62 protein-coding genes and 5 tRNA genes (1 of these 67 running past the window's edge) are annotated in these 57,671 nt (G+C 48.1%); 8 read left to right on the top strand and 59 right to left on the bottom strand.

What is annotated here, in order from left to right; translation table 11 throughout:
* From DXB70_RS09110 to DXB70_RS09050, 14 genes are all read right to left on the bottom strand, one after another.
* Positions 1-755, bottom strand: the 5' portion of a protein-coding gene (locus DXB70_RS09110; protein WP_243099938.1) for a hypothetical protein. Its footprint begins 325 nt before the window's first position; the window shows 755 of its 1,080 coding nt (coding positions 1-755); the start codon lies at positions 753-755; its stop codon lies off the left edge, out of view.
* A 136-nt stretch (positions 756-891) separates the two neighbouring features.
* Positions 892-1,491 (bottom strand): site-specific integrase, encoded by a 600-nt coding sequence (locus tag DXB70_RS09105; protein WP_243099937.1) that lies wholly within the window; start codon positions 1,489-1,491, stop codon positions 892-894.
* Positions 1,492-1,550: 59 nt separating this feature from the next.
* Positions 1,551-2,555: a PDDEXK nuclease domain-containing protein gene (locus tag DXB70_RS09100; RefSeq protein WP_333489841.1), complete on the bottom strand. Its 1,005-nt coding sequence runs from the start codon at positions 2,553-2,555 to the stop codon at positions 1,551-1,553.
* A 110-nt stretch (positions 2,556-2,665) separates the two neighbouring features.
* Positions 2,666-3,271, bottom strand: a complete 606-nt coding sequence (locus DXB70_RS09095; RefSeq protein ID WP_118492465.1) for a type IV toxin-antitoxin system AbiEi family antitoxin domain-containing protein — start codon at positions 3,269-3,271, stop codon at positions 2,666-2,668.
* Between the two features lie 262 nt (positions 3,272-3,533).
* Positions 3,534-4,424 carry a Fic family protein gene (locus DXB70_RS09090; RefSeq protein WP_118492467.1) on the bottom strand — a complete coding sequence of 297 codons (891 nt, stop codon included), beginning with the start codon at positions 4,422-4,424 and terminating at the stop codon, positions 3,534-3,536.
* A 271-nt stretch (positions 4,425-4,695) separates the two neighbouring features.
* Positions 4,696-4,983, bottom strand: coding sequence for an ATP-binding domain-containing protein (locus DXB70_RS09085; RefSeq protein WP_118492469.1), 288 nt, complete (start codon positions 4,981-4,983; stop codon positions 4,696-4,698).
* Between the two features lie 2 nt (positions 4,984-4,985).
* A complete protein-coding gene (locus DXB70_RS14160; protein ID WP_182430852.1) occupies positions 4,986-5,150 on the bottom strand; it encodes a hypothetical protein in 165 nt (54 codons plus the stop codon).
* A complete protein-coding gene (locus tag DXB70_RS09080; RefSeq protein ID WP_118492471.1) occupies positions 5,150-5,413 on the bottom strand; it encodes a DNA-directed RNA polymerase subunit alpha C-terminal domain-containing protein in 264 nt (87 codons plus the stop codon). Before DXB70_RS09080 ends, DXB70_RS14160 begins: the two co-directional genes overlap by 1 nt.
* Positions 5,414-5,433: 20 nt before the next feature.
* Positions 5,434-5,958 carry an O-acetyl-ADP-ribose deacetylase gene (locus tag DXB70_RS09075; protein WP_118492473.1) on the bottom strand — a complete coding sequence of 175 codons (525 nt, stop codon included), beginning with the start codon at positions 5,956-5,958 and terminating at the stop codon, positions 5,434-5,436.
* Positions 5,959-6,300, bottom strand: coding sequence for an arsenate reductase family protein (locus DXB70_RS09070; protein ID WP_118492475.1), 342 nt, complete (start codon positions 6,298-6,300; stop codon positions 5,959-5,961).
* 1 nt (position 6,301) lies between these two features.
* The gene (locus tag DXB70_RS09065) at positions 6,302-6,520 is read right to left on the bottom strand and encodes an aspartate dehydrogenase (protein ID WP_118492477.1); all 219 of its coding nucleotides are present in this window, start codon (positions 6,518-6,520) and stop codon (positions 6,302-6,304) included.
* Complete coding sequence (locus tag DXB70_RS09060; protein WP_118492479.1) at positions 6,507-6,980, bottom strand: YaiI/YqxD family protein; 474 nt, start codon at positions 6,978-6,980, stop codon at positions 6,507-6,509. Before DXB70_RS09060 ends, DXB70_RS09065 begins: the two co-directional genes overlap by 14 nt.
* 24 nt (positions 6,981-7,004) lie before the next feature.
* Complete coding sequence (locus DXB70_RS09055) at positions 7,005-7,415, bottom strand: VOC family protein (RefSeq protein WP_337376326.1); 411 nt, start codon at positions 7,413-7,415, stop codon at positions 7,005-7,007.
* Positions 7,373-7,753 (bottom strand): DUF4186 domain-containing protein, encoded by a 381-nt coding sequence (locus DXB70_RS09050; protein WP_118638333.1) that lies wholly within the window; start codon positions 7,751-7,753, stop codon positions 7,373-7,375. Before DXB70_RS09050 ends, DXB70_RS09055 begins: the two co-directional genes overlap by 43 nt.
* A 39-nt stretch (positions 7,754-7,792) precedes the next feature.
* Here DXB70_RS09050 and DXB70_RS14560 point away from each other — a divergent pair, with 39 nt between their 5' ends.
* On the top strand, positions 7,793-7,924 hold the full coding sequence (locus DXB70_RS14560) for a hypothetical protein (RefSeq protein WP_279221351.1): 132 nt from the start codon (positions 7,793-7,795) through the stop codon (positions 7,922-7,924).
* A 27-nt stretch (positions 7,925-7,951) separates the two neighbouring features.
* Here the strand turns inward: DXB70_RS14560 and DXB70_RS09045 are convergent, their stop codons facing one another.
* Positions 7,952-10,798: a TetM/TetW/TetO/TetS family tetracycline resistance ribosomal protection protein gene (locus DXB70_RS09045; protein ID WP_118673170.1), complete on the bottom strand. Its 2,847-nt coding sequence runs from the start codon at positions 10,796-10,798 to the stop codon at positions 7,952-7,954.
* 355 nt (positions 10,799-11,153) lie between these two features.
* Here DXB70_RS09045 and DXB70_RS09040 point away from each other — a divergent pair, with 355 nt between their 5' ends.
* Entirely contained in the window at positions 11,154-12,524 is a 1,371-nt protein-coding gene (locus DXB70_RS09040; RefSeq protein ID WP_118673169.1) for an MATE family efflux transporter, read from the top strand.
* A 193-nt stretch (positions 12,525-12,717) separates the two neighbouring features.
* On the opposite strand, the gene DXB70_RS09035 is transcribed toward DXB70_RS09040, so the two are convergent.
* The 3 genes from DXB70_RS09035 to DXB70_RS09025 all read right to left on the bottom strand — a co-directional run bounded on the left by DXB70_RS09035 (position 12,718) and on the right by DXB70_RS09025 (position 15,931).
* Positions 12,718-13,575, bottom strand: a complete 858-nt coding sequence (locus DXB70_RS09035) for a DUF975 family protein (RefSeq protein WP_117796885.1) — start codon at positions 13,573-13,575, stop codon at positions 12,718-12,720.
* A gap of 276 nt (positions 13,576-13,851) precedes the next feature.
* Positions 13,852-14,496, bottom strand: coding sequence for a cytidylate kinase-like family protein (locus tag DXB70_RS09030; protein ID WP_107001503.1), 645 nt, complete (start codon positions 14,494-14,496; stop codon positions 13,852-13,854).
* Positions 14,497-14,641: 145 nt separating this feature from the next.
* Positions 14,642-15,931, bottom strand: a complete 1,290-nt coding sequence (locus tag DXB70_RS09025; protein WP_117796884.1) for a galactokinase family protein — start codon at positions 15,929-15,931, stop codon at positions 14,642-14,644.
* 492 nt (positions 15,932-16,423) lie between these two features.
* On the opposite strand from DXB70_RS09025, the gene DXB70_RS09020 reads away from it, so the two are divergent.
* Positions 16,424-17,449 (top strand): TIGR01212 family radical SAM protein, encoded by a 1,026-nt coding sequence (locus DXB70_RS09020; protein ID WP_118629939.1) that lies wholly within the window; start codon positions 16,424-16,426, stop codon positions 17,447-17,449.
* A gap of 2 nt (positions 17,450-17,451) precedes the next feature.
* Here the strand turns inward: DXB70_RS09020 and DXB70_RS09015 are convergent, their stop codons facing one another.
* The 5 genes from DXB70_RS09015 to htpG form a co-directional block, all read right to left on the bottom strand.
* Positions 17,452-18,612, bottom strand: a complete 1,161-nt coding sequence (locus DXB70_RS09015; RefSeq protein ID WP_347559612.1) for a CapA family protein — start codon at positions 18,610-18,612, stop codon at positions 17,452-17,454.
* A gap of 168 nt (positions 18,613-18,780) precedes the next feature.
* Complete coding sequence (locus DXB70_RS09010; RefSeq protein ID WP_118638339.1) at positions 18,781-19,623, bottom strand: DegV family protein; 843 nt, start codon at positions 19,621-19,623, stop codon at positions 18,781-18,783.
* A 273-nt stretch (positions 19,624-19,896) separates the two neighbouring features.
* On the bottom strand, positions 19,897-20,964 hold the full coding sequence (locus DXB70_RS09005) for a type II CAAX endopeptidase family protein (RefSeq protein ID WP_182448441.1): 1,068 nt from the start codon (positions 20,962-20,964) through the stop codon (positions 19,897-19,899).
* Between the two features lie 48 nt (positions 20,965-21,012).
* Positions 21,013-21,279 (bottom strand): DUF2007 domain-containing protein, encoded by a 267-nt coding sequence (locus DXB70_RS09000; RefSeq protein ID WP_118473033.1) that lies wholly within the window; start codon positions 21,277-21,279, stop codon positions 21,013-21,015.
* Between the two features lie 210 nt (positions 21,280-21,489).
* A complete protein-coding gene (gene htpG / locus DXB70_RS08995; protein WP_118652137.1) occupies positions 21,490-23,493 on the bottom strand; it encodes a molecular chaperone HtpG in 2,004 nt (667 codons plus the stop codon).
* A gap of 356 nt (positions 23,494-23,849) precedes the next feature.
* Here htpG and DXB70_RS08990 point away from each other — a divergent pair, with 356 nt between their 5' ends.
* Positions 23,850-24,344, top strand: coding sequence for a DUF5721 family protein (locus DXB70_RS08990; RefSeq protein WP_107001332.1), 495 nt, complete (start codon positions 23,850-23,852; stop codon positions 24,342-24,344).
* A gap of 43 nt (positions 24,345-24,387) precedes the next feature.
* On the opposite strand, the gene DXB70_RS08985 is transcribed toward DXB70_RS08990, so the two are convergent.
* A complete protein-coding gene (locus tag DXB70_RS08985; protein ID WP_107001331.1) occupies positions 24,388-25,254 on the bottom strand; it encodes a MurR/RpiR family transcriptional regulator in 867 nt (288 codons plus the stop codon).
* 254 nt (positions 25,255-25,508) lie between these two features.
* On the opposite strand from DXB70_RS08985, the gene DXB70_RS08980 reads away from it, so the two are divergent.
* The 3 genes from DXB70_RS08980 (at position 25,509) to DXB70_RS08970 (ending at position 29,016) form a co-directional block, all read left to right on the top strand.
* The gene (locus tag DXB70_RS08980; protein WP_243099935.1) at positions 25,509-26,351 is read left to right on the top strand and encodes a carbon-nitrogen hydrolase family protein; all 843 of its coding nucleotides are present in this window, start codon (positions 25,509-25,511) and stop codon (positions 26,349-26,351) included.
* A complete protein-coding gene (locus DXB70_RS08975) occupies positions 26,352-27,920 on the top strand; it encodes a BCCT family transporter (RefSeq protein ID WP_118468524.1) in 1,569 nt (522 codons plus the stop codon).
* 148 nt (positions 27,921-28,068) lie between these two features.
* Positions 28,069-29,016, top strand: a complete 948-nt coding sequence (locus DXB70_RS08970) for a DMT family transporter (protein WP_118673166.1) — start codon at positions 28,069-28,071, stop codon at positions 29,014-29,016.
* 84 nt (positions 29,017-29,100) lie between these two features.
* Here DXB70_RS08970 and DXB70_RS08965 read toward each other — a convergent pair whose 3' ends face one another.
* The 15 genes from DXB70_RS08965 to DXB70_RS08895 form a co-directional block, all read right to left on the bottom strand.
* On the bottom strand, positions 29,101-30,483 hold the full coding sequence (locus tag DXB70_RS08965) for a sodium/glutamate symporter (RefSeq protein ID WP_118652139.1): 1,383 nt from the start codon (positions 30,481-30,483) through the stop codon (positions 29,101-29,103).
* A 146-nt stretch (positions 30,484-30,629) separates the two neighbouring features.
* Positions 30,630-31,457, bottom strand: coding sequence for a DUF6282 family protein (locus tag DXB70_RS08960; protein WP_279221357.1), 828 nt, complete (start codon positions 31,455-31,457; stop codon positions 30,630-30,632).
* Positions 31,458-31,490: 33 nt separating this feature from the next.
* Positions 31,491-32,456, bottom strand: a complete 966-nt coding sequence (locus DXB70_RS08955; protein WP_118673164.1) for an alpha/beta hydrolase — start codon at positions 32,454-32,456, stop codon at positions 31,491-31,493.
* 259 nt (positions 32,457-32,715) lie between these two features.
* Positions 32,716-33,888, bottom strand: coding sequence for a M14 family zinc carboxypeptidase (locus DXB70_RS08950; RefSeq protein ID WP_118673163.1), 1,173 nt, complete (start codon positions 33,886-33,888; stop codon positions 32,716-32,718).
* A 347-nt stretch (positions 33,889-34,235) separates the two neighbouring features.
* The gene (locus tag DXB70_RS08945; RefSeq protein ID WP_107001324.1) at positions 34,236-35,372 is read right to left on the bottom strand and encodes a sodium ion-translocating decarboxylase subunit beta; all 1,137 of its coding nucleotides are present in this window, start codon (positions 35,370-35,372) and stop codon (positions 34,236-34,238) included.
* Positions 35,373-35,807: 435 nt separating this feature from the next.
* Positions 35,808-36,197: an Asp23/Gls24 family envelope stress response protein gene (locus tag DXB70_RS08940; RefSeq protein ID WP_107001323.1), complete on the bottom strand. Its 390-nt coding sequence runs from the start codon at positions 36,195-36,197 to the stop codon at positions 35,808-35,810.
* Positions 36,198-36,504: 307 nt separating this feature from the next.
* A complete protein-coding gene (locus tag DXB70_RS08935) occupies positions 36,505-37,230 on the bottom strand; it encodes a SpoIIIAH-like family protein (protein ID WP_118673209.1) in 726 nt (241 codons plus the stop codon).
* Positions 37,231-37,250: 20 nt separating this feature from the next.
* Positions 37,251-37,931 carry a stage III sporulation protein AG gene (locus tag DXB70_RS08930; protein WP_118538715.1) on the bottom strand — a complete coding sequence of 227 codons (681 nt, stop codon included), beginning with the start codon at positions 37,929-37,931 and terminating at the stop codon, positions 37,251-37,253.
* Positions 37,906-38,577: a stage III sporulation protein AF gene (locus DXB70_RS08925; protein ID WP_118673162.1), complete on the bottom strand. Its 672-nt coding sequence runs from the start codon at positions 38,575-38,577 to the stop codon at positions 37,906-37,908. Before DXB70_RS08925 ends, DXB70_RS08930 begins: the two co-directional genes overlap by 26 nt.
* 3 nt (positions 38,578-38,580) lie before the next feature.
* On the bottom strand, positions 38,581-39,789 hold the full coding sequence (locus tag DXB70_RS08920; RefSeq protein ID WP_118673161.1) for a stage III sporulation protein AE: 1,209 nt from the start codon (positions 39,787-39,789) through the stop codon (positions 38,581-38,583).
* A 48-nt stretch (positions 39,790-39,837) separates the two neighbouring features.
* The gene (locus DXB70_RS08915; protein WP_022359268.1) at positions 39,838-40,224 is read right to left on the bottom strand and encodes a SpoIIIAC/SpoIIIAD family protein; all 387 of its coding nucleotides are present in this window, start codon (positions 40,222-40,224) and stop codon (positions 39,838-39,840) included.
* A 172-nt stretch (positions 40,225-40,396) separates the two neighbouring features.
* The gene (gene spoIIIAC, locus DXB70_RS08910) at positions 40,397-40,591 is read right to left on the bottom strand and encodes a stage III sporulation protein AC (protein WP_022359269.1); all 195 of its coding nucleotides are present in this window, start codon (positions 40,589-40,591) and stop codon (positions 40,397-40,399) included.
* A 13-nt stretch (positions 40,592-40,604) separates the two neighbouring features.
* Complete coding sequence (locus tag DXB70_RS08905) at positions 40,605-41,126, bottom strand: stage III sporulation protein AB (RefSeq protein ID WP_118522939.1); 522 nt, start codon at positions 41,124-41,126, stop codon at positions 40,605-40,607.
* Positions 41,117-42,172, bottom strand: a complete 1,056-nt coding sequence (locus DXB70_RS08900; protein WP_118482583.1) for a stage III sporulation protein AA — start codon at positions 42,170-42,172, stop codon at positions 41,117-41,119. Before DXB70_RS08900 ends, DXB70_RS08905 begins: the two co-directional genes overlap by 10 nt.
* 55 nt (positions 42,173-42,227) lie before the next feature.
* Positions 42,228-43,613 carry an MATE family efflux transporter gene (locus tag DXB70_RS08895; RefSeq protein WP_117796871.1) on the bottom strand — a complete coding sequence of 462 codons (1,386 nt, stop codon included), beginning with the start codon at positions 43,611-43,613 and terminating at the stop codon, positions 42,228-42,230.
* 138 nt (positions 43,614-43,751) lie between these two features.
* On the opposite strand from DXB70_RS08895, the gene DXB70_RS08890 reads away from it, so the two are divergent.
* Entirely contained in the window at positions 43,752-43,973 is a 222-nt protein-coding gene (locus DXB70_RS08890) for a hypothetical protein (RefSeq protein ID WP_107001315.1), read from the top strand.
* Between the two features lie 27 nt (positions 43,974-44,000).
* On the opposite strand, the gene rlmH is transcribed toward DXB70_RS08890, so the two are convergent.
* The 20 genes from rlmH to DXB70_RS14220 all read right to left on the bottom strand — a co-directional run.
* Complete coding sequence (gene rlmH, locus DXB70_RS08885; RefSeq protein WP_022359275.1) at positions 44,001-44,480, bottom strand: 23S rRNA (pseudouridine(1915)-N(3))-methyltransferase RlmH; 480 nt, start codon at positions 44,478-44,480, stop codon at positions 44,001-44,003.
* Entirely contained in the window at positions 44,477-45,505 is a 1,029-nt protein-coding gene (locus DXB70_RS08880; RefSeq protein ID WP_107001314.1) for an alpha/beta hydrolase, read from the bottom strand. Before DXB70_RS08880 ends, rlmH begins: the two co-directional genes overlap by 4 nt.
* Before the next feature lie 83 nt (positions 45,506-45,588).
* Positions 45,589-47,553: a DUF6320 domain-containing protein gene (locus DXB70_RS08875; protein ID WP_243099934.1), complete on the bottom strand. Its 1,965-nt coding sequence runs from the start codon at positions 47,551-47,553 to the stop codon at positions 45,589-45,591.
* Between the two features lie 103 nt (positions 47,554-47,656).
* Complete coding sequence (locus DXB70_RS08870; protein ID WP_022359279.1) at positions 47,657-48,358, bottom strand: response regulator transcription factor; 702 nt, start codon at positions 48,356-48,358, stop codon at positions 47,657-47,659.
* A gap of 31 nt (positions 48,359-48,389) precedes the next feature.
* Positions 48,390-49,169, bottom strand: coding sequence for a helix-hairpin-helix domain-containing protein (locus tag DXB70_RS08865; protein ID WP_118673160.1), 780 nt, complete (start codon positions 49,167-49,169; stop codon positions 48,390-48,392).
* Positions 49,170-49,254: 85 nt separating this feature from the next.
* Positions 49,255-49,686 carry a DMT family transporter gene (locus DXB70_RS08860; RefSeq protein WP_022359281.1) on the bottom strand — a complete coding sequence of 144 codons (432 nt, stop codon included), beginning with the start codon at positions 49,684-49,686 and terminating at the stop codon, positions 49,255-49,257.
* A 182-nt stretch (positions 49,687-49,868) separates the two neighbouring features.
* Positions 49,869-50,642: an SIMPL domain-containing protein gene (locus DXB70_RS08855; protein WP_242995821.1), complete on the bottom strand. Its 774-nt coding sequence runs from the start codon at positions 50,640-50,642 to the stop codon at positions 49,869-49,871.
* A gap of 155 nt (positions 50,643-50,797) precedes the next feature.
* Entirely contained in the window at positions 50,798-51,652 is an 855-nt protein-coding gene (locus DXB70_RS08850; protein ID WP_118673159.1) for a bifunctional 5,10-methylenetetrahydrofolate dehydrogenase/5,10-methenyltetrahydrofolate cyclohydrolase, read from the bottom strand.
* Between the two features lie 72 nt (positions 51,653-51,724).
* A complete protein-coding gene (locus DXB70_RS08845; protein WP_107001498.1) occupies positions 51,725-52,057 on the bottom strand; it encodes an AzlD domain-containing protein in 333 nt (110 codons plus the stop codon).
* Between the two features lie 41 nt (positions 52,058-52,098).
* Positions 52,099-52,845 carry an AzlC family ABC transporter permease gene (locus DXB70_RS08840; protein ID WP_117796867.1) on the bottom strand — a complete coding sequence of 249 codons (747 nt, stop codon included), beginning with the start codon at positions 52,843-52,845 and terminating at the stop codon, positions 52,099-52,101.
* A gap of 34 nt (positions 52,846-52,879) precedes the next feature.
* A complete protein-coding gene (locus DXB70_RS08835) occupies positions 52,880-53,188 on the bottom strand; it encodes a hypothetical protein (protein WP_107001309.1) in 309 nt (102 codons plus the stop codon).
* A gap of 5 nt (positions 53,189-53,193) precedes the next feature.
* Positions 53,194-54,906 carry a single-stranded-DNA-specific exonuclease RecJ gene (gene recJ, locus DXB70_RS08830; RefSeq protein ID WP_107001308.1) on the bottom strand — a complete coding sequence of 571 codons (1,713 nt, stop codon included), beginning with the start codon at positions 54,904-54,906 and terminating at the stop codon, positions 53,194-53,196.
* Positions 54,907-55,109: 203 nt separating this feature from the next.
* Positions 55,110-55,634, bottom strand: coding sequence for a M48 family metallopeptidase (locus tag DXB70_RS08825; protein ID WP_243017123.1), 525 nt, complete (start codon positions 55,632-55,634; stop codon positions 55,110-55,112).
* A 16-nt stretch (positions 55,635-55,650) separates the two neighbouring features.
* A complete protein-coding gene (locus DXB70_RS08820) occupies positions 55,651-56,076 on the bottom strand; it encodes a hypothetical protein (protein ID WP_022358685.1) in 426 nt (141 codons plus the stop codon).
* 620 nt (positions 56,077-56,696) lie between these two features.
* Positions 56,697-56,770: transfer RNA gene (locus DXB70_RS08815), tRNA-Arg, on the bottom strand.
* A gap of 156 nt (positions 56,771-56,926) precedes the next feature.
* A tRNA-Val gene (locus tag DXB70_RS08810) sits at positions 56,927-56,999 on the bottom strand.
* Positions 57,000-57,060: 61 nt separating this feature from the next.
* Positions 57,061-57,134: transfer RNA gene (locus tag DXB70_RS08805), tRNA-Asp, on the bottom strand.
* A gap of 38 nt (positions 57,135-57,172) precedes the next feature.
* A tRNA-Ile gene (locus DXB70_RS08800) sits at positions 57,173-57,246 on the bottom strand.
* Between the two features lie 22 nt (positions 57,247-57,268).
* Positions 57,269-57,341: transfer RNA gene (locus tag DXB70_RS08795), tRNA-Asn, on the bottom strand.
* A 150-nt stretch (positions 57,342-57,491) separates the two neighbouring features.
* Positions 57,492-57,671, bottom strand: a 180-nt coding sequence (locus DXB70_RS14220) for a hypothetical protein (RefSeq protein WP_207665600.1), incomplete at its 5' end; no start/stop codon positions are given.

The following is a 57,671-nucleotide window of genomic DNA, read 5'->3' as shown; positions in this document are numbered from 1 at the left end:
CTTTTCTTTTCCATCAAATCTTTGCTATTAATCATATCTTCCGAAAACTGTATTTTACGCTCAAACATCCTATAATTAATAATTTTATCAATAGGAAATGTTGTTTTATATCCTTGCTTTATTACAATCCCACTTTGTAATCTATATGGTAATTTAAATATTTTAAATCTATCATTTACTTCTATAGTGAATTTGTAATGACATTCTCCGGAGTTAATAATCCAATACTTATATGCAATCTCTATAAATGCCTTTATATCATTAAAATCACCTGTATTATTTTTCAACGAATCTGGATAAACTGTACCTCTATACAAGGTAAATTCATGGTCATAATCCAAATCTAAAAGCCATATTCCTCCATCCCAATTATCCCATCGCAAATATTTACCATCCAACAGTTCCAAACCAGGTAATTCTGTTTCAAACCAATGAATAAACGAATTCCAAAATCTTTTCTCATTTACATTTTCTTCGATGCTTTTACCTTTATATTCGATTCCGCTGTCAGCCAAATACTTTATCAGTATTGCTCTCGTAGTGTTTGCATCTCTTATTTCTGTTCCTGTCCTTATCAATAAACTTCCTTGTAAATTTGGTATATCATTTCCAAAAACATTTACTATTTCAATTAACAAATTAACGATTTCTTCATCTGGTTCTATTGACAAATTATAATTATCAATTGCCATATCAATTTTCTTTATATAATCATTAATCAATTTTTCTTTAACCGAATTAATTTTATTCGACATTCGTTCACCTCTACCCCATATAACATTTTAATTATCATCCAATCCGATATGCTATTTATTATATCGTCATTTTCTTCTCTTTTCCATAACAAAAAACGCCACAGCTATCGCCAGAGCGCCTCCAAACTAACTATCCTTATATTGCTTTAAACATCTTCTGTGACACCGTTTTTTCTCCCTGTGTCCGTTCTAGTTCCTTTCTGGCATTCTGCAGGTCCTCCAGACGCTTCAATTCATCCTCTGCATCCTCAAGGCCTAAATGCGTATAGGTGTTAAGCGTAACTCCTATATCGCTATGCCCCATAAGGTACTGCAGTGTCTTTGGATTCATGCCGGATTTCGCCATATTGCTACAATACGTGTGCCGGCAAACATGCGGCGTGATATTCGGCATCTGCACCCGATAGATATCATTGTACCGCTTCACCATGTGGTTAAAGCAATGTTCCCAATGCATTGCCACTAATGGCAGTCCTTTGTCATCCAAAAACTGGAACCCAGTATATCCATCCACCACTTTTTCTACCTTTGGTTTCTCCCAGTCTTCGATGATGGCTTGAAAGCATTTTGCAACATCCTCTGTTACCGGAATTTTTCTTGTTCCAGCGGAAGTTTTTGTTGGCTCAATAACCAACGTCATATCGGATAATCTCTGAAGCTGGTGCTCGATATTTACAATTCGATTTTCTAAATCAACATCTTTAATTGTAAGGCCGCAAAATTCTGAAATACGCATACCTGTATGAAAAAGTATATACACAACTTCATAATACTTACAGTATACATTTCTTATGTTTATTTAATCCGTTTCTGAATATCTTCAACAGATGGCAGCTGCTTTTCCAGATTATCCGGCAAACTACTAGTTATTTTGTATTCGCTTACACCAATCGGCTTTGAAATATCTTTGAGCGAATATTCTGCGACCACATTATTTTTGCTTTTGCACAGAAGCAAACCAATGGACGGATTATCCTGCTCTTTTTTCAAAATGCCGTCCACGGCTGACAGATAAAAGTTTAGCTGACCAGCATATTCCGGCTTGAAATCACCGGTTTTCAATTCGATAACTACATAACAGCGAAGATTCAGGTTATAGAACAACAAATCAATGTAAAAATCATCGCCGCCTACATTCAGGTGATACTGGTTTCCCAGAAATGCAAACCCTGTTCCAAGCTCCAGAAGGAGCTTGGTGACATCCCTAACAAGTGCCTGCTCAATATCCCGTTCGAGCATATCTTCCCGGAAAGGAATAAAATCAAATACATATGGGTCTTTCATTGTCTGCACCGCAAGTTCACTTTGCGGAGACGGTAAGCGGTGATCAAAATTTGTAACTTTATCTGCCAGAACCTGTCTCTGATACAAGTTGCTTTCAATCTGATGGACAAGAACATTTCGAGACCAGCCGTTTTCCGCTGACTTTTTAATATACCATTTACGTTCATCCATATCAGCGACCTTATCCAGAAGAACTATATTGTGACCCCATGGAATTTGTGCAACAACCTGTTGCACAAATTCTCGGTCTGGATAAATCTCTGCGAATTTTGCCATATACTTCAAATTACGAACAGAATATCCTTTGCTTTCTGGAAAAGCAATTCGAATATCTGCTGCAAGGTTATCAATAAACTTGTTTCCCCATGATTTATGTTCATTGATTACGCAACCAATATCATAATAAAGAAGCAGCATATCTGCATTCACATGAACTGCCGCACGATATTGTGCCGCAGTAATTTCACTCTTAATATTTTCAATAATGGAAATATACTCAGCCGTATTCATTAACATACTCATCGTCTCGCTTTCACATAATTCCTATCATTATTTTCTCTATATAAGATGCTCATAAACAATTTTTAAATAATTCAGGTAACCACATGAGCATAGATACAATAATATCAGCCATCCAGCAGCACTGACATCAATTCGTTGACTTTCTTGTACACCCTTAGCTTTTTTGCATATATGGAAAGATTTTGCAGATTCTTCCTCTCATCCTTTGCATAAGCATTCAATGCCTTACTAAATATTTCATGATCAAGCCTTGAACGATATTTGAAGCAATCACAAATCGTACGCTCTCGATCATATATGGAGAGCTTAACCCCGGAAAAATCATCCGCTACTCTCCCCAGTTCATATATTTCTGGTTGAACATAATACGTTTGCAAAGCCAGTGCATCTACATCCAATTTTGTCCGAGACATAGATCTCGGAACAGCAATCGACCATTTCCGAGGTGCAAAGCCACTATAACCATAATGAAAAAGAGCCGATTTCACACAAATAATTGCCTTTGGAATCAATGTTGCAATAAGTTGTTCTTCAGAAGATGTGTCCCAATCGGCAAGTTGATAGTATCCGTGTCGAATGCGTTCAAGGTATCCGGTATTACAAAGATTCACAACATCAACAGCGGGTATGCCAGCTGCAACAAAATCTGATGTTTTTGCAATACCGCCCTTTTCTATAATTACCTGTTTTGAAAGAGTTTCCTTATCCACATATTCACCAACTTTTTATTAAAAACTACACACAATCAATTTGCTTCGGTGCTTATATTTTATTATATCATCCAAATTGAATTAATCGATAATTTCACACACAGTTTTATAATTTCTGTGTATGAAATTTTTAATTCTGGATTTCAGCCTGATGTGGTAAGCTAAAACTGGACACATGAAGCAACGCTACATAATTCTGCAATTATGATCTATATATTCACTTCAAATCGAATGTGTTTTTTACATTTTAAAAGTTACTTCCTTAATACCCAATCCTAAAATAATCCAAATACGCTTTATACTTATCCTGTGCAGTCAGGCAGGTATCTGTCAGATAGCCTTTTTCGTTGTCCCATTCCTTTAGCCCTCGGTAATAGAACATCTTCAGATCGTCCTCAATGATGAAAGGAACGATATTGTATTTCAGGCACTCTTTAAACATGATCAATCTGCCCACACGGCCGTTGCCGTCCTGGAACGGATGGATCCGCTCAAACTTCACATGGAAGTCCAGAATATCTTCAAAGGTCTTTTCTTCCTTAGCGCTATATTCCGTCAGCAAGGCCTTCATTTTATCGGCAACTTCTTCCGGAAGGGCTGTATCCCTGCCGCCGACTTCATTCGGGAGTTTCTTATACTCGCCAACAGCAAACCAATCTTTTCTGGAATCACTGGTGCCGTTCTTCAAAACCAAGTGAAGTTCTTTGATGAACTTCTCCGTCAGAGCTGCTTTTGCATGATCAATAAGCATGTCAATGCAGCGGAAGTGATTTGCTGTTTCGATCACGTCATCCACATTTAGCACTTCTTTTTCTACGCCAATGGTGTTGGTTTCAAAGATATATCTGGTTTGATCGTGCGTCAGGCGGCTTCCTTCCATATGGTTGGAATTGTATGTCAAATCAATCTGTGTTTTATGGTAGATTCCACCGGAATATTTACTTACCTTCTGCTCTTTCAGAATATCCAACAGAGTAATTGGTCCTTCTTTTCTTTTGTTGATACGCTCCGGTTTTTCTGCGTTTTTCGGAATGTTCCATGTCTTGCCGGTAAGAAACGCACCGTTCACACGCCCCTGGGCGCAGTAATTTCTAACACTGCGCTCTGACACATCCCACTTTTTCGCTATTTCAGCAACTGAAAGATATCGCATCTATGATCCTCCGCCATAAAATCTATCCTCAAAACTACGTTAATCTATTACATATTATATCACATCATCGGCAAAAATATCAACATTTTCCGAGTTTGGCTGTTGGATTTTTGCCGCCACAGGATACTTAGGTTTTCGACGATATTCCGTAAAATACACTGATTTACATAAAAGCATGATTAGGATTGCGTCAACTAATGCTTTGCGTGTACACCTATAAGAAAAAGATCTCCCAATACCATGCGTACTTGGTATTGAGAGACCTTTTTTCCTAATCACTGATGCATTCGGTACAGTTAACTATAGTTGCTACATTCTTCATTTTTAAGCCAGACTTCCCCAATATATTATTTATATTCTTTGCAAATTGGCCTGCACTCCAATCACCATTGACATATACCAAAATTAGCTTGGTTTTAGCTCTTGTGGCTGCAACATAATGGTTATAAACATCTTCTTCACTTGACAGTTTATAGTCAGACACAAACAAAACTACTTGTTCAAACTCCAGTCCTTTCGAAGAGTGAAAGGTAATCGCAATTCGTTTCAATTCATCCATATTTACTGCAGATTGTCATCTTCACTATTTCCATCTACAGCCAATTCACACTTTATATCCTTTATAATTATTGAAACATTCCTCATATTTTTTGAAGAAAAAGAAATCTCCTGATCACTCCAACTTCTAATGCTATTTTTAATTTCAAATACAACCTTTGAAATCACTAAATCATCTCCTCGCCAATTTGATGTGAAATATAACCAATAGAAAATTTAAATTCTCTCACACTATGAAGCTTTATGCCTTGCTCTTCACAAATCTGATATAATTCCTGTAGTGCCGCCTGCCCCATATTACGAAACTTTATAAAATGTTCCTTTGGATATTCTCTCAATACTTCCAATGACTCAAATCCATTTCTTCTGAGAATATTCCGTAACCTGCTCGACATTTCAATATCATCATAATTTATTTTTTCAGCGTACATAAAAGCTCCCTTTTGTCATTTTATTTGTCATATAACTTATCAACCTCTGCTTCATATACTGATTCAGTATAAGTATCAAACAGCACCCATTCCACCAAATCAAAGCTGTCCGGATTATCCTGCAAGAACCCGTTTACTGTATGTACTGCAATCTTTGCTGCCAACTCAACCGGAAAACTATATACTCCCGTTGATATAGAAGGAAATGCAATAGACCTGATTCCATTATCCATTGCCAGCTTCATGGAATTAAAATAGCAGTTAGCAAGAAGTTCCTCTTCTCTATTCCTTCCACCATTCCATATCGTTCCTACAGTATGTATCACATAATCACATGGCAGATTATAGGCTTTTGTTATCTTTGCTTCTCCAGTCTCACATCCGTGAAGTGTCCTGCACTCCGCCAGAAGCTCCGGTCCTGCTGCTCTATGAATCGCACCATCTACACCGCCTCCACCAAGAAGAGAGTTGTTTGCTGCATTCACGATTGCCTGCACCTCTGTTACTTTTGTTATGTCTCCCATTAAAGTCTTAATTAAGTACATTTAGTTCCATCCTTTCCAGATATCCGGCTGATAACCAAGTGTTGATTGCTTTCCGTTTCTTACTACTGGTGTTTTAATTACCTGTGGATTCTCAAGCACCTTGTCGAGCTTATCTTCATCTGCGATATACTTAATAAGAGCAAGTAAATCCTTGTCCTTGCCATCCCAATTAACCATATTTTCTAATCCACCATTTGCCTGAGCTACTGAATTAAATTCTCCTTTGCTCATACCTTTTTCTTTCATATCAATGAACTGATACTTTATGCCCCGCTCCTTGAAAAAACGCTCCGCCTTCTTAGTATCATTGCATTTCTTTGTTCCAAATATCTGTATATTCATATCAGTATTCCTTCTCTATCTCTCCATTTATTCCATACATTTTCTTGAATGCATCAAGGTCTGCCTGGTTCTTAATCAGCATAATCTCTTCTATCTTACCTGTATGAATGTCCTTAAAGCCTGCAACCTGCTCGCCATTACATATGCTCGCTTTGATTACTGGTTTCTTATTTTCTTTATCATATGTCTTTGTAACTATCTTTTTCTTAAATAGTCCCACTCTGAGTACCTTCTTTTGACTTTGCCATCAGTATAAGTTTTTCAAAGGACTGTGCAAAGCGTACATCATCTTCTTCTGTACGCTTTCTCGGTCCTTTCATATGATTCTTATGAGAGCTACGCCTTGCCTTCTTGTTAAGATGTCGCTCCATAAGCATCTGATCTATGTTCTCATTCGTGTACCACTTGCCTGATTGGTGAATAGCATATGCACCTTTTCCAAGAGCCATAGCAGCGACACCATAATCCTGAGATACTACTACATCCCCTTTATGGCAAATACTAATCAGCTTATAATCTACAGCATCTGCTCCTGCACCTACTACAATCACCTCGCTGTAATCAGAATACAAAATATGATTCGTATCACACAGCAATGTGGTGGAAATATTGTATTTTCCTGCTATTGTCTCAACAATGTCCACTACCGGACACGCATCTGCATCTACAAATATCTGCATATTTTTCCTCAAATCCACATCATATCAGTTGTGATTAACTGGTGTTCGTACTTCTATAAGATTTCCTGATGGATCATAAAATCTTACAAGCTTCTGTCCACCTTCAAGTTCCATTAATTCCGTAACATAACTTACAACATACTTGCCAGACTCCAGTTTTTCAATAATACCTTCTATATCATTATCTTCAAAATAAAGTTCTGTCATATTGTTATGTGGAGTTGTAGGTATTTCTGTACTGTCATACCATACATCTACATCCTGTAATACAAGCCCCTCAGACATTATTACATTACCTTCCAGCCTTGTAATCACACGCAATCCAAACAGTTCTTCATAAAAATCAATTGATTCGTCAATATTATCAACAATGATCAATACATTTTTCAAACTCATATTTTTTGTTCCTGCCTCTCCATTTCTCGTTGAATCCATGTCATAATTACATCTACAAGGTAATCCTGCTGCACCTGACTCAATTCCTTGCCTGGCTGCATTTTATGCCACTTTCGTATGCACTCCCTACAACATGTTGCCGTTGCGCGCTGAGCAATAAATACTGGGTGACCTTTCATCGGTGTTTGTTTACCATCATTCGCTATATATGCGGGAGCTTCTCTCTTTGCAATAAATTCCTTTACATGTTGCCGGATTGTATCCAACCCTTTTTCATGTATGTAATCAATATCTTTCTGTTTCAGATGAAAACTGCTTCGGAACTTTGAATTATCCAGTCGCTCAAATAACTGCCTGTACCATTCATCCTTAGTCATTAAAACTTCACTACTTCCAGCTCATGGGATGGACCGGTTGTGACACTGCCGCTCGACGCTTCCCCGTCCTTTGAGATCGGCATCGCCGCCCCCGCACGGGAAATGCAGTCGCCTGCGGCAGCAGAACTGATGAAATTTATGCAGAAGGATCTGATTCATGCCTTCGAGTAATCTATACGAAAATCCGCTTTTTATACATTACTCGTCCTTCTTCACCTGCCGCAGCACCTCCTCCGGCACCGAATCCAGCAGATAATTTTTATGTCCGCTATGCGGTCGGTTGGTATGCTCACGTGTCTGATTCTTCACACGGTCTACCTCTTCCTCAAAATCCCGCGCCGAATACAGCCCGCAGCCCTGCCCACGGATGATGATCTGTTCCAGACGGTCGGAGGTCGCTACCATCACCGTATATTTCCGCCCATTTTCATGGGCAAATTTCTCGATGTACTGGTCAGCTGTCTCCGCCTCTTTCGTAAAGACTACATGAATGTTGTGGTAATCCGTCACCTCCGTCCGGTGTCCCTGCACCCGGTAGGCGTCGAACACCGCTATCACCTCGATACCGCGGCTTCCCTGATAATCGCAGAGAATATCCAGCAGCTTACCACGGGCGCTATCAATGTTGATCTTCGCCAGCTCATTTAACTCATCCCAGGAGAAAATAATGTTGTAGCCATCTACCAGCAAGTATTCCCGTACCGCCGATGCCATTTTCCCTTTGGAGCCGCCGGTTCTGCTGCCCGCTCCGCCACTTTCCGGCGCTTTGCCTGCATGTTCCAATTTTCCTGCATTTCCAGCCACAGAACTTCCCGATTTTCCTTCACTTCCAGATGCCAAAGTTTCAGCTGTCCCGACTTTCGAATCGCTCTTCTGTCTCACCGCTTCCTGCCTCCGCGCCGTCTCTCCGTACACTCCGGCACCATAGGTTTCCGCCGGGCGTTTGCTCTTTCCGCCCCACCGGCGTTTTCCGCCGTCTTCCTTTTTATTTGCATGGTAGGTGCGAGCGAGAATCGCATCGACCTCGTCCGTTCCGATCCACATTTCTTCCGAAGCGCCGCCGCCCTGTCCATCCGAGGAGCGCGCACCCAGCTCAGGGATCGCATCCATCCGCCGTTTTCCATTGGAATCGCCCAGGCAGCTTTCCAGATGCATGTAATCTTTGACCTCATCCCAGTTGACGACAAATCCCGCTCCGTGCGTACAGAAAACAGATCCGCTCGGGTTTGCCAAATCCGCATCCGGATCATACCCGGCTGCCGCAATGATTTCTTCTTCATTGTAGCACGGTCCGTAGCCATCGAGCGTGCAGATCATCTGTCCCAATCCGCCCGTGTACGCCGTCACCTCCGTCTGATATCCATCGAGTGCCGATACCGGGGCACGTCCGGTTAATATTGCCTGCCCGTCCTCCAGCGCCGGTCCCTCAAAAACGGCAAACCGCCGCTCCAGGTCGGTCATCGCACGTCCTACCATCTTGTCCGGTATCGTCAAATGAAAAGCATAAAACGGTTCCAACAACACCGAATGCGCCTGCATCAACCCCTGACGAACCGCCCGATACACGGACTGTCGGAAATCGCCGCCTTCTGTATGTTTCACATGGGCACGTCCCGATTTCAGCGTAATTTTCATATCCGTGATCGGCGCCCCCATCAGAACGCCCCGGTGTATCTTTTCTTCCAGATGCGTCAGCACCAGCCGCTGCCAGTTTTTACTTAAAATATCTTCGCTGCAATCGGTATCAAACACCAGCCCGCTGCCCGGCTCTCCCGGTTCCAGAAGCAGATGTACCTCCGCATAATGGCGCAGCGGCTCAAAATGCCCGACGCCCTCGACCGTATCGGTGATGGTCTCTTTGTATACAATACTGCGTCCGCCAAAGCGCACCTCGACTCCAAACCGCTCCTCAATCAGGCTTTTTAAGATCTCCATCTGGATCTCGCCCATGATCTGGGCGTGGATCTCCTTTTTCTCCTCTTCCCACACGATATGCAGCTCCGGCTCTTCTTCCTCTAATTGAAGCAGTTTCGGCAGCATCGCCGCCGCATCCACATCCTCCGGAAGCTCGACGCGATACGTCAAAACCGGCTCCAGCACCGGTTCCGCGCCCATTTCACAGACTCCAAGCCCCTCGCCCGGTTTCGTGTGCAAAAGTCCCGTCGCCGCACAGATCATGCCCGCCGGTGCCTCGCTCACCGCCTCATACTTATCGCCTGAATACAAGCGGAGCTGATTTACCTTTTCCTCGCCGATCCGGTCTTTGACATGCAGCACGCCGCCCGTGATCTTCATATAAGTCAGGCGTTCGCCCTGGCTGTCGCGCACAATTTTAAATATTTTCGCCCCAAATTCGTCCGGATACACTGGTTCCAGCGTATATTCTTCCAAACTGCGCATAAATTCTTCCACGCCCGTATTTTTGAGCGCCGAACCAAAATAACACGGAAACAGATCCCGGCTGGCAATCCGGCTGCGGATCGCATCTTTAGACACCTGTCCCGTCTCCAGAAATTCCTCCAATTCCGCTTCGCCGCTGACTGCTGCCTCTTCATAGAAACTTTCCGTCCCGTCCGCACCAAAATCAACGAAGTTGCCGCCCAGCGACTCTTTTAGGTCGCGCAGGATCTCCTGTTCCCGTCCCGGCGCCAGATCCATTTTATTGATAAAAAGGAACGCCGGAATCTGGTAGCGCGCCAGCAGCCGCCACAGCGTCCTTGTATGTCCCTGCACGCCGTCTGAACCGCTGATAACCAGCACCGCATAGTCCAGCACCTGAAGCACCCGCTCCATTTCCGCTGAAAAATCCACATGTCCCGGCGTGTCCAAGAGCGTCACATCCATATCATCCCATGCAAGCCGCGCCTGCTTGGAAAAAATCGTGATTCCGCGCTTTTTCTCCAATTCATATGTGTCCAGGAACGCATCGCCCTTGTCCACCCGCCCCAGATGGCGGATCATGCCGCCCGCATAGAGCATCGCCTCTGATAATGTTGTCTTCCCCGCATCTACGTGCGCCAGGATTCCCACCGCCAGTCTCTTCATGTATGTTACCCTCATTTCCGTTCTATATGAAAAAGAATGTGCCTTGGCACATTCGGGCGTCTCGCGCGGTCGCTTGCGACATGTTTCTGCTTCGCGCGAGTGCGCATCCTCGCGAAGCGTTTTTTGTTTCATAGGACGTAATTTCCTATGAAATAAAAATCACTCTATCCGTTATGATACCATGTATGTCACTGATTGTAAAATACCGCGTGCTGACCAGCCCGCTTCTATATCACAAAAAAAGTGCCTCTATTTTTCTTTTTTTCGTGATTTTTCGGATTGCCAATTTTATGTATTTCTTATAAAATCTACTCTCAGAGTTTTATAATCGTTTTTTAGAAAGGATGATTTTTCCATGAGCCGCTCTTCGCAACGCTCTACCATAAAAGATATGACAAATGGAAACCCGGCGAAGCTGATTCTGGGCTTTGCGGTTCCGATGCTGATGGGACTTCTGTTCCAGCAGTTTTACAGCATGGTCGATACGATCATTGTTGGAAAATTTCTCGGTGTCGATGCACTGGCTTCGGTCGGTTCCACCTCCGCCATCAACTTTATGATTAACGGTTTCGTCATCGGCGTCTGCACCGGGTTTTCCATTCCGGTTGCACAGCGGTTCGGCGCACAGGATTACAAGGACATGCGCCGTTTCGTCGCTAATGCCGGATGGATCGCCTCCTGTTTTGCCGTGGTCATGACCGTGATCGTCTGCCTGATGACACGCCAGATTCTCGTCTGGATGCAGACGCCGGACAATATCATTGACGGCGCGTACAGCTACATTTTCTTCGTATTCGCCGGTATTCCGGCAACCTACCTGTACAATACGCTGGCGGGCATCATCCGTGCGCTCGGCGACTCCAAAACGCCGGTCTATTTCCTGATTTTATCCAGCCTTTTAAACATTGCGCTGGATCTGCTTTTCATCGTACAGATCGGAACCGGCACCGCCGGAGCTGCCTATGCAACTGTTATCTCTCAGGCAGTATCCGGTATTCTCTGCCTGATCTATATGAAGAAAAAATTTGAAATCCTGCATATGCACCATGAGGAAACGCGCATCAGCGGCAGACACATTTACATTCTCTGCAAAATGGGTGTGCCGATGGGACTCCAGTATTCGATTACCGCGATCGGCTCGGTTGTCATCCAGACTGCCATCAACTCCTTAGGTTCCATCGCGGTTGCCTCCGTCACCGCAGGTCAGAAGATCGGCATGTTCTTCTGCTGCCCGTTTGACGCGCTGGGCGGCACGATGGCAACCTACGCCGGACAGAACGCCGGTGCCGGAAAGGTAGACCGCATCCGCCAGGGCGTCCGGTCCGCAACTCTCATCGGCGGCATCTACTCCATTGCGGCGTGTATCGTGCTGACTGTGTTTGGCGGCGTGATTCCGCTTCTCTTCGTCGATGCCTCGGAAACAGTTGTAATCCATCAGGCGCACCAGTTCCTGACCTTCAACTCCCTGTTCTACATACCTCTGACAATCGTCAATGTATGGCGTTTCACGATTCAGGGAATGGGCTACAGCCTGCTCGCCATCCTGGCGGGTGTCTGCGAAATGATCGCCCGCGCCATGGTCGGCTTCCTGCTGGTGCCGATCTTTGGCTACATCATCATCTGTTTTGCCTCGCCGCTTGCATGGCTGCTCGCCGATGCATTTCTGATTCCGGCATTCTTCTATTGCCAGAAACATTTGCTGTCTGAGAAAGCACGGATGGACTAAAACAAAATAAATAATACAACTCAAAAAAACTCCTCAGAAAGCTTTCATTTTGACCACTTTCTGAGGAAATTTTTGATTGCAGATTCTTATTTTGGGCTTTCGCCAATTTGATTTTCAAAGATTTTTATTGTTCCGTCTATCCTTACACAAGCACAGTTCTATGCAAATGATTTCATTTTTGTACAGACAGAGTTCACGCATTTTCACTTTTCTCCGGCTCATTCTCACTCCACTTATCCTGCATTTCTATCTCTTCTATTTGCCTCTTCTCATCCCGCACGTCCCTATAAAATGCCGCAAATGCCGCCTCCTCATATGGGCGCAGAAACAGATAGCCGATATTGAGCGGTCTCATCAGCACTGCCAGAAACAGCACTGCCAGAAACAGCACGGTCACACCACTGAGCCTTCCCTGTGTATACAAAAGAACCGCTGGTATTATATATTGAATGCTGCAGATCAGCCGCCAGCCGATAAAGCTAAAGGTCAGGCAGAATAAATTCCATTTTTTCCCATCCATCAGGCGGCGCGACTCGGTGATCGCCTCGTTAGCGGAATATTCTGGATGTTCCATCAGCACATATGGTGTCATCGCATAGCTGTACGTCTTTATGAAACCCGGAACGAAAAACAGGCAGGTCCAGCAATATATATAAAAGCCGCGCACAAATACCATCGCCACGCCATCTGTGATCCGCGAAAACTGGGAAAATAAATCAGAAAAGGACGCTTCCTTTTTCTCTGCCAGATTCAGATGGAAACGGGCGTATCCCATCTGCCCCGCACCTCCAATAATAACCACCATCAAGCCCCAGATAAGCAAAAGCACCCAGGGCAGAAGCATGCTGCGCATCGGAAATACCTGCGTCAGCACATTCTTCACTTCCGGTCGTGCCTGTATCACTTTTTGCAGCTCTGATATTCCATTTGGCGCCGTATCGGCAATCTCCGCACCGATCAGGGACGCTACTAATCCCGTTCCCATCGCAAGTTTCCAGTTTCCGCGCAGTGTCTCACGCGCCATTTGCCTAAATTCAGATGCACTTCTCATGCTTTCGCCCCCTTTCTTTCTGAAATCATTGTATCATTTTTCCATTTTGACCGTCAATATATCACTTCAAACCGTAAATAATTTGTAATAAGGTCGTAATGATTCTACTGTCGTCAAAGGCAAATTCAGAATGCCAGAATCACTCTCCCAGCATTCTGGGAGCTGATTGAGCTGGCGATCCGCTGGTACTTCTCATCTTCCAAATCTGCCCTGCTTCCTACAATCTTCAACTAAAATTTTTAGCCTGCATCACAGACAGGTTGTTTTCATTTTTCCCTACTTCATATACCCGCGCAGCTTCACATATTCCTTGATCAGCTCCGCCGTCTCGTCCAGTCCGAGGCGGGTCGTATTGATCGGAAGATCGTAGTTCTTCATGTTTTTCCAGTCATTTCCGGTAAAATATTTATAATAATTCTTCCGCTCATTCTCAATCTTCCGGATGCGCTTCTTCGCTCTTTCTTCACTGATGCAGTCTACTTCCATAACGCGCTGCACGCGGCGCACACGGTCGGCATAGACAAAGATGCGGATCAGATTTTCGATCTCCTCGTCCTGATCCAGCACATAGCCAGCCGCACGGCCTACAAATACGCACGGTTCCTGTTCTGCCAGCTCCCGCATCACCATCGCCTGGAATTTAAACAGGTTATCCGGCGATGTCACATCGCCTTTCAGGGACGGCTTTCCGAACACATCTGCCTTCTTCGCGCCAGTCAGACGGTGAAGCAGGTTGTTTCCCGCTTTCTCATCCGCTAAACGGAAAAATTCCTCTCCGACCGCACTCTTCTCCGACGCCATCTTTAAGATCTCATCGTCGTAGAAATGAAGCCCCAGTTCTTCCGCCAGCTTGCGTCCTACGATACGTCCGCCGCTTCCGTACTCTCTCTCGATTGTGATAATCAGATTTTTATTTCCCATAAAATCCACCGCCTTTCTATGTCCCAGTTTTATCTGCAAAACAGCCTGTCTTTTGTCTATGCAAATCTCCATGCCGTTTTCTTATTTGCATCTCTTTCTGCACATCACTTTTTGACACATCTTTCATTCCGTCCGGAATTTTTCTTTAGATGCGATCGCTCACACAGATCGCGCCGTGCGGACGGATACTCATGCGATATACATTTCCCTTACCGGTCGCATTTTCAATGTATTCTGTATACTCGTCCACCAGATCATTCGGAATCATCGCCATGATGACACCGGCAAATCCGCCGCCATGAACCCGGCACGCGCCGCGTCCTTTTTTCGCAATAAACAGCTCTGTCAGCGCCAGCGCAATGCTGATGCCCTGCTCCTGCACGTTGGCAGTCGTGTATACATTCTGAAGCCATTTCCAGGAAGAATTGCCCGAAGCAGTGATTCCCTCCAAAAAGGCTGCAAAATCATTTTCGAGGAGCGCCTTTACTTCCTGCTCTACTCTCTTATTTTCCTCAAAGAAATGGAATGCACGCATCACAGAGCGATCACCCGCAAATGCACGGACTTCCGGCAGATTTTCGATCACCTCTTCCTCGGAAATCTCCGCGCATACCTCTTTGCCAAAATACTGCGCTACTTTCTTCATCTCGTTCGGAACAGAAGAATAATCCGCACTCAGATCCGCGTGACCTTTTCCCGTATTTACAATCATCAGGCTGTGATCCTGTGCACCAAAATCAAAATCAATCTTCTCCACAACCGGCGCTTCCGGGTTTTTGAAATCGATCGTAATCAGACCGCCGACCGCGCACGCCATCTGGTCGAGCAGTCCGGACGCCTTGTTCCAGAACTTGTTTTCTGCATATTTTCCGATGTGCGCGTAGGTGACAACGTCCATCTTGCCCTCATTGAACATCGTATTTAACATAGAGCAGATCAGCATCTCATAGGAAGCCGAAGAGCTGACGCCCGCCGCGCTGATAACATTGCTGGTAATGTATGCGTCAAATCCGCCGACCTTGTATCCTCTCTCCTCAAAACCCTTTAAAATGCCCTTTGTCAGGTCGATGGTGCCGCTCATACCCGCGCTCGGTTTCAGGTCACTTAAATGGATGCTGAAATTTTGATGAAATGTCTCACTTAAAATGCGGATCGTGTCGGTTCCGTTCGGTGCCGCCGCTCCGACGCAGTCCAGGTTGATGCTGCCCGCCAGCACCTTGCCATGATTGTGATCGGTGTGGTTGCCGCTGATCTCCGTCCGTCCCGGGGAAGTAAACAGCTTGATATCGCGTTCCCCATATGTTTTTTCAAAGTGCTCTGCCACATAGCGGTAACGCGCCCGGTTCTCCTCCGCTTTCTCCGCCCCGTATAATTCTGCCATCAGCACTTTCGTTTTCTCAGATTCCAGCTGTTTCAGTGTTTCTTTGACTGACATATTCCTTCTCCTTTTCCCCAAATTGTTTGTTACTGTTCACGCATACGTGCCCAGTAACGGAATTTGCCGTGGCTTCGCATTTTAATACGGCAAATTCCTGCTGCCACCACGTTTTCTTACAGCACTTTCGGTTCCAAAAGTGCCTACCCGTGAACAATTGTTTCCTTTATATATATGGTTATGATTTCAGACATTTTGATTCAATCTGACTTCTTGTATGTATTATATCATAACTCACGAACCCGCGCTATCGCGCTCTACCGCCCTGCTTCGCATGGCTGTTCGTTCGTTAATGGCGCAAGAAAAGAATATGTCTGCTTCGCAGCCGCATTCTTTTCTTCTGCGCTCATTATATCATTTTCCTCAAAATGCCTCAATACGATATTCTTTCGTGTGTTTACAAAATGCTGTGGTTCTGGTAAGCTTTCATTTATATGTAATATTTTTGGCAACTGTTCAGTTACTATTTTTGATTAAAACACAGGAGTTCCTATGAAATCAACGACTCAATCCCATATATCATTACCTGAAAATTTTCATCATACCCCCGCCGCCTCCAATGGTCGGTCATTTTCTGTTCCACCCCGCCGCTACTCCGACGGCCGCCCTTACTATTCGTTAAATGCATGGCTGAAAGACCAATTTGGGCAGAAAATCTACAAGCTGGCGCTCGACGGCGGCATGACCTGTCCCAACCGGGACGGTACGCTGGGAACGGGCGGCTGCATTTTCTGCAGCCACGGCGGTTCCGGCGATTTTGCAGAGCCGGCTCACACCTCCGTGACCGAACAGATCGAAGCGGCAAAGACGCGTGTCGCAAATAAAATAAAGGGTGGAAAATATGTCGCATATTTCCAGTCCTACACAAATACCTATGCGCCTGTCTCCTATCTGGAGCCGCTTTTTTCCGAAGCAATCGCCCACCCGGATGTGGCTGCTCTGTCCATCGGAACTCGCCCGGACTGCCTGCCGCCGGATGTCATGGAGCTTCTCGCCCGCTTAAACCGTCGAAAACCGGTCTGGGTGGAACTGGGACTTCAGACCATCCATGAGGAAAGTGCCGCGCGCATCCAGCGCGGTTATTCCCTCCCGGTCTTTGAAAATGCCGTCCGTGAACTGAAAGCCGCCGGTCTGACCGTCATCGTCCATGTCATTCTGGGGCTGCCTGATGAAACGAAAGCCCAGATGCTCGATACCGTCCGCTATCTGGCCGATTTCCAGCCCGCCATCGACGGCATCAAACTTCAGCTTCTCCACATTTTACGCGGCACGAAGCTGGCAGAGCTCTACGAACAAGCACCTTTTCCGATCTTTTCAATGGACGAATACATTGAGCTGCTGATCGAATGTATCCGCCTGCTGCCGCCCGATATGGTCATCCACCGGATCAGCGGCGATGGACCGAAAAAATTGCTGGTCGCACCGGAATGGAGTGGAAATAAGCGGGCGTTTTTGAATACGTTTTCCAAGGCACTGAGGGAAAGCGGGTGTTTTCAGGGGCAGGATTTCACGAATTGATTTTACTGCACCTGCACCTTTCCATTCTCATCAATCTGCACGCCGTCCGAAAGCCCCTGTATCTTCTGGTAAAACGCCTCTTTCTTCCCCACGTCCAGCTCTCTCGTATATCCGGCGGATGAAGTTGCAGGCACAATCGAAAGCGCCGTCTCTCCCTGTGCATCTACCGACGCCTGCACCAGCATTGTCTCCGGAATCGAGCTTCCGAACACAAAATTTCCAAGACTGTACAGAATCCATTTTCCATGATACAGCTCAATCCCCTGCAGCACATGTGGATGGCTGCCAACCACCAGATCAGCGCCCGCGTCGATGTATTGATGTCCCATCTCCCGCTGGTACGCCTCTGGCTGCGTGTTCCGCTCGATACCCCAGTGGACATAGACAACCAGATAATCACACTCTTTCTTTACCTTCTGGATCTCCTGCACGACCGAAGCCGTGTCATACGCCGAAAACATGCCCGGATGCGACGATCCTGCCGCCCATCCGCCCGTCGGAAAGACGCGCGACGCGCCCAGAAAACCAATCTTTTTTCCATTTTTCTCAATGATCTGCGGCTGTTTCGCCTCTTCCAGATTTTTTCCCGCCCCAACATGCAAAATCCCGGCACTGTCCAGCGTATCGCACGTGTCCAGCAGTGCGTCCGTGCCGTAATCTAGCGCATGGTTGTTCGCCACCGTCACGATGTCTGGTCCGATCTCCTGTAAAATAGACACGCGGGACGGCGATACCCGGAACGTAAACTGTTTATCCGCCGCCTGTGTTCCCCGGTCGCTGAACGGAAATTCCAGGTTTGCCATAAAAATATCAGACTCCGCGATCGTCTCCCGCAAACTTTCTCCGAGGACGCCACCGATACCTCCCACACGGTCGTAGGCATTTAAAACATGGTTGGAAAAATAGATATCTCCGGCAAACAGAAGCGAACACTCATTTGAATCATTTTCTCCCGGTTCTAACTCAAGTTTGCCAGATTCGTCCTGCCCCTGCATTTCCACCCCCAGTTCCGCGCCATCTACCTGTTCTGACTCCACCTGCCCGTCTATATCTGTTTCCGGATCAAGCGTTTCTTCCGATACCGTTTTGTCTTTTGGCTCCAATGAGATTGTCTCTTTCCATATGGAACCTCCCGCCTGGCATCCGCCAAGCAAAAGCGTCATTCCTGCCAAAATTGTCAAATTTCCAATTCTAGATAAAAGAAATGCCGTCCGGTATCTGAACGGCATTTTCGTGCATTTACTAAAAAATGTATGCTTCATTTTTCCTCAATCAATCGCAGCTGTCCGGCGTTTTCCACCTTTCCAGCTGTCATCACCCACTCTTTCTCCCTACAGTGTCATAATGATTCCGCCGTCTCCCGCATATACGGTTGCAACGCCAGCCGTATTCGTGATCACTACCTCACGGAAGTTTGCCCGTTTACACATGATCTCTTTCACGTGCTCAGCACGTTCCGGGTTATTACAGTGTGCGATCACCAGACGTTTGCTTGCGGTATCGCCGCCCTCTTTGCACGCAATCTCCGCCATCCGGTCGAGCGCCCGGGTCATGCCGCGCGCCTGATCAAGCTTGATGATCGTACCGCTGTCCGCGCCCATAACCGGCTTGATATTCAGCGCTGACGCGATAAAAGCCGTCAAACCGGTCAGACGGCCATTTTTCTTTAAGAAATCAAGCGTCTCAATGACGAAATACGTGTTCATCGAATCCCGATATGCCTCCGTCTGCCTGCAGATCTCCTCAAACGGAAGACCTTTCTCGCACAGATCCCGGATGAACAGCGCAATATTTAACTCGCCCGCCGACGCCGACAGGGAATCAATGACTGCAATCTTCTTCCCGTCCGTTCCGTTCTCTTCCTCATAAAGGCGTTTTGCCAAAGCCGCCGAGTTGTAGCAGCCGCTCAGATGGTTCGAAAGCGTTACCACGAAAATATATTCTGCCTCGCCCTCAAATGCTTCCTTGAAGCTCTCCGGCGATGGACACGCCGTCTTCGGGCACTCGGGACTTGCCTTTACCTTTGCCAGAAACTCCTTCTGGTTAAATGTCTCATCATCCGTTACCTTGTAATCCCCTATCTGAAGGGTCAGCGGAATCATCTGAAAATGCGGATCCAATTTCAGTTCCTCCGTCAAATCCATGCAGCTGTCACCAATAATTTTATATAACATAACGTCCTCCCGTTACGCAATTCACATCACGTAGTATTCATTACTATTTATTATAGTAATCACACAGTAGGAAGTCAAGCATAATCCCGTGAAATACATGCTGAAATACATGACAAACACATGAACAGTGTTACTGTTCACGCACACGTGCCCAGTAACAGATTTTACCGTGGCTTCGCATTTAAATACAACTAATTCCTGCTGCCACCACGTTATCTTACGGCACTTTCACCTCCAAAAGTGCCTGCTTGTGAACAGCAGCTGACCACCACATCATCTCGACAAGAAAAACGCCATCGTAATCAAACTTACCAGAATAAATGCCACTGTTCCGAGATTCCCATACATTGCCCCACATATATTGCGGAATTTCACTCCCTCTGGGAGTGCCCCATCGGACAGCCGGATTTTCCGGAAATTGAAAATCAGCAGAACAAACGCCCCGATGATCGTGCAGCACATAAACCCGGTCATCAGAAACGTGATAAACAGCGGCAGCAGCGTATCCTGTGTTCCAAGCATCGCTATCACTAACGACCAGCTGTTGATCAGAATATGCAGCAGACAGTTATAACGCATCCGTCCCGTCTTCACCGCCACATACCCCAGAACCACGCCAATCACCGCCGCATAGAGAAACTGCGTCACATTTCCGTGCATCAGACCAAACATCAGCGCCGTGTAGGTGATCGCCGCCTTATCGCCAAAACGGCGCAATCGGTTTAAGAGTTTCCATCGAAAGATATATTCCTCAATAATGGGTCCTAAAAACCCTACATATAAAATCATTACCGGCGAGAGCGAATCCAGCATCTCGTTGACCGGGTTCATCGCGGATGCATCGCCGCCGCTACTTGCCGCCACCGCATCATTGATTGCATTTCCCAGCAGGTTAAAGATAGTTCCAAATCCCTGTGCCAAAATAAAAAACATACAGAACTGCAGGAAACTAATCTTCATTTTCTCTGCCCGTTCTTCCGGGACAAGGCGCAGAATTAAAAATACGAATGGAAGAACCAGCGCATAGATGACCAGCGTGCTTCCGCCGTCCTCATACCACGCTGCATTTACCATCCGGTTCAAAAACGTACTGATCACGCCTCCGTCCGCCCATACGTTTCCAGCCACTTCCAGAAGTATGCTGACAAGCATCGTCATCACGCTGAAAAATGCCAGCGCCCAGCCGAGGACATTGCAGACACGGCGCACCTCGCGGCGGCAGGTTTTTCGGATTTGTTTCGGACTCTGAACCGCATTCTGCAGCTCAGGTTCCGTTTGCAGACCATTTTCATCTGCTTCCCACTGCCAAAGATCCGATTCGTTCCAGTTTCCCTCTCCCATTTTCTCTCCTTCGTCATTCAGGTCTTTCATTCCCAGAAAATACCTGTTTTATCTTCCGGCGCTTTCTATCACACGGCGCGCCTTTTCCTCCTCTGCTTTCTGCACATAAAACAGATATTCCCGTTCCGATGCCGCATTTTCTCCCGCACTTCCCAGCCTCGCCCGCTGATTGCCGGAAAGCACGCCCGATTTCAGACGGTTCTGCACCTTGACCTGATACTCAATTCCCGCCTGTTCCAGCTGCTCCCGGATCGCCGCCTGCCGTTTCATATCAAACGTCGCGCCAACCTGTTTCCATCCTCCGATTCCAAACATACACGCACCTCCCCGTCAAATCTGAAAAAACCTTGCTAAGTGCTCCTATTCTATCATAAATACTAAATTCGTGAAATAGTGAATCCCATTTGCTCCCTTACGACAGGTAATAAAAGAGCTGCCACATTTACATGCAGCAGCTCCGTTATTATATCACATATGATATTTTAACATATTTTCCTATATAAAACAGTCGTGAACCAAACGCCCTTAGTTCAGCATCATACCCATAATCTCATTCGACCGTGCGATAAACTTCGTCATGCGCTCCGGTGTCAGGGAACCGTGGCTGAGCTGTGCCAGGTCGTAGAGCTGTTCGCAGATCTTCGGCGTATTCTCGCTATCCGTGTGCTCTAAGACGTACTGAACGAGCTTGTTGTTCGCGTTGAGTACCAGCACCTGACCGCTGCCGCCGAACATCGACGCGTCCATGCCCATGTTGTACATCTTCATCATATCCTGCATACGGCGTGTTTCCTCCGACAGGGTGATCATCGAAGAAATCTCAGCATCCTTCAGCTTCTCAACCTTTACCTGCAGCTTATCATCGCCCAGTGCTTTCTTGAAGGTCTCTGTCAGCGTCTCTTCCTGTTTCTTGAGCGCTTCCTTGTCCTCTTCCTTCACTTCCTCGCGCAGCGTGTCATTGACATCGGCATCAATACGCAGGAATTTCAGGTTCTCATGCTTCTGCTCTTCCTGGCTGATGAATGGATTATCAATGCTGTGAGACATGATGATCGCATCCTGTCCGTTTGCCTTGAACATGTTGATGTACTGGCTCTGCTCTTTCTCATTTGTTACATAGTAGATCTGGTTCTCATGACCTTCCTCTTTCGCCTTATCCATGCAGTCTTTCAGCGTCAGATATTTTCCGTCCAGATTCTTGTAAATGATGTAGTCATCCATCTTCTCAGCAAATTTCTGATCCTTTAAGCAGCCAAATTTGATAAATGGAGCGATATCGTCCCAATATTTCTCATAGGTCTCACGGTCAGTCTTGCACATACCGGTCAGCTTGTCCGCTACCTTCTTGGTGATGTAATCGGAAATCTTCTTTACAAATCCATCATTCTGCAGCGCACTTCTCGATACATTCAACGGCAGATCCGGGCAGTCGATCACGCCCTTTAAGAGCATCAGGAACTCCGGAATAACTTCCTTGATATTATCCGCGATAAATACCTGGTTGTTGTACAGCTTGATGGTGCCCTCAATGCTCTCGTACTCCATGTTGATCTTCGGGAAGTACAGAATACCTTTCAGGTTGAACGGATAATCCATGTTCAGATGAATCCAGAACAGCGGTTCCTTGTAATCCATAAATACCTTGCGGTAAAATTCTTTGTATTCTTCCTCGGTACACTCGTTCGGATGCTTGTTCCACAGCGGGTGAATGTCATTCAGTGCCACCGGGCGTTTCAGGATCTTATATTTCTCGGTTCTCGGAGATACCTCCACGGTCTCTTTCGTGCCGTCCTCTTTCTCCTTTTCCTCGGTCTTTGCTTCCTCGACCACCGTCTCAACGATGGTGTCCTTGTCGGTCAGCTGATCCTTCTCGATCGTCTCATACTCCGGCTCTGCCGTTGCATTTTTCAGGTAAATCTCAACCGGCATGAAAGAGCAGTACTTCTGGATGACTTCACGTGCGCGATACTCATTACAGAACTCAGTGCTGTCTTCATTTAAATAAAGGACAATCTTGGTACCATTGCCTTCCTTATCGCCCTTATCCATCGCAAACTCAGTGCCGCCCTCAGACTCCCAGTGAACCGGCTCTGCGTCTTTCTTATAAGAAAGAGTATCGATCGTAACCTTGTCCGCCACCATGAATGCAGAATAGAAACCCAAACCGAAATGACCGATAATCTGGTCTTCGTTTGCTTTGTCCTTATATTTTGCCAGGAAATCCTGTGCACCGGAAAATGCGATCTGGTTAATGTACTCTTCCACTTCCTCGGCAGTCATACCGATACCATTATCCTCGACGGTGATCGTCTTGTCCTCGGAATTAACGGTAACCTGAATCTTATACTCCGTCTCCCCGGGCTCCTCATACTCGCCCATCAGCGCCAGCTTTTTCAGCTTCGTGATCGCGTCGCATCCGTTGGAAATCAGCTCACGATAGAAAATATCATGATCGGAATAAAGCCATTTCTTAATGATCGGGAAAATATTCTCGCTGTTGATTGATAAACTTCCTGTTTTTGCTGCCATATCTATACACTCCTTTTGATTGCAAAATACAGTGGATATCCGCTCCCGGAAATGGAGTCTGGCAGTTTCACTCTGCCGCGTCCAATCCTGCTATCCAGCTACATAAATATACGCTTGTAAAATTCTTTTTTTGTGATTTTCCATCACCGTGACTCTTATTTTAATACCAGCGTTCCAAGATGTCAATAGAAAATTAGCACTCATTTTTGTTGAGTGCTAATAAGATTTTAAAATTCTCCGTCTTGCCAATAAGAAGTCACTTGCGTCCCCTTCCCGCCTGCGATAAAATAGAATCTACGTTATTGTTTCTACATTACACAGAAAATAACGAATTTACCATCTCAGCGAGGACACATATGATTGCCTGCAATATCTGTGATATAAAATTATTTACCAAGAAACTGTTCATCGGAGAGACATTTGACCGCTTTCTGCTCAAGGAAGCGGAGATCGTGACGTTCAACACCTTCTCCATCGACGGACGCGTCCATAAAAGCTTTTATTCCGAAGAAGAGCGTGCCGAGGGGCAGATTGAAGAATATTCAACCTGGAAAACTCTGCGCCCGTTCTGTTTTTCCCTCATAAAAGGAAAAAAGCTTCCGGAGCGCTTCTCCATCATTTTGAAGCTTCCGAAAGCTGCCACCGAACAGTTTCTGACCGCCCGCAAAAGCCAATGGCTCCCGGAGCAGGTCGGCGGACTGTTCTTAAATATTCATTATGAAAACCAGCATTTAAGCTGTGTCACCGGGCTGTCGCTCAACCAATTTACGTTAGACAAGACGCTGGAACGCGAGTGGGACGAGTCGATCCGGACATTTTTGCGAAAAGAAGAGCTGCCGTTTGAGGAATAACGGCAGCCCTTCTTTATCGGGTTTTCCAGTTACACATCTTCGATTAATTCTCCCAGAGAATCAGTCCATTGTCATTCAATGCCTGTTCGATCTTTTCAATATTCTTCGTGGATTCCGGTGCGGTCCGTCTTCCCAGTTCACTCATGAGCGCCTCCGTTACCAGCATCAAAGCAGTATCACCGCTCGGATGGTTCACAGAATTCGTATCAATCACTACATCTGCGATCTTTACCAATGGATTTAAGCTTGTATTTGTGATCAGTATCATCGGGATTCCCAGGTTATGTGCTAACTCTGCCACACGAATCGTCTTTTTCGTACATGGCCAGACCGAATACACTAAAAGCACATCCTTCGGCGTCGTATTGATTGCAATCCGGTCATAGACAAACTCTTCCTCCCGGCTGAGCTGGCGGATATGCGGATAAAAGCGCTCTGCCACATATTCAAAATACAGCGCCAGCGCCTTGCTGGAACGCATTCCCAATATATAGAGTTGATCTGATTCCAGCATCAGCTGGATTGCCGCCTCAAACTGGGAAATGTTTGACGGCGTACAGAGATTTTCAAGCACCTGGATTCCGTCCGCGATCGCCATATGGAACGTATCCCGGCTCGCCGTCTCCGAGGTACGGGAAAATTCCTGCCGCAGGCTGCGGTACGGCGTTGTATTTTTCAAAAGCGATTCCTGTGCCAATGCTTTCTTAAATGTAGTGTAGCTGTCAAAGCCCAGAAGCTGTACCAGACGCATGACCGTCGTGCTTCCCACACCCGCATTTTCCGCCAGCTCCGCCACCGTCATCACGCCAATCTTTTCATAATTCAGCGCCAGATAATTGCAGAGAATTCTCTGTTTTTTCGGTACGGCGTCCTTGATTTTTATGATCTGTTCCAATACTTCATTGCCCATCGTTTATCCTCATTCATTCCAAGATTCTCACTCGATTTTCGTTTGGTTTTATTATATACTTTCCTTAGAAATTCGTCAATTTGACATTTGTTTTTCGTCAAAGCAGACAAATTTCGGAGGATTTCTTTGTAAAAAAGGTAAATTTGTTCTTTGTTATTGTATTTTTGGTTGATTTATTCCTTTATAAATTCTATAATTATATCATAAATGTCGTTTATGGAATAAATATTCTATTTTAGGAAGGGGATACTCAAATGCAACAAACTCGATCACCTTACCAAATCGCCATGCTCCAGATGGACTGCGATTTGTTCCATGTTTCTAATAATCTTGATAAGGCAGAAAAACAGATCCGAAAAGCAGCGGCCCACGGTGCAAAACTGATTTGTCTGCCTGAGGTATTTAATGTAGGTTATCTGGGTTCCCGCATCCCGGATATGATGAAGCTTGCGGAAACCGAAGATGGCCCTTCCCTGACGCGGATGCGTACCCTGGCGAAGGAACTTTCCGTCTTTATTCTGGCTCCGATCCTTTTGTCTACTCCGTCTGGCGTCGAAAACTCTGCTTTTTTGATCGATGATACCGGCACGATTCTCGGGCATTATTCAAAAACGCATCCCGTCGGAGACGAACGAACTTATCTGCAGCGCGGCACCCAGTACCCGGTCTTTGAGACAAAACTCGGAAAGATCGGCGTCGTCATCTGCTACGACGTATGCTTTCCAGAAACCGTCCGCCTGCTGACACTGGCCGGTGCCGAACTGGTTTTAGTCCCGGCCGCATGGCGCGCCAGCTACTATTTCAAAGAATGGTGGGATTTAAACCTTGCGTGCCGTGCCCTGGACAATCTTGTATACATAGCCGCAGTCAACCGCTGTGGATTGTCCGGCGATGAGATCTTCGCAGGAAAAAGCCAGCTGGTAAGTCCTATTGGAGAACGGATTGACAGCTGCGGCGTCCAGGAAGAAGCTATTTTATATGGAAGCGTTGATTTAAACCGGATTGCAAAAGAACGTGATTTTAATACCGTTCTGACCGACCGCCACCCGGAGGACTATCGTCCTATCTGGGATACACCCTACAAGGAGGAATCATAAATGACTGATAAAAATGCTAAAAATGAAAACTCAAAAATTCGCATCATGACCTTTTTCCCGCCATTTATTATTCTGGTCGCGTTCCTTGTTTTAAGCCTTGTCGATCAGGAAACTTTTCTGGGAGTCATCAATAATATCAACAACTGGATCATCAAAAATCTCGGCTGGGCTGCCAGCATTCTCGCCCTTGCAATCGTAATCGTCGCCGTTGTTGCCATGTTTTCCAAATTTGGCGATGTACGAATCGGCGGTGAGGACGCCAAACCAGAACTAAGCAATTTTTCCTGGTTTACTATCGCCCTCACAACAACCATGGCAGCCGGTGTCCTCTTCTGGGGACCGGGGGAGCCGATCGCGCATTACGCGTACCCGCCGACCGAATTATACGGCGTTGAACCTTCTACCAGCGGTTCCCTGAAATTTGCCATGGAAACCATGTTCCTTCACTGGACGATCGTTCCATATTGTATGTATACGGTTCCGGCGGTTGTATTTGCTTTCATGTATTACAACGCGAAAAAGCCGTATTCCATCGCCAGTGAAGTTTCCCCTCTTCTGGGTGACCGCTGCTACCATCCTCGCTGGATGCAGACCATCGACGCAATCACCTTATTTGCCATCGGTGCCGGTATGGCTGGTTCTGTTGCACAGGCATTCATGAATATTTCCGGTGGTATCTCTAAAATGCTTGGACTTCCATCTAATGCCCGCCTCTGGTTTATGGTCGGTATTGTCGTTGCCGCTGTCACGGTTGCTACGGCTGTTTCCGGTATCCAGAAAGCTATGAAGCATGTTTCCAATATCAACGTATACGGCTTTGCTATTTTCCTGATTTTCCTGCTGGTATTTTCAAATGCCTCCTTCCTGTTCAACCTCTCTACCGAGGCATTGGGCGGTTTCGCAGGTACCTTTATTGAACGTATCCTGATTACTGGTGAATCCGTTGGAACCCAGTGGCCGCAGTGGTGGACCACCTTCTACTGGTTCAGCTGGATGGCATGGGCACCTACCTCTGGCGCTTTCATGGGACAGATCGCTTATGGACGCAAGGTAAAACACGTGCTTGGATTATATGTAGGTCTTTGTGCTTCTGTCAGTGCCCTGTGGATGGTTTTAGTCAGCGGTACCTCTCTGTGGGTTCAGACTTCTGGACTGTTCGACCTCGTTGCATCTTATGACCGCGGCGTTGAGAATGTTCCTTATGATATGTTAGGAGCTCTTCCGCTTGGAAATCTGATCATCCCATTATTCGTTGTTCTGATCTTCCTCAGCACCATTACCGCCTGCAACTCCAACTGTATCGCTATGGCAGGCATCTCCACTCAGGGTATCAACCCGGATTCCCCGGACTCCCCGATGTGGTTAAAGCTTGTGTGGTGTGTCGTTCCGATGGCAGTCGGCTACATCATGATCGCAACCGTTGGTGTCAATGGTGTCAAGATCATCGCAAACTTCGGCGGAATGTTCGCCGCCCTCATCATGATCGGCGCCACCGCCAGTCTGGGAATTCTGATTAAAAATTATAAAAAATTTGATAAAACAGGATCTGGCAGTTCCGATAAGGTATAGCTTTTCAAATTAAAAGCGTTCGCACAAAATATAAAAACATATAAAAATTAAAGAAACCTCTGCAATTCTTCCTTGATTACAGAGGTTTCTTTGACATATATTTCCTATATTGAACCATTTATCATATAATCATGTTGAAAGGAACGTCATGAAATTTGCACAAACTAATCCAATCCTAGGAGCTATCCTATACAACTTCTTATTTGGCATTTCTTATTTACCGCTAAAAATCTTAACTGCACGCCTAAATGGAGATACCGCACTACTAATTGCACTTCGTTTTGCAATCTGTCTTGTGCTACTTTACGCCTTAAAACATACCGAACGAATTCATCTACGTTCTCTTCGTGATATGGGCATATGTATTCTTCCTATCTGTATTTTCCAGTTGCTTAATGGCTTTTTTGAAACCACCGGCATGTGCTTCTATCCTTCTGGGAAAGCAAGTGTGATTCTGGCATTAATCCCGCTAATCACCACCTTGCTTGCCATTCCGTTTTTTCACGAAAAGCCCTCTGCAGGACAATTTTTCTTTATTCTTCTTAGCTTTTTAGGTATTTTCATTGTTGCCGGAAATTCTGAGGATAAGGCTGCAACCGTATGGGGCTTTTTCCTGTTGTTAATGGCTGCCTTTATGTCCTCTTCCTTAAATCTCTGTATCCGGAAGCTCGAAAAACATCTGACACCTCTGGACATTACCTATGCTATGAGCTTCGCTATGTTCGCCGTTTATGGAAGCATTTCTCTGATAACGCACCTTGTTTCCAACGATCCCATCGAGTTATTTCGTCCGCTCGCGGATCCTGTTATCGTTGGCTGTCTTCTTGCCTTATCCATCGGGTCCTCACTTTATGCTTCAGCACTGCGGAACATAGTTTTTACCCATATGTCCATGGCTACTGCATCCAGCTTCAGCGGCATCTCCACTGTTACAGCTGTATTTACAGGCGTTATTATTCTTAGCGAGCCTTTCGGTTTCCATGAATTTTTCGGTATTGCTCTCGTCCTTCTGGGAATCTGGGGAGTCAATGCACTTCACCATAAAAATGAGAGATTTTCTTTCTCTCATCATTCTCCTCTATTTCACCTACATTAGTCCGAGGCGAACTTTCTATCAATAAAAAATGTGTGGCTGTTCATTTTCATGTCCAACCACACATTTTTCAGAATATACAAAGACTTATTTACTTATGACCTCTGCTTCACCTTCCCGAAGCTCATTCATCCTCTCATTATGTACACCAAAGCATTTTGCACATATCAGGAAGAGCACCACAGCAATTCCCGTTTCAATCACACCAACTGCAATACATCCCATGGAAACCGTCAAAATTGGCGTAAATGCGATGATAAAGACCTCAATCACGGACTGCAGCGTATACGAATATCCATAGTCATTCAATGTGCCGCTCTTTCCTTCCGGATCTACAATTCGAAGAAGCGTAACACCGATTGCCACCACTCCTGTTGTCCATCCAAATACAAAAATTGATCGTTCAAACCAGAAATTGCGGAACAGCTTCTGTCCAACTACAAATACTAAAAACAGGGATGTCAGCATTCCTAATACACATAAAACTAAAATCGGACCTGCAAATTCAAGTACAATGGAAATCGAAATAGATGCCACACCAAAGCCAACCAGATAATCGGTTACCATCGAACCAATCCGTCCTTCCACATGCTCATCAATACTGTCTTTAAAACGAGTATGCCCTATAATCGTGTTAATAATGACACCAAATATCATTGCCAGGCACATAACCGGTAATTCTACATTCGGTAAGAACTGTTTATAAAAATCGTAGAACTTATAACCACACAGTGTTGCAGTCAGCGTGAGTGCAAGATGAAATGCCAACGGATCCATACTCATTGGATTGATGGTTTCTTCTCCCATCGAATTTCTCTTACCTACTGGAACGATTCCTGTGCGGCACTCTTCCGGAAGAGATTCCGCTTTTTCTACCAGACGTGTTCCTCCATGTCTGGTTGCATAGTTAATACAGGCAATTCCTACAAACAAACCAACTAACAGGCCCACGGTTGCAAACGTCTGCCCCAGTACAACGCCATCTTCACGTCCCAGTGAATTGTTAAGTGCCGTTCCAATCGTTGAAGCATAGCCATGTCCACCGCAAAATCCAGATGGCATCAGCAGGGCAATTTCTGTAAATACATTTGGAAACAAAATTTTCATCAGTGCACCGCCTACCAGCAGTGCAATACCAAAACAGAAAAATTCAGCTCCCATATTGACACAAAAGGAATCGCCCACCTTTGTCAGAATCTGTTTTACATTGGTTTTATCTTTTTTTCCCAGGAACAAACCGCCAAATAATACACATACCAGCATATAAGCATAACTTCCTATTTTACCGCTCCACGGAATCACGTTTAAAAACTGCGGTCCCAGGACAAGTCCCATCAGACCTGCCAGAACAGACGCTGGAATATAAAACATCTGCAAAAATTTTATACGGGAACGCAGGAACTGGGCTATAATCAGCAGCAGCGACATAAATGCAAAATCATATAGAAACGACATATTGGTATATTCCATAGATATCCTCCTTCCAGTACACTATATTATCCCTTACCTTCTTAAAAGTACTTCTCGAAAAAAATAAAAAGGTCAAGAATTCTTATAAGTAAACTTATAATTGATTTTTGACCTTTTTATTTTTTCATATTCAATTATCAAATTTACTATAACTCTCCCAGCACCTTCCGGGGCACCGTATGCGTCATCACATAAATCTCATCTTCCGTGATTCTCTCATCCAGCAATGTCTGCATAAACAACTTCATCGCTTCCACCGGGTGTTCTCTTGAAGTCTGCCCCCGATCCGTTACCATAAAACAGTGTTCGGCTCCGACTACCCGGATATGGTCTGCCATCTCCTGCGCCGTGCATTCCTTTTCTGCCACATTATACCAGCATTTTTCAATATAAACGCCCAGAGCTGCCAGCTGTTTCTGCGTTTTTACATCGACACGCGTCCGCGGAAATTCTGGATGTGTCAGAACCATACGGTTTCCCTGCCGGATTCCCTCCTGACACAGGAGAATACTTTCCTCCGGGCTGATGTGCCCGGTCGCGACTGCCGCATCATACTTTCTGGCAATCCTCAAAATCTCCAAAACTTCCGCCCTCAGCTCCCCTGTTTCGGTCAGGATAGAGATTCCAGAGCGGTCAAAGAAATCTCCCGGCATATTCCCGGAACACAAAGAGTTCTTTGCGTCCCGGGTCGGCATCCACACGATACGGCATCCGCGCTTCATCGCATTTTCAACCGCATATGGATTGAGTCCTCCGACTGGCCAGTTTAACACCAGACCGCCATAGGCTTTCGTACACGAAGCACAGTGGATATTGGCCAGAATTGCCCGCGCAATCGTGGACTCATAGTGAGATTTCAGCATAATTCCTGCCATTCCGGCTCTCCCGGCTTCTTCTAACAGCCCGTAATCATCCAAAACTCGATGAAAGGGGGACGGGGCTGCGTGCATATGGAGGTCATACGCTCCCTGCATTAAATATGCAATCTCTTTTTCTCTGTCCATAGATTATTTCTGTAAACCAAACTGGAATGCTTTCAGATTCTCCTTGTAGAATGCTGCCAGCGCGTCAGCCAGTGCCTGGAACTTCGGATCGTCGTCGAACATCCACTCATTGTGCTTGCCATCTACATAGTATAACTGCTTCGGCTCCTGTGCCAGACGGTATGCTTCTTCTGCCTCTACACGCTGATGCAGCTCGTTATAATAGCCATGACCTACAAAGACAGCACGCGGTGCGATTCTCGGAAGCAGGTCTTCTACGTTGAAACGGATGAAGCTCTCGCCGATTGCGGTGCTCATCGGGGTCGGGAACTCCTCGCCATTATCCTTGTTGACAGAATCGCCGATACCGCCGTTGATCTCTTTTAATACATGGTCTGTATAGAAATCGCCGCTCTCTGTGATGTTCGGATAATCGGTGTACGGATGCATCAGAACCGGATCGTTGGTTGTAATTCTCTTGATACGGTCTTCTCTGAGGCGTGCAACGCTCTTTCCAAACTTATCATTTCCCATGCCGTCACGCATCCAGCGCTCGCCATTTACAAAGCTGTTCAGGGTTGCAATCGCTTTTACTTCCTTGTCACGCGCTGCAACGGTTACGCATACAGCACCGCCGACACCCCATCCAAGAAGTCCGCAGCGTTCCGGCTCTACTTCCGGCTGAATCTGCATAAAAGTAAATGCGTTTGCCACGTCTTCAACCTCTGTCTCAAGGGTTGTGTACTTCGGCAGGCATGGATGAACATTCTCACTCGGCTTAAATCCTCTGTAATCGAAGCCCATGCATACAAATCCTCTTGCTGTTAAAGCTCTTGCAAACAGTGCCGGATAGCACTTATTAACGCCGGTCCATCCAGAGTTACACAGAACTGCTGGTCTCTTCTCGCCCTCTTTGTAATCATCCGGGAGATAAATATCTCCTACCATCTTTGCGCCTTCGCTGTAGAATACAACTTCTCTTGTTTTCATGTTGAAATCCTCCATTTCATTTAATTTGTTCCTTTTTGTCGATTATGGAATTTTTGTTCCTTTTGTGATTTTATATTAGATCATGTTGCAGAATTTGTCAACCATATTTTTGAAAAAAGAATGTATTTTCCATTTTGTATAGTTTTAGCTTCCTGTTTTTGTTGATTCGTTCCAAATCTTGAAACAAAAAAGGATGCACGACCACTTTCAACTCCAGTCGCACATCCTTTTTCTATCTAATCTTCATTTTATTCCATCATCAATGTGTCGCCACATAATATCCCAGCGTTGCCGGGACTGCCTTATTCTGGTTCCAGATCGCCGGATATTCCGAGAAAGATACCGGGCAGGTGGAACGTCCTACCTCGATCGTGATACCAGGGATGCCTGCTGCCTGCTGCAGCCAGTCCTTCAAGCCGCCGACGCCCTTGCTTCCAAGAACGGAATAACCATTCAAGGCATGAACAGCGTTTGCCAGCGCCTTGGACTCTGCCGCTTTCTGGTTGTTCTGCGTATCCCAGTAAATCACATTTCCCATCGCATGATAGTTGATAACCGCATTGAATCCCGTTCCCTGAATCAGGTTCGCGATTGCCTGGCTCTCCGGCTCTGACAGTGGGTTGGTTCCCTTATAACCATTTGCAGACGGATGGGTTAAAGACACATTGATTCCCTCCCAGTTTGCTGCAAAGTTATAGTTCAGATCGACACCGCGTGCATTCGCCTTCCAGCGTCTCACATACTCTTCATAGCTGACCGTTGTCCGGCTGGATGCCTTGTCCGCCGCGTACGCCGCCTGCATCGTCTGGCGCAGTTCCTCCGACTGGATACCATTCTCGCCCATCTGGCTGATCGTGACTCCATCCGGATTCAGCATCGGCACAAAATGAAATGCCACCTGTCCCAATATGTTAGAAAGCGGTTGCGTCATATAGGTACCATTATTCGTAAATCCAGCTGCCAGATACTCGAGCTGCTGCATCATCAGCGGTACAACGATATACTCTCTGGCATGAATCGCCCCCTGGAACAGAATCTTCTTGGATGCGTTCGGATTGCCGACAATCACATCGTAGATATCACGTCCGTCCGCCGATTTTCCGATCGATTTCACTGTCACCGTTCCCGGATAACGGCTTGCCAGCGCCGAAATATCGTTTACCATCTGGCTATAGGAATACTTGTCCACCGGATTGACAACCGGATTAGATAACGTCTGATTATAATAGGAATTATCCGCCTGCTGTCCCGCATTCGCGTTCGTGGTTCCCGGACCGCCCGGTCCGATCACTGGTGCTGCCGCTGCCGGATCATCCGCCGGTCCTGCATACGCTGTAACTGCCGATAAGCTACTGCACGCAACTGACAGGGATAAACAAGTTGCCAAAGCGCCTTTTCGCAGCAGGCGCTGAATTTTATTTCGTTGACTCATTCTCATGTCTCCTTCTGGCCCTTTCAAACTCTTACAAACAATGTTTCTATTATAGATTTACCTCTGTCGAATGTCAACGAACTGCATAAAACTGAAAGAAAAAAGAAAGATACTTTTTCCAATTTATATTTTACTTTAACTTACCTAAAATCAGCACCACTGCCGTAATAATCAGGACAACGACGAAAATTCCCGCCATTCCTTTTCCCATAATTGCCAGCGAAATCAAAAAATTATTCCACATCCGATATTTTCCTCCATCTCAATCAGTGCACTGGCTGTCTCTTGATTTTTCATCATTCAAGTGCAGCCTTCCTTTTCCATTTTATCTGCCCGACAGACCTATATTACAAATACTGGCTTACCAGCTTAATAACCAGTCCGCCCGCGATGACCGAGGCGATCTGCCCCGATACATTGGCGCCGACCGCATGCATCAGGATAATATTTCCCTTTTCCTCCTCCATCGCCAGCTTCTGCACCACGCGTGAGGACATCGGGAATGCGGAAATGCCCGCCGCACCGATCATCGGATTGATTTTCGTCTTCAAAAACAGGTTCATAAATTTAGCAAACAGCACACCGCCGATCGTATCAAAGATAAATGCAATCAGACCGATTCCCATAATCAGAAGTGTGTCAACCCGCACAAACGCATCCGCACGCATACTGAACGAAATCGTGATGCCAAGCAGCAGGGTAATCAGGTTTGCCAGCTCGTTCTGTGCCGTCTGGGAAAGTGCCGGAAGCACGCCGCACTCGCGGATCAGGTTTCCAAACATCAGAAATCCGACCAGCGCCACCGATGCCGGAGAAATCAGTCCGACAATGATAGTAACTACAATCGGAAATGCGATCTTGGTCGTTTTGGACACATTTTTCGGACTGTAGGTCATGTGAATCCGGCGTTCTTTTTTCGTCGTCACCAGACGGATCGCAAATGGCTGGATGATTGGCACCAGCGCCATGTAGGAGTACGCCGCCACCGCGATCGCGCCCACATAGTTGGAATGCATGATCTGGGAAACCAGAATGGAAGTCGGTCCATCCGCCGCACCGATGATTCCAATCGATGCCGCATCCCTGAGTTCAAATCCCATCAGCGATGCCGCACAGATCGCAAAGAAAATGCCAAACTGCGCCGCCGCACCAAATAAAAACATGATCGGCTGTGACAGAAGCGGTCCAAAGTCAATCATTGCCCCGATTCCGATAAAGAGCAGAATCGGAAGCGCCTCCGACGCGCTGATCGTCGTCTCAAACAGCCACTGTATAATACCCTGTGTCTCCCCGATGCCCTCCGTCACCTGGTTAATGACGCCGGATAATGGCAGGTTTACCATGATCGCGCCGAATCCCATCGGCAGAAGCAGCGCCGGTTCGTATTCCTTTTTGACCGCCAGCCAGATCAAAAGCCCGCCGATCAGATACATCACAACCTGCTGCGGCGTGATCGCCATGACGCCTTCCCATAAAAATTCCATGTTGTTCCTCCTGTTAATTTTGTTTTCCTTCATAAATATCCTGTTTCCTGGAGCCCCTTGCCAGGATACACCTGCTCTGGCAGCTGTCTTTCTTCGCGCTAGGTATACATCCATGTGAGCGTTTTTGTTTCATAGGACGCTTTTTCCTAATAAAACAAAAAAGACTTTCAGCATACGTTTCATCCACATATGCTAAAAGTCTTGTTCCTCACATTTGAATCATACGGCACACGCTTTTTGTTACAAAAACACACTGCCATCTGACTTACACAAGGCATGTAACCATGAGGTTTACTATCCTCAGGGTCTGTTGGTTACATGGTTATAACTACTCCCTTTTAACGCGATCATCATATCATACGGTTTTTTCCCCGTCAAGGTCAAACTGAGTATTTTGTGTTAAGAAAATGAAAAGCTACGAAAACACGAAACCTGCTATGCTTCCGCCGGCATATTGACACCCGCGATCTTAATATTAACTTCCAGAACCATCAGACCGGTCATATTTTCAATCGCTGTCTTTACTTTGTCCTGCACCTTTTCACTGACTGCCGGGATGCTGTAGCCATATTTCATATTTAAGGACAGATCCACAATCACGTGATCCTCGGTTACGGTCACTTTCACGCCCTTGCTCAAATTTTTCATGCCGAGCTTTCCGACCAGTTCATTTGTGATATTGCCAGCCATCGAATCGACACCGTCTACCTCGGTCGCTGCCAGACCTGCGATGATCGCCACTACCTCATCGGCAATTTTCACTTCTCCAATGCGGTCCTTTTCATATACGATATGTGTGCTTCTATCTTCTGCTTCTCTCGCCATTCCAAATCCCTCCTGACCACTTCCATGTACGCCCGGAATCTTCTCTTCCCACAAAAAACAGATGCTCGAATACTTCCAGAAATACATTTCAATTAAGTGTTTTTATTATACCAAAAATACAGGAGTTTGCAAAGGCATTTCCAGTTCGAATCTTATCCGAGTTACTGTTCACGCATACGTGCCCAGTAACGGAATTTGCCGTGGCTTCGCATTTTAATACGGCAAATTCCTGCTGCCACCACGTTTTCTTACGGCACTTTCGGTTCCAAAAGTGCCTACCCGTGAACATTAACTCATCCGAACTTCCTCAATCTCCCAGGTTTAAAAGGGAAATCACGATATTTTCCGCCGATATCTCGGTTTTCCGTTTTACAATATCCTCGATCTGCGCGCGCTGCGGATCTGTGATGGACGGCGCGTTGACAACGACATCCACTTTTCCATCCGTGATGCTGACAACCGGATCGGCAAATCCTTTCGCCATCAGAAGCGTTTCCGCTGCATTTTCCTTCTCCGCTATCGCATTGAGTGCCAGCATATCCTGAACGGCTGCCTCTTTTGCCGACGCATCCAGATTTTCATTGTTAATCAGGGCATTCAGCGCTTCGCGGTTCTTGGCGCGGATCTGTTCACGGCTGAGCTGTACATTGGCTATGTACTCTGCCACGCCGGTTCCGCCTGTCAAAACCGCCTCGCCCGGGTTATCGACTGCCGGATTGTCCGCAGATGCCTCATCTCCGTCCGCCGCTCCCTGCGCTGTGCCTTCCTCACTGCCTGCTGCCAGCGGATCTCCCTCTCCCGGATCGTCAAGACTTGCAATCTCCTCATATTCACCGTCCGCCACGCTTCCGGACACCGCCTGATTTTCCGAATATATATCGCTATCTGAAATCTTGGTCGCCCCCGCTTCATATGTATCCGCCCCCGGCAGATCGGATTTTCCCGCATAGTTGAGATACCCCGCCGCCGCAATCATGATCGCCAGCGTCGTGATGATGATTTGATTTCTCCTGAAAACGCGTTTCATCTTCATTCTCATATTTGCATACTCCTTTATTCCACCCGCTTTAATACTTTTATTTTATGTGCCGGCAGTCCGAATAATGCCTGCATCGCTTCCGAAATTTCCTTCTGTACCGACGCATTTCCTCCTCCCTGTGCGCTGATCACGATACCGGAAATCTCCGGTGCCAGCTCTTTTTCAACTACCGGTTCCCCGCTGCCTGAACTTCCCGCCAGCACGGTGCTCTCCCGCAGCGATTCATCCGCCTGCTGCCGCGTACCACCCGAAGAATCCGTCTCCGAGGTGGACGACCGGCTTCTCTCCTTATCCACCCGCAGCACCTTTTCCGAAGAAGAAAACAGAGTCAGCATCACATCCACCTCACCCACGCCGTCCACCTTCTTTAAAACGTCCCGGATCCGCTGCTCCAGGCGAAGCTCGTAGAGGCGGTTGGTGTCCTGCCTGGATGCAGTGCCTGGCAGACCTGTTTCGACATCCGAACCACTCTCTTCTGAACTTCCATTTTTGTCCTGCCCTGCTCTATGCCCAGAGTTTGTTTCTGTTTCACTCTCCGCCCATCTTTCCCCTGACTGCCAGACTCCCGTCTCACTCGTCTTCTTCCCAAACGGCGCATATAAGATCAGAATTGCCAGCCCAAGCACCAGCAAAATCAGCCATTTTTCATTTCGTTTGACCCATTCCTTGTCAAGGTTCCATCCTGACTTCCACATGATCCGCCTCCACCTGATAAAACGATGCCAGCCGCTGCTGAAGCTCCCAAATCTTTTCCCCATTCATCCATGAAACTGCCTGCGCGGCGGCGGGTTCTCCCTGCTTCTGCTCCTGTTCAAGTGAAATTTCAATCGGGGGAATTTTTTCTATTTCAATCATCGAACTCTGATTCTCCTCCAGTTCCGCCGCTTCCATCCCCGCTTCCATCCCCGCCTCACTTCCCGCCACATACACCGTCACACTCCGCACCGAGGCAAATTGCTCCGACTCCGGATCTTTTTCCAGCTCTACATCCGCCTTTTCCACGGAAAATCCCGCTTCCGCTGCCACCCGCACCGCCTCCTTGGATGCTTCCGCCTCATACTGGCTCAAAACCATATTTCTGCGCCGCACCTCTATCTCATCCATCTCACTTTTCAGCTCGCCCGCTTCATTTTCAAACGAAAGAGATGTAAACAGATAATTCAGCCGCTCCTCCAGCCGCAGCCCGTCCGTCAGCGGCTTAAGCACAATCAGAAGCAAGATACAGCCCGCAAACAGGCGAATATATTTTTCATACTTATGTGCGGGCAAAAGCCCGGTCAGAACGGTCAGAAACACAAGATAACTGACGATATTCCCCGCCCAGTGAGTAATTACTTCCATCTTCTACCCCGCAAAATAAGCCGCGTTCGTGCTCGCACACACCACCGCGATCGAAAGTGCAAATAACACCAACGCCGAACCAGCTGCTGCCAGCAAAAAATAAAATCCTTTCGCCACTGCGCCGACTGCCTCCACCACCCGGCTGTCACTGACCGGCTGCAAAAGCGCCGCGCTTCCCTGGCACCCCAGATAGAGGATTAAAAGTTTCAAAAGCGGCAGAAGCGACACCGCCGCCAACACAAGCACTCCCCCGATGCCCACCGTATTCCGAATCAGGACGCTGCTTCCAAGAAGTACCTGCGACACTGCCGCCGCGCCCTGTCCGATTCCCGGTATCAGGCTGACCGCCCGCCGCAGCGCCGTCTGGCGCACCGAATCTGTATACGGCGCAATCATTCCCTGCAGCACATGAAAGCCCAGCACCACTCCCAAAAGCGCCTTGCTGCCCCAGCGCATCCCCTGTTCCAGCAATTCCAACGCTTTTGAAAACAAATCCTTCGAGCTTAAATGTCCCGCCAGCGACAGCAGGACATACAACTGGGTGCATGGCAGAAACAACTGTAAAAACACCCATTCCGCCACATTGACAGAAGCAAGTGTCCACGCATATCCGGCTGCTGCCGAGGTACTTCCCCCGGAAAAGGAAACAGCCAGAAAAAAAGCAGGAACCAGCACCCGGACAAATTCAAAGAGCTGCTCCAACAGTGTCCGCGTGATCCGCACCCCATTCAAAAAACTGGCGGCAAGCAGTGTAAAAATCAGAAGATATGTGACATAAAAGCCCATCTCCGATACCTGACTGTCGGCAAAGAGACTCGAAAAACTGGCGAACACCGCTCCTAAAATTCCCAGAAGGATGACCTGCCCCATCCATCTGCCATTTTCTGAAATTTCCCGAAATAGGGCTGTCCGGCAGAAATCCATCATCATCCGAACCACACTCTGATAATTGCCAGAGAGAAGCATCGAAAGGATTTCCCGGAATGAAAGCCCCGGGACTGCCGAACCTCCCGCTTCCCTTAAAAATGCTTCGATTCTGCTTAAATCCAGTGAGTTCAGAAGAGAATCCATGTTCTCGCCAGAAACACTGAAATCCGAATCTTCGGATATCTTTTCACCATTTGCCGCCGACACCGTTAAATGATTTCCTGCCATCAAATATACACTCAAGAATATAACGCTCACTGCCCGCACAACCATCTTTGTTCCCACCGTCACCTGCTCTCACCATCTCTCCGCTTTTCTGCACTTACCACTTCCCTACGCCAAAAACTGCTTCACCGTCTCCAACAATGCCAGCAGAATCGGCATACTGACCGCCAGAATGGACAGCTTCGCAAATATCTCAATCTGTGTTCCCAGCGAACCGTACCCGGCATCCTTGCAAATCCCGGAGGCAAATTCGGCAATATAAGTGATTCCCGCCATTTTCAAAAGCGCCGACAAATACACTGGACTGATCCCGATGCAGGATTCCATCGTCCGAAGTGTTTTCAGAATCACTTCCAGCTTTCCCGCCGCATAGAAAAAAAGACACAGCCCCGCCGCCATCACAATGTACGTCCCATACTCGCCGCCTTTTCCCTTGAGCTGGACTGCCAGAAGAACTGCCGTGATCCCAAGAACCGATACGGTTAAAATTGACATTTTTTACCGTCCTTCCCTGCCATGTACTCTCGGAGTCTTTCCTGCACCCGCTTTTGCGGCTGATTTTTCGCCAGCTGCACCCGAATTTCATCAACGTATGCCTCAGAAATTTGGGCTCAACTGACAAAAAATCATCTCACAAAATCAAGCACAGAAGGATTCCGAGAGTACATTACAACGCAAACAATTCCTTCATCGTCTCAAACAACTGATAAATATACGGCACCATCCAGAACAGTACCAAAAGAAGACCCGCAAGACTTGTGAGAAATGCCTGTTCCTCCCGCCCGCTGTGTTTGAGGATCTGGCAGAGGACGGAAACCAGGATACCAACTGCCGCAATCCGAAATATTAGATTAACTCCCATTTTCTTCCCCCACTTACATCAACACCACTGCCAGAAACAGCCCGCCTAGTATCCCAAGTCCCCAGCACAGCCGTTTCTTCTCCGGCTCTTCCCGCCGCAGCTGCTCAATCGCCCGTTCCAATTCTTCCAGATACAGTGCCAGCGTCTTTTGCTGCATTTCCAGATCGAGATACCCGATGCTGTTTCCAAACCGGCACATCAGCTCCCATTCCTCTGTTCCTAACATCGGACGAATCCCCTGCTCTTCCAGAACCGCTTCCCAGATACTCCCAAACGGACACTCTGGATTCGCTTCCAGCCGCTCTCCTGCCACCAAAAATAGCTTCCCCGCTTTTCCATCCCCGCGTGCCCCCGCCCGGCACAGTACCAGAGGAAGAACTGCCTGTGTATACCCAATCTCTCCCCGCAGTCCCGCGGCAATCCGTTTTACTTCCTCCAAAAAACGCCTCCGGCCAATCAGGCGCAATGCCTCACCCCCGCCAATCCCCGCACACGATACACATACAAGGCAGATTCCAAGCAATTTTATCCACATATGAGCTCCTCGCCAGCTGCATCATATACCGCCTCCACCGTTCCCGGTCCGCGTCTATTTCCCAGCACCACATACCGCTCAAACCGTTTTTCTTGCAAAAAAGAGGACAAGCCCGGTTTTTCCCGGATGTCCTCCATCGAATTTCCATGTACGGTTGCCAGAATCCTGCAGCCACAGTTCATCACATAGCGAAGCGCCTCCAAATCATTCTCACCGCCGATCTCGTCCACCGCGACCACCTCCGGTGCCATCGAGCGGATCAGCATCATCATTCCCTCCGCCTTGGGGCAGGCATCCAGCACATCTGTCCGGCAGCCAACATCGTTTTGCGGGATTCCCTGATAGCAGGCGGCAATCTCCGAACGCTCATCCACCACCCCGACCGTCTGCGCCCTCACTTTTCCACCATGCTGCTTCCTCATCTCCACCATTTTTCCAGCTTTATTTTCATGTCCTGCACCTGCCTTAGGCCGTTCAAAGCTCCCCGTCAAAGCAGAGCCCCTATCCTTTCCCTCTTCTCCATCCGACACCATCCGGATCAGATCCCGCAGAAGTGTTGTTTTTCCGCATCTCGGCGGTGCAATCAGAAGCGTATTCCGGATACTTCCCGTCCCTGGATCCGTCAAAATCGACCGTATTTTTGCTGCACATCCTATCATCTGATGCGAAAAACGGACATTTAAAAAGGTTATCGGATGAATCGCCTTTATATGTCCGTTTTCCAGTATCGTCCTTCCAGCCACGCCAATCCGGTGTCCGCCCTGCACGGTCAGAAACCCCTGCCGGATTTCCTCCCCGTAAGCATAGAGGGAAGAACGAGCCGCGCATTGCAGCGTTTCATCCACATCCTCCCGGCTGACCCGGAATCCACTTCCGGCTGTGTACTCTTTATTTTTATATATGTAATACAGCGGCGCGCTAACCCGCAGCCGTACCTCTTCCATTCCATCCGCCTCAAGCGGAAGCGCCAGAAGCTGCTCCCGGATATTCCGGGAAAAAAAATGAAACAGCGCCCTCACATCCTGCTTTGATTGTTCCTCCTTCATCAGCCCGTCCTCCTTACCTCAATATATGAAGGACTGGCTAAAATATACCATCCGCCTATGCATGCACGGACGCACTTTCCATCCGCCGCAGCCGTCTCACCTCCACGCCTGCCATCGCAAGCGCCACCACGCCCGCCACAAAGTCCGCGATCGGTCCGGCATACATGATGCCGTCAATGCCGATAAACAGCGGCAGAATCACAATCAGCGGCAGCAAAAAGAGAATCTGGCGCGTCAGGGACAGGAAAATACCCTTTTTCGGTTTTCCAATCGCCGTAAACAGGTTCGACGCAATCGGCTGCACACAGTTTAAGAACGTGAAAAACAGGTAAATCCGGAAATATTTTTCCGCAAACTGGAAATACATCTCCGATCCTTCCCCGAACAGCCCGATGATCGGACGCGGAATCAACTGGAAACACGCAAAGGACACCGCCGACACCGCAAATCCCCACCTGAGCGCCAACCCATACACCTGCCGCACGCGCGCATAATTTTTCGCGCCATAATTGAAACTTGCGATCGGCTGCATCCCCTGAGAAAGACCGATGACGATCGAAAAAAACACCTGATTGACCTTCGTGATAATGCCGGCACACGCCAGCGGAATCGATTCCCCATAGTCCGAATGCGCACCATAGTAGGTCAAGGATTTATTTAACACGATCTGCACCACCAGCATCGCAAGCTGGTTGAAAAATGCCGCCGCCCCCAATGAGGTAATCATGCTTACATATGTTCTCTGTGGTCGAAGATGCGCCGCTGTCAGCCGTCCGTTTTTGTAACGGCGCAGATACCGGATAATCAGGATTCCTGAAAAAATCTGTCCAATGATCGTCGCCAGCGCAGCACCCGCCATTCCCATATGTAATCCAAAAATAAACAGCGGATCGAGCACTGTATTGATCAGCGCCCCGGATAAATTGTAAAGCATCGCATTAAGCGGGCTTCCGTCCGCCCTCACCAGATGCCCGCCGCCGTTGGTCAGAATCAGAAATGGAAATCCCAAAGCCGTGATACCCGTATACGTTTTGGCATACGCCAGCACATTGTCCGGCGAACCGAAAAAGCGCAGCATCGGCGTCAGGCAAAAAAGCGCCACAGTCCCCAGAATCACACCGCTTCCAAACAGAAGCGTCGCCGCATTTCCAATATAAAATAACGCCTTTTCCCGATCGCCGCCTCCCAGCGTCAGGTTAAAGGACGCCGCACCGCCGATTCCAAACAGAAGCGCCAGCGCCACACAGGAGATCGTCAACGGAAACGCTACGTTCGTCGCTGCATTCCCCAGCTCTCCCACGCTTCTTCCGATAAAAAACTGATCGACGATATTATAAAGGGCGCCTACCAGCATCGCGATAATGCTTGGCACCGCAAACTGCCGCAAAAGCCCGCCGATCGGCTCCGTGCCTAGTATATTTTTCTTCTGTACCTGTTCCATGAATCTTGATTCTCCTGTCTACGTTACTGCGAACAGTTACCAGTCTACCTCTCATTACTGATAATTTTTCCTCTTTACATGCCTTCCCCGCGCATGATACACTACCATCAGTTATTAAAACGGAAAGGACTTAATCACATGAATCTTTCATCCTTACTGCAATTTCGGGACGAGTGGGCGCGTTTCAAAGCCCGCCACCCTAAATTTTCCCCTTTTCTGAAAGCCGCCTACACCCGCGCGCTGCGCGAGGACAGCGTCATTTCCCTAAAAGTGACCGCCCCGGACGGAACCGAGGTGGCATCTAACTTAAAGGTCAAAAAAGAGGATCTGGAACTGCTCTCGCGCATTATGAATAGCTGATTTTTAATCATCCATCATGCATTATGTCTACTTATGATACGGTTCTCCTTTTATAATCCGGAAACTCCGGTAAATCTGTTCCAGCAAAATCACGCGCATCAGCTGGTGTGGAAAGGTCAGGCGCGAAAAGCTGATCTTCGTGTCCGCACGGTTTAACACCGCCTGCGACAACCCCAGCGAACCTCCGATGATAAACTGCAGATGGCTCTCACCTCGCACGCCCAGATCTTCCATCCATGCCGCCATCTCCTCCGAGGAACGCTGCTTTCCATCGATCGCAAGTGCAATCACATACGCGTCCTCCTTGATATGCGCCAGAATCCGCTCGCCTTCCTTGTCGCGGATCTGCGCTTCCTGCAGCTCACTCGCCTTATCCGGCGTTTTTTCATCCGCCACCTGCACGATCTCCAGACGGCAGTAACGCCCCAGCCGCTTGCTGTACTCCGCGATCGCCGCCTCCAGATATTTTTCCTTAATTTTTCCTACTGTCACTAACGTAATCTTCACTTTTTAAGCTCCCGTTTTAAAAATGCCAACAGATTCAGCCGCGCCCGGTCTTCCGTCTCTTTGCGTCTCGTTTTTACCTTTTTCACGACCGTTCCCTCCGGCTCCCGATGAATCCGGTAGATGATCCGCAGATATTCCGCGACCTCTTCCCATGCCTCGCGGCTCTCCGGAATCAGGTCGAGTCCCATCTGAAATACATGGAACATCCCGTCATAGACCGAGCAGCGCACCTTGACGCCCTCGGCGCGCGCCTTTTTCGCTGCCGCCCTCGTATCATCTAAAAGCACCTCATACGCGCCCACCTGCATCAGCATCGGCGGAAATCCTTCAAAATCTCCAAACAGCGGCGACAGATACGGATTTTTCGGATTGGCATTCCCGATGTAGCTGCACTGGTACAACATATTTTCCTTCGAATTACCAAACAGTGGATCGATCGTATAATTTTCCTCATACGATGCCCCGCTCAGACTTACATCCGTCCACGGCGACATCGTGATAATGCCCGCAGGAAGCGGCAGCCCGTGATCTTTCGCATACAGACAGAGCGCCAGCGCCAGGCCGCCGCCCGCCGAATCCCCGGCTACCACGATCTGGGACGGCTGGTATTTCTTCTCTTCCAGAAGCCATCGGTACGCGTACACCGCATCCTCCAGCGCCGCCGGATACGGATGCTCCGGCGCCACCCGGTAGTCCGGCGTCAGAACATCCGCGCCGAAGCTGATCTGTGAATACTTAACCGCAAACCGCCGGTAAATATTTTTCATCGGACCGATATACCCGCCGCCGTGCAGCTGCAAAATGACGCGCCCCGTCACCGCCTGCTTCGGCTTCAAATATTCCATCACAAACTGTTCTGTTTTTACCAGCTCATAAATATATTCCGCCGGACATCTCCACGCCGGTTCGACCGGATTTTTCCGGAATTCGCCGGTCTGGATCGGCTTCTTTAACGATGTCTCCATCACGTCACTCATCATATCACGCGTCAGATTGCCTATCATGCTGACTGTTTTCCGACTCATGCTTCTTCCCTTTCTTTCATCCAAATTTTCAATCTTCGTATTTTTATAGATCGTTCCTTTACTGTGACCGATTTTCCTGCCATTTACACATGAAACCGCCTCTTCAATTCCCGCTTCACACTCCGGTCGCCCAGAATCACCGTCGCCGCCAGCGCTGCCACCGACACACCTGCTGCCAGCACCGTCAGAAGCGGATGATGCGTCCACCCGATTTTCCAGAAAATCAACGGCACAAAGCTCAGAAATGTAATTGTGATCTGATACATAAAATAGCTCTGCCAGTTCATCCGGTTGACTAACATCATCAGAAGAACCGCCGCCACCTCAAACAGTGCGACGCATGGGATCGCGTAGTCCACCGACCACCCCCGAAGCCCTGTAAGCGCGTCAATCAGAAGCAAAATTGCCTGAATTCCCAGGGACTGCCGCACCAGCGTTCCTGCCAGGCTCGCATGCCGCATGACCGAAAACCGCAGCGTCATCGCCACATATGCCGCCGCGCCCGCCGTCAGAAGCGACCATTTAAACGGAATCCGATGATAAGTCGCCAGATTCGTAAGCCCCGCCAGAAGCGATACGAGCACCAATGACACATAAAATCCCCGCACCGCACGGCGCACGCGCTCTCGATCCTGGGCAATCACTGGATAACGTCCTTTATCATGCTCTGTATCCGTGATTCCATTGCTCTCGCGCTCTACCCGGATGCCCTTTTCCTCCAATAAGTGAAAGAAAAACTTCGGAAGCCGGTTCTCTGCCATCGCGCTCGTAAACGACAGGCATAATTTCCCGTCATACGCCACCGCCCCGCATTTCATCCGCTGCTTCGGCGATGCGCCGACAAGAAGCTGAAAGCCCTCGATCGAATCTTTCAGTTCCTCCCGAACCTGCGCCGGTCCGATATTGGAAAATGTCATCGTGTGGGCGCGGCTGGTGTGCAGAAAAATCAACTGCATCGCCAGATGTTTGACAAATAGCGGGATCGCCCGCACATACCATTTTTTCTCATTCGACACATTGTAGGAGATCGTCTCCTCCAGCCGCTCCTTCACGATCTGCTCATCCATCTGGCGGCTCACAGACGCAATCACTTCTTCCAATGCCTCCGGCGCCTTTCCCGCCGCCCACGAAATATTCACGACAGCAAAGAAGTTTGCCAGCGTCTCCGACTCAAAAAAACTCCGTAGGTTCACCGGAAGATTGAGCGCCACCGGACGTTTCAGCGTTTTCCCATCCGTCTCCGTCTGGATGATCGCCCAGAGAAGCACCGCCGCCAGATATTTGGTGATGCTGACCCCCATCTTCCTGCATTCCGTCTTCAGTTCCGACACCTCAATCGTCCCCTGCAGCACTGCCATCTGATCAAATGGGAGAAATTCCCCCTGAATCGCAATCGCCGGTCTGCTGTTATAATGCCGATGCGGCAGTTTCCGGTAATGTCGCAGATAATCGTCCTCCCGGAGCGGCGAAAACTCCCGCTCCTGCACCATAACCGGCAATTTTTTCACCAGTTCCAGATAATGTTCTGTAAGCCGTGAAGCAAACCGCAGCGCCCCCAGTCCGTCCGTCAGCCCGTGAAACACTTCAAAATTGATCCTGCATCCATAGTAGCTCACACGGAATGGGAACCGCGCGCCCCGGTGCGGATCAATGAAACGGCACGGTGCACTCTGTTCTTCTTCCACGCCCGGATTCCGGTTGTTCGCCTCAAAATAATACCAGAAAAATCCCTTCCGCAGCTTCACCCGGAAATTTTCAAACTCCGGAAGTGTCCGCACAAGCGCCCTTTGCAAAAGCTCCGGATCTACTTTTTCTTTCAGAACCGCCGAAATCCGGAATACACTGCTTAAATCCTCCCCCGACACCGCCGCAAAGAGCTTCGCCGTGTTATCCAGCCGCCTCCACGCGGCGCCCTGGATGCGAAGACGCTTTTTCTTTGGTTTCTTCTCTCGTTTCTTCTCCACTTTTTCTGAAACTATCTGTCCCGGCTCTTCCTGCTTCCCTGCAATTTCATTCTTCTGATCCTGTTCTTGGTTTTCCTCGTTCATTCTCTGCCCCATCCGCCTTTGTCACCTAAAGAAAAAGAGCTGCTGCCGGGATACACACTCCCCTGCAGCGCCCCTTTCATCCTCTTCTGAGTTCTTTTCTACATTACCGAATCCGGAAGTAGTACCCCACGCCCCATTTCGTATGTACATATTTCGGATCACTTGGACTCGGCTCGATCTTCTCGCGCAGCCGCCGCACATGAACGTCTACGGTGCGGACATCGCCGCCCGCCGCCGCCCGGTTGCCCCAGACAAAGCGCAGCAGCTCCTCGCGGCTGTAAACCTTGCCCGGATTGCACACCAGGAGCTCCAGAAGGTCAAATTCCTTCGCGGTCAGATTGATCTCGCGGGAAGCGATAAAGACCCGGCGGCTGTCCGAATCCAGCGTCAGATCGCCCGCCTCGATGACTTTCTTTGTCTGCTGCGGCTCCTGTCTCGATTTCTTGGAGTTGCGGCGCAGGATCGCCTTGATGCGCGCCTTTACTTCCAAAATGTTAAATGGCTTTGTGATATAATCATCGGCGCCGTATTCCAGCCCCAGAATCTTATCCATATCGTCGCCTTTTGCGGTCAGCATAATGATCGGCATCTCGGAGAACTCCCGGATTGCCTGGCAGACTTCAAATCCGTTCAGCTTCGGCAGCATCACGTCCAGAAGAACCATATCATACTCCGTCTCCTTCGCCATCTGAAGCGCTTCCTCCCCGTCATAGGCGCAGGCAACTTCAAATCCATCCTGTTCCAGACTGAAACGGATTCCTTTTACTATTAATTTTTCATCATCTACCACTAATACCTTCGCCATTCTCCACCTCAACCACTATGCTTCTATCTCTCTATACTGTAATCTTATCTTTTATCTTCTGAAATGCCGCGTTCTTAATGCCAGGCACCTTCATAATATCCTCAATCGTCCGGAAACCGCCCTTCTGATCCCGGTAAGAAAGAATCGCTTCCGCCCGCGCCGCGCCGATACCATTTAAAGTCATCAACTCTTCTTTGGAAGCTGTGTTTAAATTAATCAATGCTGCACTGCTTCCAGATTTCTGCGAAGCTGACTCGCTGCCATTCCCAGCAGCGCCTCCGGCTCCCAGAAGCCCGGGGACATCCTTCCCTGTTTCCTGATATTTCCGAATCTCTTCCCGGCTCGGAATCCGAAGCTGCTGTCCATCCTCGATCGCCTGCGCCAGATTTACAGATTCCTGCGCCGCCTCCGACGTCATCCCGCCCGCCTTTTCAACCGCCTCATACATACGGCTGCCCGCCGGAAGCTCATAGACGCCCGGTGCGGCTACCTCGCCACAGACGTGGATATATAGGATTCTCGGTTCCGGCGTTTGGGGATTTTCTTTTGATTGCCCCTCAGGCGCAGCGTTCTCTGCTGCTTCATTATCCCCATCCACTGACCCGCCGTTTGACCGTTTTGCTGGACGTTCGGAGCTTTCCTGCGAATCATCCACTTCTTTTGAAAAACTATTCTGCGTCTCCAGCACCACCGTCTGCTTCTCTCGCCGGCTCTGCACACCAAAACACAAAACAGCCGCCAAAAATACCACGCCGACTGCCCCTGTTCGCATCCATCGTTTCCGATTTACTGTTTGATTTGTCTGTTTCATCTTCTGCACCCCTCTTTTTCCGAGGCGCGTTTTGTCCGTAATTCTATTCTAACCAAAACCCCCTTTAAACACAAGCAGAAAATTTTTATTCCCATCTGAAAATCACAATCCCCGCAATCGCAACCGCCGCCCCGATCGCCTTGCGCCACTCAAATCCCGCTTTCTCCACACCGAACCAGCCAAACACCTCGATCAGGTACGCCACCAGGATCTGTGCCACGACGATCAGAAGCGCTGATTTTGCCGGTCCCAGCGCGTCAAAGCTCTTGATGACCGTGTACGTGATAAATGCCCCGATCACGCCGCCGGTCAGCATATACCGCGGTTCGATCTGCCAAAGCTCCGATACCGCGCCGCGCCCCGTAAAAAGCCACATCAGCAGGCAAACCACAAACGCACTTATCTGCACCCAGCCAGCCGATACCCACATGCTGGTCTGCTTCATCACGGCAGAATTAAACACGCCCTGTATACTCATGAGTGCGCCGGAAACCAGCGCGGTTATCATTCCCCACATAAAAAATAAACCTCCGCATTCTGTTCTACATTCTCATGAAACAGCAGCCGTTTCCGACCATTCATTTCACACTGTTAGTATCCCAGATATGCGAAGGTTTATACAATTTGTGTTTATTCCCTTTTCCTGTTTAAAATCCGATTTTTCCTCCAAAACCAGACAACCTTTCATGCAGCTGATCCCTATTGAATGGAAAACGTAGCCGACACCTCTGCCTCAACATCCACCTGCCCCGGCATCAGGTTTCTGCCTGCACCCGCATCTTCCATCGCCATTTCCTTCATCGCCATGCCGCTGCTGTAAGAAGTGTCATAATAGCGCGCCTGCTGCCCGCTGCTGTACTCCTGCACATTCGTCATCGTTCCCAGCTTGCAGCCGCCTGCCTCCGCCATCGCTTCGGCTTTCACGCGCGCCGACTCAATGGCTTTTTTGAGCGCTTCCTGATAAATCTCATCAAAATTGCTGCACTGGTACTGGACCGAATCGATCGAATTGATACCCGCATTGACCGAATCGCTGATGATCGCCCCTGCATCCTCAATCGCAACATCCGATACAACCACCTCCGTCGTCATCTCATAACCAGTGATCTTCTTGCCATTGTCCCAGTCATAGATCGGATTCAGCCCCAGACCGCTCGTCTGCACCGAGGTATCTGCAATTCCCTTTTCCTTCAAAAGCGCCAGAACCGCATCCAAATCTGTCTGATTCTCCGACTGGCAGGTGCTCGCATCCGCCGCCTGTGAATAGACACTGTAGGTAATTTCCGCAATATCCGGCTCCGCCTTGATTTTCTCCTGGCTCGTCACCGTGATCCCCGTATTTTCCGCCGACTGCACCGTCACCGATGCCGGTGCGGACGTACAACCTGCCAAACCTGCCGCCGACGTCATTGTCATCGTGCCTGCTGCCAGCAGAAATGCCATCCTGTTTCGCATCATCCCCATTTTTCTCATAAAAAAATTCCTCCCGTTTTTCTGTTTCATCCGTGAGTTCCAACCCACAATGGGTTCAGACCTTCCGGAGCAACAACTGGTACACTGTCATTCTTACTATAGTTATACCTGAAAACGAGAGGAAATGTATTGCTTTTCTCTTAACTTTCTTTCGCTTATTTATTACTATTTTTTTCCTGTTTCATCCATGCCGCGCACACCAGATGCTGTGCCAGAACCGCCGTCGTCACGCCGCCGACACCGCCCGGAACCGGGGTTGCTGCCGAAGCAGTTCCTTCCAGATCGGCAAAATCCACATCGCCGCAGAGTTTTCCATTTTCATCTACATTGATCCCAACGTCAATGACAACCGCATCCTTTTTTACATAGGTGTGGTTGATCATCGCTGCTTTTCCCACGCAGGCAGCCAGAATATCCGCCTCCCGGCATACCTCCGGCAGGCTGGCAGTTCTCGAGTGGCAGATGGTCACGGTCGCATTTTCATGCAGAAGCAGCATCGAAAGCGGGCGTCCTACAACCATGCTTCTTCCTACGACTGCCACCCGTTTGCCAGAAAGCGCGATATCGTTCATTTTCAGCATGCATACCACTGCCTCCGCCGTACACGGCGCAAAACCGCTCGTATCGCCGCTGAACACCTTTGCGATATTGACTGGGGAAATACCGTCCAGATCCTTCGCCGGATCGATCATTTTTTCAATATCCTGCTCGTTGATCTGTTTTGGAAGCGGGCGCAGCATTAAAATACCGTCCACCGACGCATCCGCATTGATTGCCGCAAACTCCTTCTTAAAGGCCTCGTCCGAGATATTCCCTGGAAATACCTTCGATTCCACCTCAAGCCCGAACGAAGTCAGTTTCTTTGTCGCGCCTTTCTCATAGGAAATATCATCCGGATTCTCGCCCACCCGGATAATCGTCAGTTTTGGCACCCATGTCAGGGTTTCCAGCTCTTTTTCCACCTGCTCTTTCAGCTTTGCCGAAACAGCGGCTCCCTTCATTGTAATCATCTTGTCTGCACCTTTCGTTTTTATTTATGATGAATTTCCCGCGCTTTCGCGCATATTCATTTTAAATTTTTCTTAAAATGAAAGCGACGCCAAAAGACCGGCTCCGCCTGCCATCTCAAGCAGGTAAACCGTCACAATCGCCGCGATCGCCACTACCACCAGGCTCTTTCCCTTATATCCCAAAATCACCGCTACGATCGTTCCTCCGACCGACGAATAGAGATGTCCTGTGGAGGTAAATACATCCGGAAATGTCAGTGCTCCCAGCACTGCATACGGCGTATAATCTAAGAAAGATCGGATAAACTTCGAACGGATCTGTTTCCGGAAAATCGTAACCGGAAGAACACGTGGAATATATGTAACCAGTGCCATCAAAAGGACACAGGTCAGTACGTATTTCATATCGAGTGTTCCGGCTGCTCCTGCTGCCTCTGCTGTATTCATCATTCTGCCCCCTCTTTCTGACTCTCGTCCTGACCGGCTTCTTTACCGTCCGGATCATGCGGGAATTTCCATGCACCGAACGCCGATGCCGCGATCGTAACCAGAATCACCCGGAAACCGGAGGAAATACCGGCAAAAACCGGAACATATTTTAAAATGCACACCATCACAACTGCCAGAATGATGACGCAGCACACCGACCGCGATTTGCGTGCCGCCGGCAGAATCAGTGCAATAAACATCGCGTACAGGGCAATTCCCATCGCATTCTGCAGCGCCTGCGGCAGAACCGCCGAGATCGCGCCTCCCAGCCAGGTTCCAAGATTCCACCCCAGAATCGGCATCGTGATAAGTCCCAGCATATACGACGCTTTCAAAATGCCCGGATGCAGGGAACTGACGACAAACGTCTCATCCGTGATGCCGAATGCCAATGCCAGGCGCGCCCCGGTTCCCGTCTTTTCATCGAGCTTCTGGGACAGGGACAGTGACATCAGCATATAGCGCAGGTTGATGACAAACGTCGTCAATGCCACCTCAAAGTACCCAGCCCCCGCCAGAATCAGGTTTGTCCCTGCGAACTGTCCGGCGCTCGTTAAGTTCGTCAGCGATATAAAAACTGCTACCCAGACCGGCAGACCGCCCGACACCGCCAGGAAGCCAAACGTAAAGGAGACCGGCAGATACCCCAGTCCAATGGGGATACCGCTCTTTAGCCCCTCATAAAATGTCTTTTTCCAACTCATTCTACTTTTTCACTCTTTCTGTTCACGCAACCGTCTATTTTTCAGGCTTCACATACCGCGCATGCTGCCCGTTCAGCCACTCTACCCCGCTCACAATTCCTTCTTCCGAAAATGGAAATTCCTCGCGGGTCTTCTCCTCTTCCGGCGTTGCGTCGTATCCATATGGTTCCGGCCACGATGTCACGGTCAGGACTGTCTCCTCGACCGTCTCGCCATCTGCGCCGTCTTCTTTCGGTACTTCGCGCTTTGTCATCTCCATCCGGTAGCGCATCCCGGTATCACTTCCGGTAAATTTTTCTTTTTTCAGGAAATTGACCGGCATCACATCTTTTCTCGTTATCATGCCATTTACCCCCGGAATTTATAACGGCGGATCACCGCCTGCAGCGTTTTTCTTCCATTGTACTCATTGATGTCCGGATAATACACGACGTCGATCTCTCGCCGTCCGGCGCGCTCTTCCTCAAACGCCGTTCCGTCACCGAAATATAGCGCCTCGATCGCGTGTCCGTCTGTCTCTTCCAACGTCATTTTTACGACATTCCGGTTGCGCCCCAGCACGCGGCTTGCCCGGATGCGGAGTGATTTCTCTGCAAACAGCGGTTTTTCGTTACCCTGTCCAAACGGTTCGAGACAGGAAAGCTCTCTCACAAGCCGTTCTGTCACATATCCCACCGGCATCGGCACATCGATCCAGACTTTCGCTTTAAAATCTTCCTCCGTCAGCCCCGCATTTTCATTCAGTCTGCGCCGGAACTCGTCAATGTTCTTCTCTTCCAGCGAAAGCCCGGCTGCCAGCGGATGCCCGCCAAATTTGAGCAGCAGATCGCTGACCTCTGTCAGCTTTTTAAACATATGGTACTCATCAATGGAACGTCCCGAGCCTTTGACCGCCTCCTCGCCGCGCGTCAGCACGATCGCCGGCTTCTGATAATATTCCCTCAGGCGCCCTGCAATAATGCCCGCCAGCGATTCATGGCATTCCGGCAGAAAGACCACCAGCACCTTGTCCTTCTGGTACCAGCTCTCTACCTGCAGCTTCGCCGCCTCAGTCCCCTGCTCGGTCATATCCTTGCGGGTATCATTTAATTCCTTAAGTTCCTCTGCCAGGCGTTCCGCCTCTTCCTCACTCTGCGCCCTCAGAAGCGCCAGCGCTTCCTTTGCCGTTTTTAATCGTCCGCCCGCATTCAGGCACGGTCCAATGACAAATCCGATATGGTATGCTGTGATCGCCCCCAGATCAAGATTATTTTTCTCCGCCAGCCTGCGAAGCCCTATATTTTTGGTCTGCGCCATCTTTTTAAGACCGTATTTTACCAGAATCCGGTTCTCATCCTGCAGCTTCATCACATCACCGACCGTCGCAATCGCGGCAAATTCAAGCAAATCCAGCCATTCCATCTGCGGCACGCCCCGGCGGGCATATAAAACCTGCACCAGCTTGTACGCCACCACTGCGCCGCAGATCTCCGGAAATGGGTACGGACAGTCTGCCTGTTTCGGATCGATCACCGCATCCGCCGGGGGAATCTTCTCTTTTTCCCCATCTAAGGGCACCTCATGATGATCCGTGATGACAACCGTCATGCCATATTTCTTCGCCAGCTCCACCTGATGGAACGCGGAAATACCATTGTCACAAGTCAGAATCACCTCCACGCCGTCCGCGTGCGCCTGTTCGATGATCGATTCATTGATTCCGTAGCCATCCTTGATGCGATCCGGTATCTCAAAATCTACATCACTGCCCAGCCGTTCAAATGCCTGCAATAATATGTACGTCGAACAGACGCCGTCAATATCATAATCACCGACGATCCGTATCTTCTTTCCAGTATCCACAGCCTCGCACAGGATGGAAACGGCACGCTCCATATCTTTTAACAGCATCGGATCATACAGATCATCCAGCGTGCCATTTAAATAGCGGTCGATCGCCGCCTCTCCTTCGATCCCACGGTTCCGGATAATACGCGCCGTAACCGGATCGATCCGAAACCGCGCTCCGATCTGCTTAAAATCTGCTTTCTTGGTCTGAAGCATCCAGACTTCTTCTGCCATTTTGTTCCTCCTATCATCTAGATGTACTCTCGGAGTCTTTTTTGCACTTGCTTTTGTGGCTGATTTTCCGCCAGCCGCACCCGAATTTCAGAGGCGGACGCAACGCCAACGCCTCAGAAATTTGGGCACAACTGACAAAAAATCATCTCTCAAAATCAAGCACAGAAAGATTCCGAGAGTACATCTATGTCTGTGCTTCTTTTCTATATCACATACTCCCTAAGCCGCCTGCGCCGTTCCCGCCAGTCCGGCAGTATATTCTCCACATGCGTCCAGAAACGCGCGGAATGGTTCATTTCCAGCCGGTGTGCCAGCTCATGGACAATCACATAATTCATCAGATCCTCCGGCAAAAGTGCCAACCGCCAGTTAAAATTTAGGTTTCCAGCTGCGCTGCAGCTTCCCCAACGCGTTTTCTGGTTCCGGATTGTGATTTTTCCATAGGTTACGCCCATGCACGCCGCATATAAAGCAACCCGGTGCATGAGCACCGGGCGCAGCTTTTCTGTGAAATTTCGGATTTCTTCCGCTCCATATGTTTTCCGGTTCCTCTGGCGTTCCACCGCTTCTTTATAATGGACTTCTATCCAGTCGCGGTGCTCCTCGGCAAACCGCATCGCAGCCTGCACCGAAGCCCTCCTCGGAATCCGGAGTACCAGGCGTCCTTCCGCCGTGATCTGGATGGCGATCGTCTTCCGGGAAGACCGAACCACCTCACATGGAATCAATCCTTCTTCCGGCTCATCAGATAACGGAGAATGCCATGGGTTTTGTATCCTCAAGTATTGCATACAATTTCCCGTCTCTTTCATCGATTGTGCGCGCCGCATCTTCCAGTGCGCGTTCCAGACGTTTTTCCAGTTCTTTCTTCTCATCATCCGCCGCTTCATCCCGGATTACTTCCAGGCAGTAATCATCTGCCAGGCGGGCAGCCAGCATCTGTACCAGACCATCCAATGTCTTCTCCGGTGTCTCCAGAATTTTCTTAAACTCCGGATCCTCCGGCTGTTCTTCTGTATCCATCTCATACGGATCCCGCTCGTTCATCTCAATCACATTCATCCATTCCGGTTTTTCATCGGCATTGGTAAAATTCATCTGACCGACCAGGCAGTCGTAAATCTCTGCCTCGCTCGATATCTGCTTCATATCTAACTGAACTAACTGCATCTCTTCTCCTTTCCGCTGTGTCAGAATCCGTGATGCATCTCCCAGCTTCTTCCCAGCCTTTCTATTTTATTCTGCCCACTTAAAACCTACGCGTTCAGCAGCGCCACCGCTGCAAAAAACGGCACCAGCCATTTAGCGACAGAACCAATTTTTATCAGATATTCTGTTTTCATAATTCCTCCACGCGGTCTTTCATAGAAACCGCAAAGCTATCTGCCTTGATAGGGACAGCCCTATTATTATATCGGTCATGGGGTAAAAAGTCAATTCCGGGCTGTCGTAAACGGAATAAAGAATGCGCTCAGGGTTACGGTTCGCACACGTGTGCCCATCAACGGGATTTTGCCGATACTGCACATTCCAAATCGACAAAATCTGCTGCCAGAACTGTATCGTACGGAATTTTCAGTTCAGAAAATTCCTACCTGTGAACAGTTGCTGCCTTGACACATTCTCGCACCGAGCGCGTCGCTTGCGACAACCTGCATCTTCGCGCAAGTGCACATCATTGGCACGTTAGTGCATTTTTGTGTAATAGGAAATTCCTTGGAATTCCCTATTATACAAAAAAAGCACCCTCAAAAGGATGCTTTTTGCTCTCTGACAACCAGAGAAATCGACGTGCGTGAGAAGATTCGAACTCCCGACACCTTGGTCCGTAGCCAAGTGCTCTATCCAGCTGAGCTACACACACATACTTTTTATTCTTAACGAACAAGTCATATTATACAACTCATTCTGAAGAATGTCAACTGTTTTTTAGATTTTTTTGAATTTCTTTTATTGTTGATTCATTTCAAATTATATCGATATAACAACCAGAAATTCTTCTTACTTTCCAACAATGAAATGGGGCCTACAGGGCTCGAACCTGTGACCCTCTGCTTGTAAGGCAGATGCTCTCCCAGCTGAGCTAAGACCCCATTACGATACTCTGTCCCTCAATCCGCTTACGCGAACCAATTTATAACAGTCGTATCAAACCGCCCCGGATGGGGTTCGAACCCACGACCTCCGCCGTGACAGGGCGGCGCTCTAACCAGCTGAGCCACCGGGCCAAATATTAAATTATTTATTTACCTCATATTGGGTAGAGTGGACCTTCGGGGACTCGAACCCGGGACCGACCGGTTATGAGCCGGTTGCTCTAACCAACTGAGCTAAAGGTCCATAAAGTATATGGATCAAAAAACTCCCCGAGTAGGACTCGAACCTACGACAGCGCGGTTAACAGCCGCGTGCTCTACCGACTGAGCTATCGAGGAATATTGCTTTCCAACAACATAGATAAGTATAACCGATTATATTTTAAATGTCAACTACTTTTTCAAAAAAATCGAAAAATCTATTCTTTTCATCGGATGTTACCGTCTTCTCGCTGCATGAGCAGCATGACGCATCCTTAAATTTCTGGTTCAGAACTCATATAATCTTGGCAAAAATAGAAAGAGATAGTCTTTCTGACGACGCAGAAACAGCACAGCACTCAAAAAGAGAGGTGCAAAACACCAGATACCTCCGCGGCTATAAAAAGCAGAAAACAATGAGTTTTCTGTCAACGCATACGTGCGCATCATTGGCACGTTAGTGCCTTT

It is taken from the genome of Clostridium sp. OM05-5BH (genome assembly GCF_003481505.1).
Classification (GTDB): domain Bacteria; phylum Bacillota; class Clostridia; order Lachnospirales; family Lachnospiraceae; genus Otoolea; species Otoolea fessa.
This window is presented reverse-complemented; position numbering and strand designations above follow the sequence as displayed.

Coding starts and splice junctions, on each gene's coding strand:
- DXB70_RS09060 (WP_118492479.1), bottom strand. CDS start 6,980: ATGCAGATATTTGTAGATGCAGATGCGTGTCCGGTAGTGGACATTGTT.
- DXB70_RS08915 (WP_022359268.1), bottom strand. CDS start 40,224: ATGTCAATTTTAACCGTATCGGTTCTTGGGATCACGGCAGTTCTTCTG.
- DXB70_RS09030 (WP_107001503.1), bottom strand. CDS start 14,496: ATGGGAAATAAAAATCTGATTATCACAATCGAGAGAGAGTACGGAAGC.
- DXB70_RS08870 (WP_022359279.1), bottom strand. CDS start 48,358: ATGGCGAAGGTATTAGTGGTAGATGATGAAAAATTAATAGTAAAAGGA.
- DXB70_RS09005 (WP_182448441.1), bottom strand. CDS start 20,964: ATGGGAGAGGGAAACTGGAACGAATCGGATCTTTGGCAGTGGGAAGCA.
- DXB70_RS08820 (WP_022358685.1), bottom strand. CDS start 56,076: ATGCAGTTAGTTCAGTTAGATATGAAGCAGATATCGAGCGAGGCAGAG.
- DXB70_RS08925 (WP_118673162.1), bottom strand. CDS start 38,577: ATGGAAGTAATTACTCACTGGGCGGGGAATATCGTCAGTTATCTTGTG.
- DXB70_RS09045 (WP_118673170.1), bottom strand. CDS start 10,798: ATGAAGAGACTGGCGGTGGGAATCCTGGCGCACGTAGATGCGGGGAAG.
- DXB70_RS08865 (WP_118673160.1), bottom strand. CDS start 49,169: ATGAAACAGACAAATCAAACAGTAAATCGGAAACGATGGATGCGAACA.
- DXB70_RS09075 (WP_118492473.1), bottom strand. CDS start 5,958: ATGTACTTAATTAAGACTTTAATGGGAGACATAACAAAAGTAACAGAG.
- DXB70_RS08895 (WP_117796871.1), bottom strand. CDS start 43,613: ATGGAACAGGTACAGAAGAAAAATATACTAGGCACGGAGCCGATCGGC.
- DXB70_RS09015 (WP_347559612.1), bottom strand. CDS start 18,612: ATGACGCTTTTGCTTGGCGGATGCCAGGCGGGAGGTTCCATATGGAAA.
- DXB70_RS09105 (WP_243099937.1), bottom strand. CDS start 1,491: ATGCGTATTTCAGAATTTTGCGGCCTTACAATTAAAGATGTTGATTTA.
- DXB70_RS08900 (WP_118482583.1), bottom strand. CDS start 42,172: ATGAAGGAGGAACAATCAAAGCAGGATGTGAGGGCGCTGTTTCATTTT.
- DXB70_RS08835 (WP_107001309.1), bottom strand. CDS start 53,188: ATGATAACGAGAAAAGATGTGATGCCGGTCAATTTCCTGAAAAAAGAA.
- DXB70_RS09020 (WP_118629939.1), top strand. CDS start 16,424: ATGAAATCAACGACTCAATCCCATATATCATTACCTGAAAATTTTCAT.
- DXB70_RS09080 (WP_118492471.1), bottom strand. CDS start 5,413: ATGTACGCTGAAAAAATAAATTATGATGATATTGAAATGTCGAGCAGG.
- DXB70_RS08970 (WP_118673166.1), top strand. CDS start 28,069: ATGAAATTTGCACAAACTAATCCAATCCTAGGAGCTATCCTATACAAC.
- DXB70_RS08955 (WP_118673164.1), bottom strand. CDS start 32,456: ATGAAAACAAGAGAAGTTGTATTCTACAGCGAAGGCGCAAAGATGGTA.
- DXB70_RS09090 (WP_118492467.1), bottom strand. CDS start 4,424: ATGCGATATCTTTCAGTTGCTGAAATAGCGAAAAAGTGGGATGTGTCA.
- DXB70_RS09100 (WP_333489841.1), bottom strand. CDS start 2,555: ATGTTAATGAATACGGCTGAGTATATTTCCATTATTGAAAATATTAAG.
- DXB70_RS08855 (WP_242995821.1), bottom strand. CDS start 50,642: ATGAGAAAAATGGGGATGATGCGAAACAGGATGGCATTTCTGCTGGCA.
- htpG (WP_118652137.1), bottom strand. CDS start 23,493: ATGGCAGCAAAAACAGGAAGTTTATCAATCAACAGCGAGAATATTTTC.
- DXB70_RS08990 (WP_107001332.1), top strand. CDS start 23,850: ATGATTGCCTGCAATATCTGTGATATAAAATTATTTACCAAGAAACTG.
- DXB70_RS09085 (WP_118492469.1), bottom strand. CDS start 4,983: ATGGATGAATTGAAACGAATTGCGATTACCTTTCACTCTTCGAAAGGA.
- DXB70_RS09025 (WP_117796884.1), bottom strand. CDS start 15,931: ATGTCAGTCAAAGAAACACTGAAACAGCTGGAATCTGAGAAAACGAAA.
- DXB70_RS09010 (WP_118638339.1), bottom strand. CDS start 19,623: ATGTTATATAAAATTATTGGTGACAGCTGCATGGATTTGACGGAGGAA.
- DXB70_RS08930 (WP_118538715.1), bottom strand. CDS start 37,931: ATGTGGAAGTCAGGATGGAACCTTGACAAGGAATGGGTCAAACGAAAT.
- DXB70_RS08850 (WP_118673159.1), bottom strand. CDS start 51,652: ATGATTACAATGAAGGGAGCCGCTGTTTCGGCAAAGCTGAAAGAGCAG.
- DXB70_RS08940 (WP_107001323.1), bottom strand. CDS start 36,197: ATGGCGAGAGAAGCAGAAGATAGAAGCACACATATCGTATATGAAAAG.
- spoIIIAC (WP_022359269.1), bottom strand. CDS start 40,591: ATGGGAGTTAATCTAATATTTCGGATTGCGGCAGTTGGTATCCTGGTT.
- DXB70_RS08890 (WP_107001315.1), top strand. CDS start 43,752: ATGAATCTTTCATCCTTACTGCAATTTCGGGACGAGTGGGCGCGTTTC.
- DXB70_RS08935 (WP_118673209.1), bottom strand. CDS start 37,230: ATGAAGATGAAACGCGTTTTCAGGAGAAATCAAATCATCATCACGACG.
- DXB70_RS08905 (WP_118522939.1), bottom strand. CDS start 41,126: ATGTGGATAAAATTGCTTGGAATCTGCCTTGTATGTGTATCGTGTGCG.
- DXB70_RS08860 (WP_022359281.1), bottom strand. CDS start 49,686: ATGTGGGGAATGATAACCGCGCTGGTTTCCGGCGCACTCATGAGTATA.
- DXB70_RS09040 (WP_118673169.1), top strand. CDS start 11,154: ATGAGCCGCTCTTCGCAACGCTCTACCATAAAAGATATGACAAATGGA.
- DXB70_RS08840 (WP_117796867.1), bottom strand. CDS start 52,845: ATGAGTTGGAAAAAGACATTTTATGAGGGGCTAAAGAGCGGTATCCCC.
- DXB70_RS08965 (WP_118652139.1), bottom strand. CDS start 30,483: ATGGAATATACCAATATGTCGTTTCTATATGATTTTGCATTTATGTCG.
- DXB70_RS08960 (WP_279221357.1), bottom strand. CDS start 31,457: ATGCAGGGAGCGTATGACCTCCATATGCACGCAGCCCCGTCCCCCTTT.
- DXB70_RS08975 (WP_118468524.1), top strand. CDS start 26,352: ATGACTGATAAAAATGCTAAAAATGAAAACTCAAAAATTCGCATCATG.
- DXB70_RS08875 (WP_243099934.1), bottom strand. CDS start 47,553: ATGAACGAGGAAAACCAAGAACAGGATCAGAAGAATGAAATTGCAGGG.
- DXB70_RS09035 (WP_117796885.1), bottom strand. CDS start 13,575: ATGAGAAGTGCATCTGAATTTAGGCAAATGGCGCGTGAGACACTGCGC.
- DXB70_RS08845 (WP_107001498.1), bottom strand. CDS start 52,057: ATGAAATACGTACTGACCTGTGTCCTTTTGATGGCACTGGTTACATAT.
- DXB70_RS08950 (WP_118673163.1), bottom strand. CDS start 33,888: ATGAGTCAACGAAATAAAATTCAGCGCCTGCTGCGAAAAGGCGCTTTG.
- DXB70_RS09055 (WP_337376326.1), bottom strand. CDS start 7,415: ATGGATTCAACGAGAAATGGAGAGGCAGGAACAAAAAATATGAGTTTG.
- DXB70_RS08880 (WP_107001314.1), bottom strand. CDS start 45,505: ATGAGTCGGAAAACAGTCAGCATGATAGGCAATCTGACGCGTGATATG.
- DXB70_RS08945 (WP_107001324.1), bottom strand. CDS start 35,372: ATGGAATTTTTATGGGAAGGCGTCATGGCGATCACGCCGCAGCAGGTT.
- DXB70_RS08985 (WP_107001331.1), bottom strand. CDS start 25,254: ATGGGCAATGAAGTATTGGAACAGATCATAAAAATCAAGGACGCCGTA.
- DXB70_RS09050 (WP_118638333.1), bottom strand. CDS start 7,753: ATGACTAAGGATGAATGGTACAGGCAGTTATTTGAGCGACTGGATAAT.
- DXB70_RS08980 (WP_243099935.1), top strand. CDS start 25,509: ATGCAACAAACTCGATCACCTTACCAAATCGCCATGCTCCAGATGGAC.
- recJ (WP_107001308.1), bottom strand. CDS start 54,906: ATGGCAGAAGAAGTCTGGATGCTTCAGACCAAGAAAGCAGATTTTAAG.
- DXB70_RS09070 (WP_118492475.1), bottom strand. CDS start 6,300: ATGAATATACAGATATTTGGAACAAAGAAATGCAATGATACTAAGAAG.
- DXB70_RS09000 (WP_118473033.1), bottom strand. CDS start 21,279: ATGTTTGGAATCGGAGGATGGAAACAGGTTGGCGCGACGTTTGATATG.